54 protein-coding genes, 1 pseudogene and 1 riboswitch (2 of these 56 cut by a window edge) are annotated in these 55,630 nt (G+C 63.0%); of the genes and pseudogenes, 21 read left to right on the plus strand and 34 right to left on the minus strand.

Annotation, left to right across the window (positions count from 1 at the left end; translation table 11 throughout):
• On the plus strand, positions 1–974 hold the end of the coding sequence (locus ACZ89F_RS19615) for an O-antigen ligase family protein (RefSeq protein ID WP_476093660.1). Its footprint begins 1,117 nt before the window's first position; the window shows 974 of its 2,091 coding nt (coding positions 1,118–2,091); the start codon falls outside the window, past its left edge; its stop codon occupies positions 972–974.
• 167 nt (positions 975–1,141) lie between these two features.
• Positions 1,142–2,014: a phytanoyl-CoA dioxygenase family protein gene (locus tag ACZ89F_RS19620; RefSeq protein ID WP_476093662.1), complete on the plus strand. Its 873-nt coding sequence runs from the start codon at positions 1,142–1,144 to the stop codon at positions 2,012–2,014.
• A gap of 89 nt (positions 2,015–2,103) precedes the next feature.
• On the opposite strand, the gene ACZ89F_RS19625 is transcribed toward ACZ89F_RS19620, so the two are convergent.
• Entirely contained in the window at positions 2,104–3,003 is a 900-nt protein-coding gene (locus ACZ89F_RS19625) for a LysR family transcriptional regulator (protein WP_476093664.1), read from the minus strand.
• A gap of 128 nt (positions 3,004–3,131) precedes the next feature.
• Here ACZ89F_RS19625 and ACZ89F_RS19630 point away from each other — a divergent pair, with 128 nt between their 5' ends.
• Complete coding sequence (locus ACZ89F_RS19630) at positions 3,132–4,769, plus strand: ABC transporter substrate-binding protein (RefSeq protein WP_476093666.1); 1,638 nt, start codon at positions 3,132–3,134, stop codon at positions 4,767–4,769.
• A gap of 586 nt (positions 4,770–5,355) precedes the next feature.
• Positions 5,356–5,724: a VanZ family protein gene (locus ACZ89F_RS19635; protein WP_476093668.1), complete on the plus strand. Its 369-nt coding sequence runs from the start codon at positions 5,356–5,358 to the stop codon at positions 5,722–5,724.
• A gap of 60 nt (positions 5,725–5,784) precedes the next feature.
• On the opposite strand, the gene smc is transcribed toward ACZ89F_RS19635, so the two are convergent.
• From smc to ACZ89F_RS19650, 3 genes are all read right to left on the minus strand, one after another.
• Entirely contained in the window at positions 5,785–9,243 is a 3,459-nt protein-coding gene (smc, locus tag ACZ89F_RS19640) for a chromosome segregation protein SMC (RefSeq protein WP_476093670.1), read from the minus strand.
• 105 nt (positions 9,244–9,348) lie between these two features.
• Entirely contained in the window at positions 9,349–10,092 is a 744-nt protein-coding gene (locus ACZ89F_RS19645; RefSeq protein WP_476093672.1) for a DsbA family protein, read from the minus strand.
• 163 nt (positions 10,093–10,255) lie between these two features.
• Entirely contained in the window at positions 10,256–10,756 is a 501-nt protein-coding gene (locus ACZ89F_RS19650) for a DUF721 domain-containing protein (RefSeq protein ID WP_476093674.1), read from the minus strand.
• Between the two features lie 54 nt (positions 10,757–10,810).
• Between ACZ89F_RS19650 and mutY the strand changes: the two genes are divergently transcribed.
• Together mutY and ACZ89F_RS19660 are read left to right on the plus strand one after the other, a co-directional pair.
• A complete protein-coding gene (mutY, locus tag ACZ89F_RS19655) occupies positions 10,811–11,983 on the plus strand; it encodes an A/G-specific adenine glycosylase (protein WP_476093676.1) in 1,173 nt (390 codons plus the stop codon).
• A complete protein-coding gene (locus tag ACZ89F_RS19660) occupies positions 11,976–12,587 on the plus strand; it encodes an HAD family hydrolase (RefSeq protein ID WP_476093678.1) in 612 nt (203 codons plus the stop codon). The genes mutY and ACZ89F_RS19660 overlap by 8 nt, the downstream gene beginning before the upstream one ends.
• A gap of 66 nt (positions 12,588–12,653) precedes the next feature.
• Here the strand turns inward: ACZ89F_RS19660 and ACZ89F_RS19665 are convergent, their stop codons facing one another.
• The gene (locus ACZ89F_RS19665; RefSeq protein WP_476093680.1) at positions 12,654–13,787 is read right to left on the minus strand and encodes a DNA methyltransferase; all 1,134 of its coding nucleotides are present in this window, start codon (positions 13,785–13,787) and stop codon (positions 12,654–12,656) included.
• A gap of 174 nt (positions 13,788–13,961) precedes the next feature.
• Here ACZ89F_RS19665 and ACZ89F_RS19670 point away from each other — a divergent pair, with 174 nt between their 5' ends.
• The gene (locus tag ACZ89F_RS19670) at positions 13,962–14,651 is read left to right on the plus strand and encodes an HAD family hydrolase (protein ID WP_476093682.1); all 690 of its coding nucleotides are present in this window, start codon (positions 13,962–13,964) and stop codon (positions 14,649–14,651) included.
• A gap of 42 nt (positions 14,652–14,693) precedes the next feature.
• Here the strand turns inward: ACZ89F_RS19670 and ACZ89F_RS19675 are convergent, their stop codons facing one another.
• Complete coding sequence (locus tag ACZ89F_RS19675; RefSeq protein WP_476093683.1) at positions 14,694–15,416, minus strand: hypothetical protein; 723 nt, start codon at positions 15,414–15,416, stop codon at positions 14,694–14,696.
• Positions 15,417–15,544: 128 nt separating this feature from the next.
• Between ACZ89F_RS19675 and thrC the strand changes: the two genes are divergently transcribed.
• The 4 genes from thrC to ACZ89F_RS19695 are packed head-to-tail and all read left to right on the plus strand — an operon-like array spanning position 15,545 to position 21,753.
• Positions 15,545–16,942 (plus strand): threonine synthase, encoded by a 1,398-nt coding sequence (gene thrC / locus ACZ89F_RS19680; RefSeq protein ID WP_476093684.1) that lies wholly within the window; start codon positions 15,545–15,547, stop codon positions 16,940–16,942.
• Between the two features lie 14 nt (positions 16,943–16,956).
• Positions 16,957–18,249, plus strand: a complete 1,293-nt coding sequence (locus ACZ89F_RS19685; RefSeq protein WP_056580991.1) for a M16 family metallopeptidase — start codon at positions 16,957–16,959, stop codon at positions 18,247–18,249.
• Between the two features lie 15 nt (positions 18,250–18,264).
• On the plus strand, positions 18,265–18,861 hold the full coding sequence (locus ACZ89F_RS19690) for a GNAT family N-acetyltransferase (protein ID WP_109662289.1): 597 nt from the start codon (positions 18,265–18,267) through the stop codon (positions 18,859–18,861).
• Positions 18,862–18,864: 3 nt separating this feature from the next.
• Positions 18,865–21,753, plus strand: coding sequence for an EAL domain-containing protein (locus ACZ89F_RS19695; protein WP_476093685.1), 2,889 nt, complete (start codon positions 18,865–18,867; stop codon positions 21,751–21,753).
• 290 nt (positions 21,754–22,043) lie between these two features.
• Here ACZ89F_RS19695 and ACZ89F_RS19700 read toward each other — a convergent pair whose 3' ends face one another.
• Positions 22,044–22,652 (minus strand): YqgE/AlgH family protein, encoded by a 609-nt coding sequence (locus ACZ89F_RS19700; protein ID WP_013532765.1) that lies wholly within the window; start codon positions 22,650–22,652, stop codon positions 22,044–22,046.
• Positions 22,653–22,823: 171 nt separating this feature from the next.
• Here ACZ89F_RS19700 and ACZ89F_RS19705 point away from each other — a divergent pair, with 171 nt between their 5' ends.
• The 3 genes from ACZ89F_RS19705 to ACZ89F_RS19715 all read left to right on the plus strand — a co-directional run bounded on the left by ACZ89F_RS19705 (position 22,824) and on the right by ACZ89F_RS19715 (position 24,755).
• The gene (locus ACZ89F_RS19705; protein ID WP_476093686.1) at positions 22,824–23,630 is read left to right on the plus strand and encodes a protein-disulfide reductase DsbD domain-containing protein; all 807 of its coding nucleotides are present in this window, start codon (positions 22,824–22,826) and stop codon (positions 23,628–23,630) included.
• Between the two features lie 85 nt (positions 23,631–23,715).
• Positions 23,716–24,198 (plus strand): redoxin family protein, encoded by a 483-nt coding sequence (locus tag ACZ89F_RS19710; RefSeq protein WP_476093687.1) that lies wholly within the window; start codon positions 23,716–23,718, stop codon positions 24,196–24,198.
• Positions 24,199–24,278: 80 nt separating this feature from the next.
• Positions 24,279–24,755, plus strand: a complete 477-nt coding sequence (locus ACZ89F_RS19715) for a DUF2938 domain-containing protein (protein ID WP_476093688.1) — start codon at positions 24,279–24,281, stop codon at positions 24,753–24,755.
• Between the two features lie 4 nt (positions 24,756–24,759).
• On the opposite strand, the gene ACZ89F_RS19720 is transcribed toward ACZ89F_RS19715, so the two are convergent.
• The 13 genes from ACZ89F_RS19720 to coxB form a co-directional block, all read right to left on the minus strand.
• On the minus strand, positions 24,760–25,344 hold the full coding sequence (locus ACZ89F_RS19720) for a histidine phosphatase family protein (RefSeq protein WP_476093689.1): 585 nt from the start codon (positions 25,342–25,344) through the stop codon (positions 24,760–24,762).
• A 39-nt stretch (positions 25,345–25,383) separates the two neighbouring features.
• The gene (gene rnhA / locus ACZ89F_RS19725; protein ID WP_476093690.1) at positions 25,384–25,914 is read right to left on the minus strand and encodes a ribonuclease HI; all 531 of its coding nucleotides are present in this window, start codon (positions 25,912–25,914) and stop codon (positions 25,384–25,386) included.
• Between the two features lie 11 nt (positions 25,915–25,925).
• Positions 25,926–26,888, minus strand: coding sequence for a homoserine kinase (locus ACZ89F_RS19730; protein ID WP_476093691.1), 963 nt, complete (start codon positions 26,886–26,888; stop codon positions 25,926–25,928).
• Between the two features lie 5 nt (positions 26,889–26,893).
• Positions 26,894–27,904, minus strand: coding sequence for a 4-hydroxy-3-methylbut-2-enyl diphosphate reductase (gene ispH, locus ACZ89F_RS19735; RefSeq protein ID WP_476093692.1), 1,011 nt, complete (start codon positions 27,902–27,904; stop codon positions 26,894–26,896).
• 88 nt (positions 27,905–27,992) lie between these two features.
• On the minus strand, positions 27,993–28,748 hold the full coding sequence (locus ACZ89F_RS19740; protein ID WP_476093693.1) for an SURF1 family protein: 756 nt from the start codon (positions 28,746–28,748) through the stop codon (positions 27,993–27,995).
• Positions 28,745–29,131 (minus strand): DUF983 domain-containing protein, encoded by a 387-nt coding sequence (locus ACZ89F_RS19745; RefSeq protein WP_476093694.1) that lies wholly within the window; start codon positions 29,129–29,131, stop codon positions 28,745–28,747. The genes ACZ89F_RS19740 and ACZ89F_RS19745 overlap by 4 nt, the downstream gene beginning before the upstream one ends.
• 14 nt (positions 29,132–29,145) lie before the next feature.
• Positions 29,146–29,694 carry a L,D-transpeptidase family protein gene (locus ACZ89F_RS19750; RefSeq protein ID WP_476093695.1) on the minus strand — a complete coding sequence of 183 codons (549 nt, stop codon included), beginning with the start codon at positions 29,692–29,694 and terminating at the stop codon, positions 29,146–29,148.
• A gap of 91 nt (positions 29,695–29,785) precedes the next feature.
• On the minus strand, positions 29,786–30,673 hold the full coding sequence (locus ACZ89F_RS19755) for a cytochrome c oxidase subunit 3 (protein ID WP_476093696.1): 888 nt from the start codon (positions 30,671–30,673) through the stop codon (positions 29,786–29,788).
• A 1-nt stretch (position 30,674) separates the two neighbouring features.
• Positions 30,675–31,307, minus strand: a complete 633-nt coding sequence (locus ACZ89F_RS19760; protein WP_476093697.1) for a cytochrome c oxidase assembly protein — start codon at positions 31,305–31,307, stop codon at positions 30,675–30,677.
• Complete coding sequence (locus ACZ89F_RS19765; RefSeq protein ID WP_476097475.1) at positions 31,307–31,465, minus strand: hypothetical protein; 159 nt, start codon at positions 31,463–31,465, stop codon at positions 31,307–31,309. Before ACZ89F_RS19765 ends, ACZ89F_RS19760 begins: the two co-directional genes overlap by 1 nt.
• A gap of 2 nt (positions 31,466–31,467) precedes the next feature.
• Positions 31,468–32,412, minus strand: coding sequence for a heme o synthase (locus ACZ89F_RS19770; RefSeq protein WP_476093698.1), 945 nt, complete (start codon positions 32,410–32,412; stop codon positions 31,468–31,470).
• Between the two features lie 76 nt (positions 32,413–32,488).
• Complete coding sequence (gene ctaD / locus ACZ89F_RS19775; protein ID WP_476093699.1) at positions 32,489–34,141, minus strand: cytochrome c oxidase subunit I; 1,653 nt, start codon at positions 34,139–34,141, stop codon at positions 32,489–32,491.
• A gap of 38 nt (positions 34,142–34,179) precedes the next feature.
• A complete protein-coding gene (gene coxB / locus ACZ89F_RS19780; protein ID WP_476093700.1) occupies positions 34,180–35,076 on the minus strand; it encodes a cytochrome c oxidase subunit II in 897 nt (298 codons plus the stop codon).
• Between the two features lie 376 nt (positions 35,077–35,452).
• Between coxB and ACZ89F_RS19785 the strand changes: the two genes are divergently transcribed.
• Entirely contained in the window at positions 35,453–35,995 is a 543-nt protein-coding gene (locus ACZ89F_RS19785; protein WP_476093701.1) for an invasion associated locus B family protein, read from the plus strand.
• Between the two features lie 132 nt (positions 35,996–36,127).
• Positions 36,128–37,540 (plus strand): metalloprotease TldD, encoded by a 1,413-nt coding sequence (gene tldD / locus ACZ89F_RS19790; protein ID WP_027035947.1) that lies wholly within the window; start codon positions 36,128–36,130, stop codon positions 37,538–37,540.
• A 196-nt stretch (positions 37,541–37,736) separates the two neighbouring features.
• On the opposite strand, the gene ACZ89F_RS19795 is transcribed toward tldD, so the two are convergent.
• Both ACZ89F_RS19795 and ACZ89F_RS19800 read right to left on the minus strand, forming a co-directional pair.
• Entirely contained in the window at positions 37,737–38,972 is a 1,236-nt protein-coding gene (locus tag ACZ89F_RS19795; protein WP_476093702.1) for a class I SAM-dependent RNA methyltransferase, read from the minus strand.
• The gene (locus ACZ89F_RS19800; RefSeq protein WP_476093703.1) at positions 38,969–39,733 is read right to left on the minus strand and encodes a TlyA family RNA methyltransferase; all 765 of its coding nucleotides are present in this window, start codon (positions 39,731–39,733) and stop codon (positions 38,969–38,971) included. The genes ACZ89F_RS19795 and ACZ89F_RS19800 overlap by 4 nt, the downstream gene beginning before the upstream one ends.
• 324 nt (positions 39,734–40,057) lie before the next feature.
• Between ACZ89F_RS19800 and ACZ89F_RS19805 the strand changes: the two genes are divergently transcribed.
• Positions 40,058–41,053: a sterol desaturase family protein gene (locus ACZ89F_RS19805; protein ID WP_476097316.1), complete on the plus strand. Its 996-nt coding sequence runs from the start codon at positions 40,058–40,060 to the stop codon at positions 41,051–41,053.
• The gene (locus tag ACZ89F_RS19810; RefSeq protein ID WP_476093704.1) at positions 41,050–42,198 is read left to right on the plus strand and encodes a GNAT family N-acetyltransferase; all 1,149 of its coding nucleotides are present in this window, start codon (positions 41,050–41,052) and stop codon (positions 42,196–42,198) included. The genes ACZ89F_RS19805 and ACZ89F_RS19810 overlap by 4 nt, the downstream gene beginning before the upstream one ends.
• A 101-nt stretch (positions 42,199–42,299) precedes the next feature.
• Here the strand turns inward: ACZ89F_RS19810 and ACZ89F_RS19815 are convergent, their stop codons facing one another.
• The 6 genes from ACZ89F_RS19815 to ACZ89F_RS19840 form a co-directional block, all read right to left on the minus strand.
• Positions 42,300–42,587, minus strand: a complete 288-nt coding sequence (locus tag ACZ89F_RS19815) for a hypothetical protein (RefSeq protein ID WP_476093705.1) — start codon at positions 42,585–42,587, stop codon at positions 42,300–42,302.
• Positions 42,588–42,736: 149 nt separating this feature from the next.
• Positions 42,737–44,650 carry a 1-deoxy-D-xylulose-5-phosphate synthase gene (gene dxs, locus ACZ89F_RS19820; RefSeq protein ID WP_476093706.1) on the minus strand — a complete coding sequence of 638 codons (1,914 nt, stop codon included), beginning with the start codon at positions 44,648–44,650 and terminating at the stop codon, positions 42,737–42,739.
• 88 nt (positions 44,651–44,738) lie between these two features.
• Positions 44,739–45,659: a pirin family protein gene (locus ACZ89F_RS19825; protein WP_476093707.1), complete on the minus strand. Its 921-nt coding sequence runs from the start codon at positions 45,657–45,659 to the stop codon at positions 44,739–44,741.
• A gap of 39 nt (positions 45,660–45,698) precedes the next feature.
• A complete protein-coding gene (locus ACZ89F_RS19830) occupies positions 45,699–45,965 on the minus strand; it encodes a DUF2277 domain-containing protein (RefSeq protein WP_027035955.1) in 267 nt (88 codons plus the stop codon).
• A gap of 98 nt (positions 45,966–46,063) precedes the next feature.
• Positions 46,064–46,315, minus strand: coding sequence for an exodeoxyribonuclease VII small subunit (locus tag ACZ89F_RS19835; protein ID WP_013532792.1), 252 nt, complete (start codon positions 46,313–46,315; stop codon positions 46,064–46,066).
• Between the two features lie 3 nt (positions 46,316–46,318).
• A complete protein-coding gene (locus ACZ89F_RS19840; protein ID WP_476093708.1) occupies positions 46,319–47,245 on the minus strand; it encodes a histone deacetylase family protein in 927 nt (308 codons plus the stop codon).
• Positions 47,246–47,366: 121 nt separating this feature from the next.
• Positions 47,367–47,546: riboswitch (cobalamin riboswitch) on the plus strand.
• Positions 47,547–47,603: 57 nt separating this feature from the next.
• Between ACZ89F_RS19840 and bluB the strand changes: the two are divergent.
• Positions 47,604–48,221, plus strand: a pseudogene (bluB, locus tag ACZ89F_RS19845) (5,6-dimethylbenzimidazole synthase); the annotation flags it as partial.
• A 104-nt stretch (positions 48,222–48,325) separates the two neighbouring features.
• Here bluB and ACZ89F_RS19850 read toward each other — a convergent pair.
• Together ACZ89F_RS19850 and ACZ89F_RS19855 are read right to left on the minus strand one after the other, a co-directional pair.
• Complete coding sequence (locus ACZ89F_RS19850) at positions 48,326–49,309, minus strand: hypothetical protein (RefSeq protein WP_476093709.1); 984 nt, start codon at positions 49,307–49,309, stop codon at positions 48,326–48,328.
• Between the two features lie 93 nt (positions 49,310–49,402).
• Positions 49,403–50,011, minus strand: coding sequence for a TetR/AcrR family transcriptional regulator (locus tag ACZ89F_RS19855; protein WP_476093710.1), 609 nt, complete (start codon positions 50,009–50,011; stop codon positions 49,403–49,405).
• A 120-nt stretch (positions 50,012–50,131) separates the two neighbouring features.
• On the opposite strand from ACZ89F_RS19855, the gene ACZ89F_RS19860 reads away from it, so the two are divergent.
• Positions 50,132–51,355, plus strand: coding sequence for an MFS transporter (locus ACZ89F_RS19860; RefSeq protein ID WP_476093711.1), 1,224 nt, complete (start codon positions 50,132–50,134; stop codon positions 51,353–51,355).
• Between the two features lie 42 nt (positions 51,356–51,397).
• On the opposite strand, the gene ribB is transcribed toward ACZ89F_RS19860, so the two are convergent.
• A complete protein-coding gene (gene ribB, locus ACZ89F_RS19865) occupies positions 51,398–52,498 on the minus strand; it encodes a 3,4-dihydroxy-2-butanone-4-phosphate synthase (RefSeq protein ID WP_109662220.1) in 1,101 nt (366 codons plus the stop codon).
• A gap of 109 nt (positions 52,499–52,607) precedes the next feature.
• The gene (gene aroC, locus ACZ89F_RS19870; protein WP_476093712.1) at positions 52,608–53,717 is read right to left on the minus strand and encodes a chorismate synthase; all 1,110 of its coding nucleotides are present in this window, start codon (positions 53,715–53,717) and stop codon (positions 52,608–52,610) included.
• Positions 53,718–53,895: 178 nt separating this feature from the next.
• On the opposite strand from aroC, the gene ACZ89F_RS19875 reads away from it, so the two are divergent.
• Positions 53,896–54,156, plus strand: a complete 261-nt coding sequence (locus tag ACZ89F_RS19875; RefSeq protein WP_476093713.1) for a DUF1344 domain-containing protein — start codon at positions 53,896–53,898, stop codon at positions 54,154–54,156.
• A gap of 132 nt (positions 54,157–54,288) precedes the next feature.
• Here ACZ89F_RS19875 and ACZ89F_RS19880 read toward each other — a convergent pair whose 3' ends face one another.
• Both ACZ89F_RS19880 and fabI read right to left on the minus strand, forming a co-directional pair.
• Entirely contained in the window at positions 54,289–54,876 is a 588-nt protein-coding gene (locus tag ACZ89F_RS19880) for a histidine phosphatase family protein (protein ID WP_476093714.1), read from the minus strand.
• 45 nt (positions 54,877–54,921) lie between these two features.
• On the minus strand, positions 54,922–55,630 hold the 3' portion of the coding sequence (gene fabI / locus ACZ89F_RS19885; protein WP_128288839.1) for an enoyl-ACP reductase FabI. 110 nt of this gene lie beyond the right edge of the window; 709 of the gene's 819 nt are visible here — the last part of the coding sequence; the start codon falls outside the window, past its right edge; its stop codon occupies positions 54,922–54,924.

Raw genomic sequence — 55,630 nt, forward strand, 5'->3', positions numbered from 1 at the left:
CCGCGCGGCTCGTCCTCTGGTTCATGATCCTCAGTCTCGTCTTCCTGGCGGCGGACACCTTCTATTCGGACATGTTTCAAGGTGTCCAACCGACCCCGTGGCTTTTCAACAATCCCATCCACGCGTCGGTGGCGGCAGGTTTCATCTTCCTTTGCGCGCTGCAATTCATGGCGTACACGGCCCAAAGAACGGACCTGAGGAAAGCAACCAAGAACCTGCATTGGGCGCTGTCGGCAGCCGTCCTGCTGTTTGCCCTCGTCAACATCATCGAGATGCGGTCAAAGGGTGTCTGGCTTGCGCTTGCGCTCGCCCTGCTCTTGTTGGCGGTCATGACCCTCGCGAGAGGCCATCGCCGCGAACTGCTGGTTTCGGGTGGCGTGCTGGCCATCGTGGCTGCTGGCATCGTCGCAACACACAACGTCTTCTCGTCCACCGCCAGCGACACCATGATCTTCGTCAAGGCCTTGGTTCCGGATGTCTTGAGGCATGGCGTCCTCCCGGCCTTCGACCGCGCCATCGCAAGCGATACGGTTCCGCTTGCTGCCAAGGAACGGCTGATGCTGTGGGCGGATGCGATCGAGGTCTGGAAACGCCACCCGATCTTCGGAGCCAGTTCGAGCTGGCTGACCGAATGGGAGCGCAGAACCTATCATCCCATGATCTTCAACGTCTTCCACAACGGTTATCTGGAGATTGCCGTGCGCTATGGTGTGGTCGGACTGGCGTTCTTTGCCTTTCTCTACACCTGGTCGTCCAGGCAGGTTCTGCTGGCCATGCGGGCCAAGCTTATCGCTCCGGCCGCTTGGTCCTGCTACATCTCAACACTGGTCTTCTTCGCCATCACCATCCTTACCAATTCAAACAACCGGCTGGCTATGGGTGAGGCCTTCATGTGGTTCGCTGCAGCGTTCGGCTTCTATTGTTTTTATGTTCGCCAGCAGAACAACCTTGTCGCGCCGCGAACCTATTTTTAGGGCCGGCTCTCGCACCACGCACCCGGCCAACCGGTTCCGACTAATGCACTTTTGACGCATCGCTCACTTTCCCGATATTCGGGAAAGTCGATGCCAGAATCCGCAGCTTATCGCCCGCACCCCCTTTGTTACGATCGCCGCAGATCACAAGATAGGGGTTGTCATAGATGCTGACGGACAAGCAGGCACGCGAGGCGGTGGAGCAGTACCGCGAGGAAGGATACGCGGTCGTTCGACAGTTCGTCGACGGCGACGAAATGATCCGGCTGAAGAAGGAAACCGATGCCGTCTATGCCGAGGGCCTCAAGCATCACGCTACCTTTCGAGACGGCAATCTCAACTTCCAGATCCTGCCTGAAGCGGACTTTGGCCAGCGCTACGTGCTGCAGGCTTACTGGTTTTCCTGGATCAATTCCTATTTCGAGCAATTCCGCCGCAGTCCCGACTATCTGAAGCTGCTCGAAGGCCTGATCGGCCGCGACATAAGGCAGATCGCCCAGCAGCTGCACTGGAAGCCGCCCGGCGCCAACGTCACGGGTTATCGCTTCCACCAGGATCTGCGCTTCCGTAACCAGGCCGCCTTCGACAATGTCGCCGACGCCACCGTGACCACAGGCCTCGCCGTCGATCGGGCGACATCAGACAATGGCTGCCTTCAGGTCGTGCCCGGCAGCCACAAGCTTGGCTATCTCGGCCTGTCGGACGAGGGAACCGGCGAGCTGATGAAGGGCCTGACCGCCGAAGAGGAACTGCGCAAGGTCGGCATCGACCCGGCGACCATCGTTCCCTTGGTGCTGGAGCCGGGCGACCTTGCCATGTGGGGGCTGCTCACCGTGCACGGCTCCTCGCCCAACAAGTCGCAGCACGACCGCGCCTTCGCCCTGTCCAGTTATGTGCGGGCCGATACGACGCAGCGTGGCGAATGGGCGTTCAGGGACGGCGTCTCGGTGCCGCTCGGCAAGACGCCGGCACTGTGCAAATACGAAAAGCTCTTCGAGGAGCCGGGACCGATGTACGACACCACCGCCTGGTGGAAATGACGCTGCCGCGTCGGGCGACGGGGGCAGAGGGGGCCTGGCGTTCGCGCCGGGCCCCTGACCGCGTCAGCTATCGACGACAGGGCAAAGTCTCAGGCGGTGAAGTCCGCCGACAGTTCGCGGATCAGGAAATCGACAAACGCGCGCACCTTGGCCGCGATATAGGTGCGGTGCGGATAGAGCGCATAGATCGGGCTGGAGTCGGGGCGAAACTCGTCGAGCTGCACCTCCAGCCGGCCATCCCTGATCGCCGCGTCGACCAGCAGGCTGGGCAAGTTGCCGATGCCGAAACCGGCGATCGTCATCTGGTAGGCGGCCTCGACGCTGTTGGTCGAGATACGCCCGCCGACAGCCGCATCGAATGGGCCATCGGGTCCGATGAACGGCCACGTGCCGAGACGCTTGGCGAAATTGCTCAGCACGCAGGAATGGCTTGCCAACTCATCCGGATGGACCGGCCGGCCATTTCTGTCCCAATAATCGGGTGTGGCGCAGACATAGTTGCGGACTTCACCAAGCCGGCGGGCAATCAAGGCGGAATCCGCCTGACCGCCAAAGCGGATGGCGACGTCGTAGCCTTCCTCGACTATGCCGACAACGTAGCGCGCGGTGAGGTCGAACTCGATCGTGGTGAGCGGGTTCTCGTCGAGGAATTTCGGCACCAGCTTGGTGATGCGCGTGTGGCCCAGAACATTGGAGCAGGAAACCCGGATCAGGCCGCGCGTCTCCTTGTGCAGGCCGCGCGTCGAATCCTGCAGTTCGGAAATGTCGTCGAGCAGGCTGCGGGCACGCGGAGCATAGTCGCGGCCCGCCTCGGTGAGGCTGAGGCGCCTTGTGGTGCGATTGATGAGACGGACGCCAAGGTCGTCTTCCAGTTCCTTGATCGTGCGACTGACGGCCGTCGTCGACATGTTGAGATCGCGCGCCGCCGCCGACAGGCTGCCCAGCAGGCAGACCCGATCGAACACCCGCATCGCCGTCAGAAGATTCATCTTGCCTTCCCCTCGCCGCCGCAACCCCGCCGCCATGGGCTGCCCCTGGCAGAAAACAGCGCCTTGCGACGGCACGGCAAGGGCATTCCACCGAATTTGGACGTAAAATCAACAATGGGAGAACCGACATGACATCCAAGCCTCTTCACCCGGCAATCGGCGCGTTTGCGGAGGGCGCGAAGAGCGGCGCGCTTGGCCGCCGCGAGTTCCTGGCGCTGGCCAGCGCCTTCGGCGCCAGCACGGCGATTGCCTACGGGCTCATCGGCCAGCCGGTTCCGGCGCGGGCCGAAGAAGCCGTCCAGCCGAGGAAGGGCGGCGTGGTGCGTGTTGCCATGCAGGTGATGGAGCTGGAGGACCCGCGCAAGTTCAAGGTTTCGCAAATGGGCAACATCGCCATGCAGTTTCTCGAACCCCTGGTGCGCTGGAAGCCGGATTTCACCTTCCAGCCGGTGCTGCTGCAGAGTTGGGAGATCAATACTGATGCCACCGAATATGTGCTCAAGGTGCGCCCGGGGGTGAAATGGTCGAACGGTGACGACTTCACCGCCACGGACGTCGCCTTCAACATCACGCGCTGGTGCGAGAAGGATGCCGCCGGCAACTCGATGGCTGGGCGCATGACCGCGCTGATCGATCCCGACACCAAGGTGGCGCGCACCGGTGCCATCGAGGTGCGCGACGACCACACCGTGGTCCTGAAACTGTCGCAGCCCGACATCACCATCATCCCGGCGATGACCGATTACCCGGCATTGATCGTCCACCACACATTCAATCCAAAGGAAGCGCTTCTGTCGGCCAACCCTGTTTCCACGGGTCCGTTCGAACTCAAGAAACTCGACGTCGGTGTCGCTGCCTCGGTGCGCAGACGGCCGGACGGCGCGTGGTGGGGCGGCGAGGTGTTCCTCGACGGCATCGACTGGATCGACTACGGCACCGACTCGGCCGCCACCGTCTCCGCCTTCGAATCCGGCGAGATCGACCTGAACGGCCAGACGCAATCCTATGACGTCGCCATGCTCGACGAACTGGGCCTGAAGAAAAGCGAGATCGTCACCGCCGCCACTCTGGTCTCGCGCTGCAACGTCAACGCCAAACCCTATGACGACAAGCGTGTGCGCAACGCCATTCAGCTCGCGGTCGACAACGAAGCGGTGCTGCAGCTGGGCGCCAACGGCATGGGCATCGTCGCGCAGAACGATCATGTCGGACCGATGCATCCCGAACATGCCAACCTGCCGCCGATCAAGCGTGATCCGGCCCGGGCCAGGGCACTGCTCGAGGAGGCCGGCCAGCTCGATTTCGAGTTCGACCTGATCTCGGTCGAAGCCGACTATCGCAAGGAAAGCTCCGACGTCGTCGCCCAGCAGATGCGCGACGCCGGTTTCAAGGTGAAGCGCACCGTCATCCCGGAATCGGCGTTCTGGAACGACTGGACGAAGTACCCCTTCGCGACGACCAACTGGAATGCCCGCCCGCTCGGCATCCAGACCTATGCGCTTGCCTATCAGACCGGTTCGGCATGGAACGAGACGGGGTTTGCCGATCCCGCCTTCGATGCCAAGGTTCACAAGGCCAACGCCATCGCCGATCCGGATCAGCGCCGTGCGGTGATGAAGGAACTGCAGGTCATGCTGCAGGATTCCGGCATCATCGTTCAGCCTTACTGGCGAAAGCTGTTCTGCCATATGAAACCTGCTTTGATGGGCTATCAGATGCATCAGGCCTATGAGCAGGACTTCACCCGGGCCTGGCTCGCCGCCTGATCGAGGCAACCCTACCGGCAGGGCGGCGCATCTTGTAGCGCCGCCTTTCGCCTGCTCATCGGGACAGTTGCGCCGAAGCGCCGCCATCGGGAACGGCCGAGGAGCAGTGCGGACTTCGCATCGGGCACTCTGCGCAGATGCGCCCACACATGCCCTGCCTTGGCAGGTCAGCTGGGATCTCAGGCCGCATCAGACCGGCCGGCACACCAGGCGTGCGAAACGTTCTGGTTTCTGCGTCTGTCATCGTCAAAACTCCGGTTCACAGCTGGAGCTTACTTTTGCCTGATGGGAGCGAAACCCGCTTTCCCGGGCAACGACCTTCCCGAAAACCGGGAGAATTCGCGCTCTGGACTGACAACACGCGCAAGATATGGCCTGCGACGGCGGGATCGGGTCGGATGAGCGCTCTTGCCGCTTTCACCTCCCGATCATCAGGGATGGTTCCGTTGCTTTTCGAAACATCCGATGCAATCGTGGCGCGGCGGCACCGCCTTGGCCTGATGCTCCGGGCGTCCCTGTTGGAACCCGGCCCATATCCCGAGCCGGTTTCGGGCGGCGGTCATGCGCAGATTGTTGTTGGAGCAGAATGAGATTTTATTCAGTCGCCGAACGGGTCGCTTTTCTCGTTACGCTCATAGCTGTTCTTGTGCTCGCGCTGCTGCCGGTACACCGCCTCAAGGAATTCGGCATCGACGTCGGCTTCCACTACGACAAGCTGAACCACGCCAGCGCCTTCGCTGTCCTGACCTTCCTGGGAGGGCTCGGCTGGCCCGATCGCAAGGCAAGGCTGATCGTCTTCCTCGCCCTGGTTGGCGCTGCGATCGAGGTTCTCCAGGGCACCGCGCTGATAGCGCGTGATCTGGATGTGTTCGACTGGGTCGCCGATTGCGTCGGCATTGCATGCGGCCTCGTGGCCGTGATCTGTGCCAACTGGATTTTGCGACGCAGCGGCTGAGCTTGTTTCTCAAGCCCCGGAGTCCACGGCCCGGCCCATTCGCAGGCAGCGCGACCTGGATCAGCTCGCCTCGCGCATCGCTTCGGCCGCCTGCAGGTCGACCGACACCAACTGGCTGACGCCCTGCTCGGCCATGGTAACGCCGAACAGCCGGTTCATGCGCGCCATGGTGATTGGATTGTGGGTGATGATGACGAAGCGCGTCTCGGTGGTGGCAGCCATTTCGTCCATGAGATTGCAGAAGCGCTCGACATTGTGGTCGTCGAGCGGCGCGTCGACTTCATCGAGCACGCAGATCGGCGCCGGATTGGTCAGGAACACCGCGAAGATCAGCGACATCGCCGTCAGCGCCTGTTCGCCGCCGGACAGCAGCGTCATGGTCTGCGGCTTCTTGCCAGGCGGGCGGGCCAGGATCTCAAGCCCTGCCTCGAGCGGATCGTCGGATTCGATCAGCTGCAATTCCGCCGTGCCGCCACCGAACAGATGCGAGAACAGCCGCTGGAAATGGCCGTTGACGACGTCGAAGGCGGCAAGCAACCGCTCACGGCCTTCGCGGTTGAGGCTCTGTATCGCCTGCCTGAGCTTGCGGATCGCCTCGATGATGTCCTCGCGCTCGGAGACGATCGCTTCAAGCCGGTCGGAAAGCTCCTTCTGCTCCTCCTCGGCCCGCAGATTGACGGCGCCGAGCCGCTCGCGCTCGATCTTCAGCCGGTCGAGCTGACGCTCGATCTCGGCCATTTCCGGCATCGGGCTGTCAGCCTCCAGGCCGGTATGGCGGATGACTAGATGCGGCGGCGTGTTCAGCGTCTCCTGGATGCGCGCCTCGACCTCCAGCCGGCGTTCGTCGGCCGCCGTCAGCCGCTCTTCGGCGCGAACGCGGGTCTCGCGCGCCTCGGCCAGGAACTGGATGGCGCCGGTGGCGGCCTTGTCCATTTCGGATTGCCGGTTCTCAGCTTCCTGCAAACGGTCGGCCGCCGCCTTGCGCAAGGTCTCGGCCTCGGTGAGTTGCGACAGCAGCGCGCGCCGCTTGGCGTCGATTTCATCGGGAGCATCGGCCAGTCGCTCACGTTCAGCCTCGGCCTCGGCCTTGCGTTCGCCAAGCGATGCGATCTGCGTCGAGGCATTTTCGGCCCGCTCCAGCCAGTTGCTGCGTTCCGCGCCAATGGCATCGAGCCGGCGCACGCGCGCCTCGGCTTCGCGGCGCAGCCCTTCATGCACGGCACGTGCGTCGGCAAGCGTGGCGCGGTCGCGGGCGACATTGGCCGAGGACTGTTCGAGCTGCAATTGCAGATCGCCCAGATCGGGTGCGTCCTGCAGCAGCATTTCCGCCTCGGCGAAGGCGGCCGAGGTCTCCTCATGGCTGTCGACGATGCGGGCGCGCGCCTCATCCAGTGCGGCGCGCCGGCTCTGCAATTCGCCGCCGGCCCTTTCGGCCTCGGCCAAAGCATTGCGGGCAGCGTCCAGCCGATGCTGAGCGTCACGGCCGGCCTGGCGCGCGTTGCGCTCGGCCTCGCTTGCCAGGCGAAGCGCCTGTTCGGCCTGGGCAAGCGCCTCCTCGGCCTGGCGCAGGACGAGCGTCGCCTGTATCGCCTCGGCATCAAGCTCGGCCAGCCGGTTCTTCTGCGCCAGCCGTTGCGCGGCGGCAGTCGGGGCGTCGGCGCTGGCGGTAAAGCCGTCCCAGCGCCAGAGCGCGCCCTCGCGGCTGACCAGCCGCTGGCCGGGAGCAAGAAGCGCCTGCAGCCGGCGGCCGTCGCCGGCGTCTACGATACCGATCTGCGCCAGACGGCGGGCGAGCTGTGCCGGCGCGTGAACCACGCTGGCAAGGCTTTTTGCGCCTTCCGGCAGAGCCGCGTCGCCGGGCTGGATGGCACTTTCGCCCCAATGTACCGGTGCGCTGCGGTCGAGCGGCACGTCGAGGTCTTCGCCGAGTGCCGCACCCAGCGCGGTTTCGAAACCGCGATCGACGCTGATCTGTTCCAGCACGGCGGGGAAAAGGTCGCCGCTGGCGGCGTTCAGTATCTTGGCCAGCGTGCGGGCTTCGGTCTCGATGCGCGCCAGCTCGGCCCTGGCGTCCTGAAGCGGCGGCCGGGCAGCGCTCTCGGTGGCGCGGGCATCGATGACCGACTGCTCCGCATACGATACGGCAGCCTCGGATTCCTCCAGCAGCGCCATGGCCTGTTCGACCAGCACGCGCTTCTCGGCCGGATCCGGCAGGCCGGCGACCTTGGAGAGAATCTCCGACAACTCCCGATCGACATCGGCAAGCTGACGGGCGAAGCGGTCGCGGCGCTCGGCGGTGTCGCGCAGCGTCCGTTCGATCTGGTTGCGTGAGGCGGCAGCCTCGGCCCGTTCGGCGGTCAGCGCGGCGAGTTTGGCTTCGCTTTGTGAAAGCGTCGATGCCGCCTGTTCGAACGCCGCGCGCGTGGTGGCCTCGCGCTCGGCGGCACCGGCATTTTCCGAATTGAGCGTGGCTTCTTCGGTGCGAAGGCGCTCAAGAATGTCCGCATTGTCGCGGACCATGTGCTCCTCACGTGCGATATCGCCATCGAGCTGCTGCAGCCGGCGCTCGAGTTCGCTCTGACGGGCGCGGATACGGCCGGCTTCCTCCTCGATCTGTGACTTGGCGATCGACAGGCGCTGGAAGGCGGCGGCAGCGGCGGCTTCCGCGTCGCGCAGGTCCGGCAAGCGATGAGCGCCGATGCCTTGCTCCCTGGCGGCGGCCATCTGGGCAGCGGCGCGGTCGCCGACAAGTGCTGTCGCAACGGCAAGCGCAGAGCGCGCCTCGCCTTCCTGCGTCTTGGCCAACGTCCAGCGCAGATGCAGCAGCGTCGCCTCGGCCTTGCGGATATCGGCCGACAGGTTCTTGAAGCGGGAGGCCTGGCGCGCCTGGCGCTTCAGGCTTTCGATCTGGCTTTCCAGCTCGCCGACGACGTCGTCCAGCCGTTCGAGATTCTGCTCGGCCGCCTTCAGCCGCAGTTCGGCCTCGTGGCGGCGGGTGTGCAGGCCGGAAATGCCTGCCGCTTCTTCAAGCAGGGCGCGGCGCGCCTGCGGCTTGGCCTGGATCAGTTCGCCGATGCGGCCCTGGCCGACCATGGACGGCGAACGCGCGCCCGTCGACTGGTCGGCAAACAGAAGCTGCACGTCCTTGGCGCGGGCCTCCTTGCCGTTGATGCGGTAGAGCGAACCGGCCTCACGCTCGATGCGGCGCGACACCTGCAGTTCGTCGGCATCGTTGAAGGCAGCAGGCGCCGAGCGATCACTGTTGTCGAGGAAAAGCGTGACTTCGGCGGTGTTGCGTGCCGGGCGCGTGCCCGAGCCGGAAAAGATCACGTCGTCCATGCCGGACGCGCGCATGTTCTTGTAGGAGCTTTCGCCCATCACCCAGCGCAGCGCCTCGACCAGGTTCGACTTGCCGCAGCCGTTCGGCCCGACAATGCCGGTCAGTCCGCGTTCGATGACGAACTCGCCGGGCTCGACGAAGGACTTGAAGCCGAGGAGGCGAAGGCGCGAAAACTTCATTCGCGCCGCCCACTAAGCGGATTTCCGTGGTCTTGCGAAAGGAATTCGCGGCACGACAAGAAGCCGCGCACGCCGAAGCGCCGCCGCCTCAGGGCTGACTGGACGTCAGAGCAGAGGGTCGATGATGGCCGACATTTCCTCAATCGACATCGCCCCCTTGTAGGTCTTACCGTTGATGAAGAAGGTCGGTGTCGAGTCGACCTTGAATTCATTGGCGCCACGCTTCTGGACCGATCTCACATCGTCCAGAAGTTTCTGGTCCGTCAAGCAGGCCTCGAAGGACTCCTGTGTAAAACCGGCGAGCTTCGAGATTTGCAGCAGCGCATCCTTGGTATTCTGGACGCCAACCCAATTCGCCTGCTGCCTGAACAGGACATCCACCATCGGGAAATAGTTATCCTTGGCGCAACGCGCCAGCATGAAACCGGCTTCGGCGCTCGGATCGAACGGGAATTCGCGCAGGATGTAGCGCGCCTTGCCGGTGTCGATGTATTTGGTCTTCAGGTCCGGAAAGGTGGTCTCGGCGAAATGCGCGCAGTGCGGGCAGGTCATCGAGGCGTATTCGACGATAGTGACCTTGGCGTCGTCCTTGCCAAGCTGCTTGTCGGGAAGCGCACCCGGCTTCATCAGGTCCGCCATGTCCACGGTGCCCTGGGCTTCCGGCGCGGTAGCGGCGGCCGGCGTGGCCGGCTTCGCGGGAGCGGCCGGGTCCGCGGGCTTCACATCCGCAGCCTTCGCCTCCTCGCCAGAGTCGCTGCAGGCGGCGAGCAGGGCGACCGCCGGAATGGCGGCCAGCGAAGACAGGACGTTTCTGCGAGACAAGCTTTGGCCGAACGGGGGACGGTTCATACGAATCACCTGACAAGGGTTGGATTTTGCAATGCAAATGCACGAAAAGGCGAGAGTTGGCGCGAATTAAGGCATCTCGATCCCCAATCCAATCGCGAAACCTGACAGGAGCGATCACGAATGCGAGATATTGACGACAAATCCATGACGTTCTTCAAGGGATCTATGACTTCCTCTCCCCGATAATGGTCGCGCCAAGTCTTTCCAGCGAGGCGCGCAACTCATCATTGTCGACCAGGCCGACCGTGCCCGACAATTTCGTCTTCTCGGCCGCCGTCAGCGGCCTAAGAGCCGGTTTGCGCCTTCCTTTGTCGGCCGTCACCGGCTTCTGCAGGATCCTGATGCGGCTGATGGCTGTGAAACCGAGGAAGGCGTTGACCCGGTTGATGATCTCGCCGGTCTCGTGCTGCAGATGAAGTGCCGCCATGCCTTCGCAAGCGATGACCAGCACCGCCGGCTCGAACGGATCGTCCTCATGCATGCGGCGCGGCCACTGGATTTTTTCAGGGCGCGAATGGGCGGCCAGCCGTGGCCCGGCAATCTCTTCCCATGACTGGACGAGGCCGATCGAAATGCCGGCCCGCTTGCGCAGCACCGGATCGAGGATCTTGGTCGCGAGATCGCTGACCGGGACGGGATTGCCGTAGGGCGTTCTCCCTGCCATGTACGTTCTCCAGCCACGACCCCAGCAGATACCGGCCAGGCCAATACAAGATCAATGGCATCAGCAGACCAGACCCGCAAGACCGCATCCGGGGATATCGGCAAGACCGAATCCAAGAATAGCAGCAAAGCTGCATCAGGGGATATCGCATCCCGCCTGCTCGGCTGGTACGATGTGCATCACCGTGAGTTGCCGTGGCGCATCACACCGCGTGAGCATGCGCGCGGGGCACGGCCTGATCCCTACCGCATCTGGCTGTCCGAGGTCATGCTGCAGCAGACCACCGTCGAGGCGGTGAAGGCCTATTTCCGGGTTTTCGTCGAGAAATGGCCCGATGTCGAGGCACTGGCCGCGGCCCCGACCGAGGACGTGATGAAGGCCTGGGCCGGGCTCGGCTACTACTCCCGCGCCCGCAATCTCAAGGCCTGTGCCGATCTCGTCGCCCAGCGTGGCGGCCGGTTTCCCGACACGGAGACGGCTTTGAGAGAATTGCCCGGCATCGGCGCCTATACGTCGGCGGCGATCACGGCGATCGCCTTCGACCGCCCCGCTGCCGTTGTCGACGGCAATGTCGAACGCGTCGTCTCCCGGTTGTTTTCGATCACAACGCCGTTGAGCGAGGCCAAGCCCGAAATCCGCATCCATGTCGAACGCATGGTGCCAGGGACAAGGCCGGGTGACTTCGCCCAGGCGATGATGGATCTCGGCGCCACCATCTGCACGCCGCGCCGGCCGCGCTGCATGCTGTGTCCGCTGCGCGGTGACTGCAGCGCGGTCGTTTCGGGCGATCCCGAACATTTTCCAGTGCGCCTGCCAAAGGCCGACAAGCCCCTGCGGCGCGGCGCTGCTTTCGTCGCCGTCAGAGCCGATGGCGCCATTCTTCTGCGCAAGCGCGCCGAAAAAGGCCTGCTCGGAGGCATGACAGAGGTGCCGACGACCGGCTGGACCGCGCGGATCGACGGCGCAACCACCGAGGCGGCGGCGCCTTTCCCCGCCAACTGGCGGCGTGCCGGCCAGATCTCCCATGTTTTCACCCATTTCGCGCTTGAGCTCGACGTTTTTCGTGCCGAGGTGAACGGCGCCACGCCGGCGGGGCATTTCTGGTCGCTGGCCCATGAAATTTCCGGGGAAGCGCTGCCGACTGTCATGAAAAAGGCAATCGAAGCAGCGATACCCGGCGCGACGAAAAAGCCGTCGCCACACAGTGCAAAGAGGCCCCATGACTGAAATACGTCACATCGTTTTCGACATCGGCAGAGTGCTGATCCACTACGATCCCAACATTCCATTCAGCCGCCTCATTCCGGATGCCGAAGAGAGAAAGTGGTTCTTCGACAATGTCTGCACGCATGACTGGAACATCGAGCAGGATCGCGGCCGGACCTGGGAAGAGGCCGAGGCGCTGCTGATAGCAGACCATCCCGATCACGCGGAAAACATCCGCAGTTTCCGTCGACACTGGCACGAGATGGTGCCGCATGCCTATGAAGACAGCGTCGCCATCATGCTCGGCCTGATCGAGAGCGGCCACGACGTGACCATGCTGACCAATTTTGCCAGCGACACGCTGGCCGAGGCGCGCGAGCGCTTCGATTTCCTCGAACGGCCGCGTGGCGTGACCATTTCCAGCGAGATCGGCCTGATCAAACCGGATCGCGGCATTTACGATCATCACGTCGCTGCCTTCGGCCTCGAACCGGCCGCGACGCTGTTCATCGATGACAGCCAGAAGAATGTCGACGGCGCCAAGGCGGCGGGCTGGCAGTCGGTTTTGTTCACCGATGCAAAAACGCTTCAAGCAGACCTTGAACGCCTCGGAATCAAGGCGTGATTTGAATCGCTTCGCGCGATCCGTTGCGACTTTGAATCAACGGAATTCGAAGCAATTGGCAGGGATTCAGGCCCCTGCCCGTTCCATGCCGAGCCTGGCGATACGGCGCAATTCGTCGATCGGGGTCAGGCCGCCGCTGCGCTCATAGTGCCAGAAGGTCCAGCCGTTGCAGGCGTCCAGCCCCTGCACTTCGGCGCCGATCTTGTGGATCGAGCCGGCACTGTCGCCGATCGCCACCGTACCGTCGGCGCGCACCTTGGCCGCCCAGCGCTTCTTGGCGTCGTAGAGCGTCGCACCCGGCATCATCAGCCCGGTGTCGATCAGGCTGACGAAGGCAACGCGCGGCTCGGCACGCTTGCCGGTCAGCACGGTGAGGTCTGCGCCATCCAGCGGCCGCACCGCGTCGATGCGCTCGTTGGCGGCGTCGATATAGGCCTGCTCGCGTTCGATGCCGACGAAATGGCGGCCGAGGCGCTTGGCCACCGCGCCGGTGGTACCGGAGCCGAAGAAGGGATCGAGCACGATGTCGCCCGGTTTGGTCGAGGCCATCATGATGCGGGCAAGCAGCGCTTCCGGCTTCTGCGTCGGATGCAGCTTGTCGCCATTGTCGTTCTTCAGCCGCTCGCCGCCGGTGCAGATCGGAAACAGCCAGTCGGAGCGCATCTGGATGTCGTCATTGGACGCCTTCATCGCTTCGTAGTTGAAGGTGTAGCCCTTGCCCTTCTGGTCACGCGTAGCCCAGATCATCGTCTCATGCGCATTCTGGAAGCGGCGGCCACGGAAATTCGGCATCGGGTTGGTCTTGCGCCAGACGACGTCGTTGAGGATCCAGAAGCCGAGATCCTGCATCTTGGCGCCGACCCGGAAGATGTTGTGATAGGAGCCGATGACCCAGATGGTGCCGTTTGGCTTCAGCACCCGGCGCGCCGCCAGAAGCCAGGCACGCGTGAAGGCGTCATAGGCCTCGAAACTCTCGAACTGGTCCCAGTCGTCGTCCACGGCATCGACCTTCGACTGATCGGGACGATGCAGGGCGCCGTCCAGCTGCAGATTGTAGGGCGGATCGGCGAAGATGACATCGATCGACTTTTCTGGCAGCCGGTCGAGCGCGGCGACGCAGTCGCCCTTGAGGATCGTATCCAGCCATTCGGATTGCTGGGGAGCGTGGGATAGCTCGTCGAGAAGACGCACGGCAGACATTCTGACACCCAAGGCACGCGTTACTGTTTTACTCTCTGTTATGGTTACCGATCAGCGTAAATATTCGGTGAAGGCCAAGGGACGGTCTGGCGAATTTGCGAAGGTCGCCCTGTTGGTGTATGCCGCGCCGCCTGAGCCCCCGAGGCCTCTCATCCTCCCATTGTCCGGATCGCCATGCCCCAGCCAGACCTTGTTATCTTCGATTGCGACGGCGTGCTCGTCGATTCCGAAATCATCGCCGCCCGCGTCGAGGCGGAACTGCTGACCCTAGCCGGGTACGAAATATCGGCCGAGGAGATTTCCGAGACCTATGCCGGACTGACCTTCAAGGACATCATGATGCGGGTCGAGGAGAAATCCAGCATTCCGTTCCAGGCCTCGCTGATCGACCGCGCCGAAGACCTGGTCGACCGCAAACTGCGCAGCGACGTACGTGCCATAGACGGGGTTCGCGAGGCGGTCGCCGCAGTGACGGCGCCGCGCTGCGTCTGCTCGAATTCTCGCTCGGAACGGATCGAATTCATGCTGGAGAAGGTGCATCTGCTGCCGTTTTTCGCCGGCCGGATCTTTTCGGCCCTGGAAATACCAAGCAAGAAGACCAAGCCAGCGCCCGACGTGTTCCTGTTCGCGGCGGAGACACTCAACGCCAACCCGGCAAACACTTTCGTCATCGAGGATTCCGTGCACGGCGTCCACGGCGCCAGGGCGGCAGGCATGCGCGTGATCGGCTTCACCGGCGCCGCCCACAGCTATCTCGGCCATGCCGACGCGTTGACGGAGGCCGGCGCCGAGACGGTGATCCGCCGCTGGGCGGAGTTGAAAAGCGTGATCGCGGCGCTGTCGGAGTGGTCGGCGGACGCCTGAAAAGCGTGCGTTGCGACGCACGCTTCGCGCAATTGCCGAGACTTAGTTCGTCGCGGCGGTTCTCTTCCTCTTCTTCGGCTTGTCCGCAGTCGTCTTCGGCGCGTTTTCATCATAGCCGGCAAAGGCCTGATAGTCCTGCGCCGTCGGCTCAGGCACGACGACATTGGGATCTGTGAAGACGAACTGCGTAGCGACCGAAGGATCGGTGACCTGGACCTGATATTGGTGGATCTGCGAGTAAAGCACTTCGGTGCCGTGCATCACCGCCGTGCGGATCGGCATGGTGATGGTGCCGGGCGAGAATTTCGGTCCCGGCACGATCTTGCCGGCGACCGCGATCTTCATCGTCAGCTGGCCGTTGGCACGGCTGCAGTCGCGTGTCACGTCGCTGACCGATGCCTGGTAGATGATGTTCGCCGACTCGTCGGGCGGAGTTCCAGCGGCGGCGTCAGCCTCGGCCTGGGCCGCGGCATCCACCGCGGCGTCGCCGGTCTTCTTGACCTTGGGCTTGGGCTTCTGGGTGTCCTTGGAATAGGTGTTGAAGAATGCCGTGCCGTCACGCACCGTCACTCTGGGACAATAGGCCTGCAACTGGCTGGCCAGGATCTTGGGATCCTGGGGCGGTGGCGGCGCCGTCGGATCCTTCTTGCCGATGCCGAGGTTCAGGATGCCATTGTCGCCCGATTGGCAGCCGGCGGCGGCAAGCATAAAGCCGGTGAGCGCAAGACCCGCCAAAAAGCGACCACTGAATGTACGAAACGCCATGAAACTGCACTTCCCTCTCGCAAAGCTGGTGACGTATATCAACCGCGCGGCAAAAATGCGACTGAGCCAGCGCAGAAATTAACCACCTTGCGGTGGACGGAAAAGCCAAGCAGTAACGGATTTGTGACATGCAATATGTGAGTACCCGCGGCGAAGCCCCCGTTCTTGGATTTTCCGACGCCGTGCTGGCTGGGCTGGCGCGCGACGGCGGGCTCTATGTGCCGCGCGAGTGGCCGCAGTTTTCCGCAGCCGATATCCGCGCCATGCGCGGCCTTGCCTATCCCGATCTTGCCATCCGCGTGCTGTCGCCGTTCCTCGGCGGCGAAATCCCGGCGCCCATATTCGAACGGCTGGTGCGCGAAGCCTATGCCACCTTCCGCCACGAGGCCGTCTGCCCGCTGGTGCAGACCGGCCCCAACACCTTCATCCTGGAACTCTTCCACGGGCCGACGCTCGCCTTCAAGGACGTGGCGATGCAGCTTCTCGCCCGGCTGATGGACCATGTGCTTGCCGAGCGCGATCAGCACGCCACCATCGTCGGCGCCACCTCGGGCGATACTGGCGGGGCGGCAATCGATGCCTTTGCCGGGCGCAGCCGCACCGACATCTTCATCCTTTTCCCGCACGGCCGCGTCTCGCCGGTGCAGCAGCGGCAGATGACGACATCGACGGCTGAAAACGTCCATGCGCTGGCGATCGGAGGCAATTTCGACGATTGCCAGGGCCTGCTCAAGGACATGTTCAACGATCACGGCTTTCGCGACCGGGTTGCGCTTTCGGGCGTCAATTCGATCAACTGGGCTCGCATCATGGCCCAGATCGTCTACTATTTCTCCTCGGCGCTGTCGCTCGGCGCGCCGGACAGGCCAGTCTCCTTCACGGTGCCGACCGGCAATTTCGGCGATATCTTCGCCGGCTATGCGGCCAAGAAGATGGGCCTGCCGATCGATCGGCTGGTCATCGCCACCAACGACAACGATATCCTGGCGCGCACTTTCGCGACCGGCGAATACCGCACCAAGGGCGTCTTCGCGACCACGTCGCCGTCGATGGATATCCAGGTGTCGTCCAATTTCGAACGCCTGCTGTTCGAGGCCTCCGGCCGTGACGCCGCGACCGTGCGGCGCTACATGGATAGCCTGAAGCAGTCCGGTGCCTTCACCATCGAAACCCAGCAAATCGCCGGGATGCGGTCCGAATTCGACGCCGGCCGGGCTGATATGGACGAGGTCGCCGCCACCATCCGCTCGACGCTCGCGGCCAGCAACTATCTGCTCGATCCGCACACCGCGGCGGCCGTGCATGTCGCGGCAGGCAAGACGGCAGGCGCCGTGCCGATGGTGGTGCTGGGCACCGCGCACCCGGCAAAATTTCCGGCCGCCGTCGAAGCCGCCAGCGGCATCTCGCCCGCCCTGCCCGCATGGCTAGGCGGGTTGATGACGGCGGAGGAAAAATACACGGTACTTCCATCCGACCTGAAAATGGTGGAAGATTATGTCGGCCGCCACACGCGGGCGGCGCGTTAGGGAGTACTAGCCATATGGGTGTTGAGGTAAGCCGTCTGTCGAACGGCCTGACAGTCGCCACCGAAACCCTTCAAAGCATCGAATCGGTTGCCCTTGGTGCCTGGGTCAAGTCGGGTGCCCGCAATGAACGTGACGACGAGCATGGCATGGCCCATCTGCTCGAGCACATGGCGTTCAAGGGCACGAAGCGGCGAAGCGCCTTCGAAATCGCCTCGGAAATCGAGGATGTCGGCGGCGAGATCAACGCCGCGACCAGCGTCGAGACCACCTCCTACTATGCCAGGGTGCTCTCCGACGACGTGCCACTGGCCGTCGACATCCTTGCCGACATCCTGCAGGAGTCCGAATTCGACCCGCAGGAACTCGAACGCGAACAGCATGTGATCCTGCAGGAGATCGGCGCCGCGCACGACACGCCCGACGACATCGTTTTCGACCGCTTCACGGAAACCGCCTATCGCCATCAGACGATTGGGCGCTCCATTCTCGGCACGCCCGAAACGGTCAAATCCTTCACCTCCAAGCAACTCCACGACTTCATCGAACGTCAATATGGCGCCGAGCGCATGGTGATTGTCGCTGCTGGCGACATCAAGCACGACAATTTCGTGCGCGAGGTCGAAAAACAGCTCGGCGGCTTCCGCAGCAAGGCAGACAGCACCATCCCGCAATATGCGCAATATGTGGGCGGCGACTTCCGCGAGGACCGCGACCTGATGGACGCGCAGATCGTCCTGGGATTCGAAGGCCGCGCCTATCATGTACGCGATTTCTATGCCTCGCAGGTGCTGTCGATGATCCTCGGCGGCGGCATGTCGTCGCGCCTGTTCCAGGAGGTCCGCGAGAAGCGCGGCCTGTGTTATTCGGTCTATGCCTTCCATTGGGGCTTTTCCGACACCGGCGTCTTCGGCGTCCATGCCGCCACCGGCCAGAGCGACATCGCCGAACTGGTGCCGGTCATCATCGACGAACTGCAGAAGGCCGGCGAGAAGATCCTGCAGGAAGAACTCGACCGCGCGCGCGCCCAGTATCGCGCCGGGCTGATCATGTCCGCCGAAAGCCCGGCCAGCCGCGCTTCGCAGATCGCCCGGCAACTGCTTCTGTTCGGTCGGCCGATCGCCAAGGAGGAACTGATGGAACGGCTGTCGGCGCTGACGATCGAGCGGCTGACCGATCTGTCGTCGCGATTGTTCTCGACCAAACCGACGCTTACCGCTGTCGGGCCTGTGGGTACGCTGGCGCCATACGAGGCGATCCTCGAATCGCTCGCGGGCACGCAGACCACGGCCCGCAAGCTCGCCGTCTAAGCCCCTCAAAGCGTCGTGTTCGCGCTCCCTTTCTTTCGCCGTGACCTGCCGGCGCTGAAAGGCGACCGCGTCACGCTGCGCGTGCCATTCACCAACGACTACCGCGAGTGGGCGGCAGTGCGTGGCGAAAGCCGGGCCTTCCTCGAACCATGGGAGCCACGCTGGACTCCCGATGAACTCGACCGCACCGCATGGCGGCTGCGCATCAGCCGCTATCGCGAAGACTATGCGCAAGGGACGGCGATCGCCTTCTTCATCTTCGAGAGGAGCAGCGGCAAGCTGGCGGGTGGCATCACGCTCGGCAACATACGTCATGGCGTCTCGCAAAGCGGCCATGTCGGCTACTGGATCGGCGAGCGCTTTGGCGGTCGTGGCCTGATGACCGACGCGGTCAAGGTGGTGGCACGCTTCGCCTTCGATACGCTGAGGTTGCACCGGATCGAAGCGGCCTGTATTCCCGACAATATCCGGTCGATCCGCGTGCTTGAAAAAGCCGGATTCCGGCGCGAAGGACTTCTGCGATCCTATCTCAGGATCAACGGCATCTGGCAGGACCACTACCTCTACGCCCGGATCGCGGACGATCCGCCGGGCGTTGGAACGAAGGACTGATTTTTGACGAAATTCCTGCGCAACGGGCCGCTGTTCGCCTTTGTCCTCGCGACAATCCTGACGCTGTGCGCGGCGTCGTCGGCCTTCGCCGTCGAACCAATCAAGATTGCCCGTGACGACGTCGCGCTCGACCTTTCAGGCGCCGTCGAGATCTACCGGAACCAGGGCGAGAATTTCCAGGTGTCGACCGCGCCCGGGCCGGACGGCATCGTGCGGCGCATCGAGGTCGAGGCCAATGATGCGCGTTCGACCGGCGACTGGGCGGTGTTCGCGCTCGCCAACACCACCGACCAGCAGCTCGACAGGCTGATCGTCGCGCCGCATTTCAGGCTGGTGAATTCCGGTATCTTCTGGCCGGATCTCGGCTCGACACGCATCGCCGCCATCACGCCCAGCGAGGGCTTCGCGCTCGACCGCCAGACCAGCCCCGACGCGGACGTGTTCCGGGTGACGCTGAACCCCGGCACGGTGATCACCTTCATCGCCGAACTGGCCTCGCCAAAGCTGCCGCAGGTTTATCTGTGGGATCCGGAATCCTACAAGGACTCGGTCAATTCCTACACGCTGTTTCGCGGCATCGTCATCGGCATTGCCGGCCTGCTGGCGCTGTTCCTGACCATCCTTTTCGTGGTCAAGGGAACCTCCATGTTCCCGGCGACCGCGGCACTTGCCTGGGCGGTTCTGGCCTATATCTGCGTCGATTTCGGCTTCCTCAACAAGATCATCGAGATCTCGCCCGGCAATGAGCAGATGTGGCGAGCGGGAACGGAGGTGGCGCTGGCGGGAACCTTCGTGGTGTTCCTGTTCGCCTATCTCAACCTCAACCGATGGCACGGCCATTTCAGCTACGGCGCGCTGGTCTGGATCCTCGGGCTGGTGCTGATCGCCGGCGTCGCCATCGTCGATCCGGCGGTCGCCGCCGGTATCGCCCGGCTGTCCTTCGCCGCCACCGCGCTGACCGGGCTCGGCCTGATCATCTTCCTCGGCATACGCGGCTACGACCGCGCCATCATGCTGGTGCCCAGTTGGGTCATGGTGCTGTTGTGGCTGTGCGGATCGTGGATGGCGATCACCGGCATGCTCGACAATGATATCGCCCAGCCGGCCTTGGGCGGTGGGCTGATCCTTATCATCCTTCTGATCGGCTTCACCGTCATGCAGCATGCCTTTGCCGGCGGCGCGCTGCATCAGGGCCTGTTCTCCGACCTCGAGCGGCAGGCGCTGGCGGTGGCTGGATCGGGCGACACGGTGTGGGACTGGGACGTGCTGCGCGACCGCGTCGTCACCAAGCCCGATGTCAGCATCCAGCTCGGCCTGGCGCCGAACAGCCTGGGTGGCGCGGCGCGCAACTGGCTGCCGGTGCTTCATGCCGACGACCGCGACACCTTCCGAACCACACTCGACGTCGTGCTCGAACACCGGCGCGGCCGGGTATCGCAGAATTTTCGCCTGCGCGGCGCCGATGGGCACTATCACTGGTTCTCGCTCAGGGCACGGCCGGTGATCGGATCGGATGGCGAAGTGATTCGCTGCGTCGGCACCATGGTCGACGTCACCGAGCAGAAAAAGTCCGAGGAAAGGTTGCTGCACGATGCCGTGCACGACAATCTGACCGGGCTGCCGAACCGCGAATTGTTGATGAACCGGCTGGAAGCGATCATCTCGATCGCACGCACCGAGGAGAAAGTGCGCCCGACCGTCTTCGTCATCGACATCGACCGTTTCAAGCAGGTCAATGACGGGCTCGGCATCTCGGCCGGCGACACCATTCTGCTCACCATCGCGCGGCGCCTGCACCGGCTGCTCAAGCCGAAGGATTCGCTGTCGCGCTTTGCCGGCGACCAGTTCGCGCTGATGCTGCTGTCCGAACAGGACCCGGCCCGCATCGCCGCCGTGGCGGACGCCATCAAGCATGCCATCAACAACCCGATCACCTTCGCCAAGCGCGAGATCGTGCTGACCGCGTCGATCGGGCTGATCACCTGGAATTCGCCGCAGATGTCGGCCGAGGACATGGTCAAGGATGCCGAGCTTGCCATGCATCAGGCCAAGCGCTTCGGCGGCGACAGGATCGAGCCGTTCCGTCCGGCTTTCCGCACCGTCGGCACCGACAGGCTGCAGTTCGAATCCGACCTGCGCCGCGCCATCGAACGGCGCGAATTCACCCTCGCCTACCAGCCGATCGTGCGGCTCGAGGACGGCAGCGTCGCCGGCTTCGAGGCGCTGCTGCGCTGGGACCATCCGCGTCGCGGCATGATCCCGCCGGCGGATTTCATCCCGGTCGCCGAAAGCTGCGGGCTGATCGTGCAGCTCGGCCTGTTCGCCATGCAGCAGGCGGCGGAAGACCTTGCCAGCTGGCAAAAGCAGATCGGCGACGCGCCGCTGTCGGTCTCGGTCAATTTGTCCAGCCGCCAGTTGATCCGCCGCGACCTGGTCAGCGACGTCCGCTCGGTCATCGCGCGGGCCAATCTCAAGCCGCGCTGCTTCCGGCTCGAACTCACCGAATCGCTCGTCATGGACAATCCCGAGCAGACCGCCCATGTGCTGACCAAGCTGAAGCAGCTCGGCATCGGCCTGTCGCTCGACGATTTCGGTACCGGCTATTCCTCATTGGCCTATCTGACGCGCTTCCCCTTCGACACCATCAAGATCGACAAGAGCTTCGTCGACGACAACACGCCGAAGCGGGCGGTGCTGCTCAAATCGATGGTCAACATGGCGCATGAGCTCGGCCTGTCCGTCGTCGCCGAGGGGATTTCGGACGAAAGCGATGCGCTGGAACTGCGCCAGATGGGCTGCGAATATGTGCAGAGCTTCATGTTCGGCGCACCAATGCCAGGCGACCAGGTGCTGAAGACGCTGAAAGAGCAATATCCGCTGACGCAGGCGTGATCGGGTTGACGCGTATCGTTCAAGCGCGGTGGCTGAGGCCTTGGCGATTGGCCGAGATATCAATCGCTTCGTCATCCGCGGGCGGAGCAAGGAGCGAAGCGACGCAGCGCAGACCCGAGGATCCACGCCGTGACGTTAAGGCGTTGGAACGGTTCAGAATTCTGCTCCGCTGCATCCTTCGGCTGAGCTCACGGCATGGATCCTAGGGCCTCCGCGACGGAGCTTCGCTCCTGCTTCGCCCTAGGATGACGAAATCGGTAGGGCTCCGGCTAACCTCGAACGGAGGTTATTCAGGCGTGTCCGGCCGCGAGGCTGAGATGGGCGAGATCAATGCCGATCGAGGCGAGGATCCGGTCGTATTTGCGCTCGATGTCGGTGTCGAACAGAAGCTCGGCACTGGCCGGACAGGTCAGCCAGCCATTCTCGGCGATCTCGGTCTCCAATTGGCCGGCGCCCCAGCCGGAATAGCCGAGCGCCATCAGCGCGTGACGCGGCCCGCGGCCAGACGATATGGCGCGCAAGATGTCGACGGTCGCGGTCAGGCAGATGTCGTCCGAAACGGTCAGCGACGATTCCACCCGGTAGTCACCCGAATGCAGGACAAAGCCCCGGCTGCGATCGACGGGCCCGCCATTGCGCACGACGAAATCGCGCGCCTGCGCCGGCAAGCGGATCGCCTCCTGTTCGTTCATGATGCCCAGTTGCACGAGCAGGTCCGGAAACAGCATCTGCTGCGTCTGGTTGATGATCAGGCCCATGGCGCCTTCATCCGAGTGCGCGCAGACATAGATGACCGAGCGCGTGAAACGGTCGTCCTTCATGCCAGGCATGGCAATCAGGAACTGATCGTCGAGAAAGCCGCGGCTGGCGACCGTCTTCTTGTGGCGCAACAAGTCCATGAAAGGGAGCGTAACGCGTTTCCAAAGCGCCGAAAAGATGCGCCGTGCGGGATTCGACCAAAGCCTATGGCGCCGGCTCGAGTATTCTTCTCCCTCGAGGTCACGCAAATATGATACCGGCAAGGCCATGAAATCATTGCGCGGCCACGAACGGACGATCAAATCACCGCCATGCAAAGCTTGAAAATCCTGCTGCTCGGCGCCGCCATCGGATCGGCAACCGCTCTTCCCGCCGCCGCCTCTTCATCGGCATGGTACAACAGCGAAGGCGGCAAGGTCCGGCTGGTGACATCAGGCAAGGCCGATGATGCCGGCCGCATCCAGGGCGTCCTCGACATAGCGCTCAAGCCCGGCTGGAAGACCTACTGGCGCGACCCGGGCGATGCGGGCGTGCCGCCGCAGCTCGACATTTCAGCCAGCACCAACATCACCGACGCCACTCTGTCGTTTCCTGCCCCGCAGCGCCATGACGACGGCTATGGCAAATGGGCAGGCTACAACTATCCGGTTTCGCTGCCGGTGACATTCACGCTGGGGGCGCCGAACCAGCCGGCGGTCATCGATGCCGACATTTTTCTCGGCATCTGCGAAACGATCTGCATTCCAGTGCAGACGCGGCTGACCGTCGATCCCGCCTCCGATCCGGACAATACCGAGGACGCGGCGCTGGTGAAGGCGAGTTTCACGGCACTGCCGGCGCCCGCGAGATCCGATTTCGGCATCAATGTCCTGCCGGGCGACCATGAGACGCTGATTGTCGAGGCGAGCTTTCCCGGTGATCCGGAGGCGGCGGATTTCTTCGTTGCCGGCGAGCGGGACTACATGTTCGGCACCCCTGCCCGCAGCGAAAAGGACGGCAAGCTGATCTTCACCGTGCCGATCCTCGATCGCCCGTCGACGACGCCGACGGATGGCGGGCTTCACTATACGCTGACGAGTTCGGCGGGCGCGGTCGAAGGGGTTCTGCCTTTCCCTTGATCCAGGCCGCCCGAACGGTTGCAGGACGCCGTTGAGTTCGCTACGCAAAGACACGTCCTTCCCCATTTTCCCAAGCGAGGAATCCATGACCATTTCCGTTGGCGACAAGCTGCCTGACGTGACCTTCAAGACGATGAGCGCCGATGGCGCCAAGCCGATCACCGGGGCCGAGATTTTCTCGGGCAAGAAGGTCGTGCTGTTTGGGGTTCCCGGCGCCTTCACACCGACCTGCAGCAACAACCATTTGCCCGGCTATCTCGAGAACCATGACGCCATCCTGGCGCGTGGCGTCGACACCATCGCCGTCGTTTCGGTCAATGACGTCCACGTCATGGGCGCCTGGGCGCGCTTCACCGGCGGTGAGGGCAAGATACTGTTCCTCGCCGACGGCAGTGGCGACTTCGCCAAAGCGGTGGGCCTCGACAATGACCTTTCCGCCGGTGGCATGGGGCTGCGTTCGAAGCGGTTTTCGATGATCGTCGACGACGGCAAGGTCACCGCGCTCAATATCGAGACCAAGCCCGGTGTCGACGAGTCCGGCGCGGCTCATATTCTGGGACAGCTCTGAACTTCAGCGAGGCGTCGGGCGTGGGACCACAACCACGATCGCGCCTCTAGTCGAGGGCTTGCCTTGAGGGGACCCTAGCGATGTTTGATATCTTCTGGCGCGCTATCGCGATCGGCATCGGCGCCACCCTGCTGATGGATCTCTGGGCCATCTTCCTGCACAAGACGTTCGGCCAGCCACGGCCGAACTGGGGGCCGGTCGGTCGCTGGGTCTGGCATCTCGGCGACAAGGTCTTCCACGACGATATCGGCAATGCCGCGCCTTACGCGCATGAAAAGGCGCTGGGCTGGGCCTTTCATTATTTTGTCGGCATCGTCTACGGCATCATCCTGGTGGTGCTGGCCGGAGCGGGTTGGCTTGCCGCTCCGACATTCCTGCCGGCCTTCATCCTCGGCATCGTCACCGTCGGCGCCGGCTGGTTCCTGCTGGCGCCCGGCATGGGCGCCGGCTGGGCCGCCTCGAAGCGCCCCAACCCGATGCAGATCCGTGCGCTGAACCTGGTGTCACACACGGTGTTCGCACTTGGGCTTTGGGGCACGGCGCTGCTGGTCAGCTAAGCGTTTACGGCTGTGCCGGCCTGTCAATCGGCCGCCAGCCGTGGAGAACACGGCGCGCAGGAAGATCGTAAGCAAAATAGTTGCCGCCGCCGACTGGCTGATCCGCTTCGCGGCTGATCTCGCGACCACTAAGAGACAAGAGCAGCAGCGTTCCCACCCCTCCATGGCCCACGAAGGCAATGTCGTCGGCGTCATTGGTGCGGAGCACGGTGTCGACCTCGCTCACGATCCGATGCTGCGCATCGATGGCCCGCTCCCACCCGCGAACGCTTTCGCGTGGATTGGCAAAGAACTGGTCCGCTACCGCTTCGAACTCCGGCGGCGGCAGGAAGCCAGTTGCCGATCGATCGTTCTCATGCATCCGCTCCCTCACCTCCACCGGAAGGCCGAGATGCGTCGCGAGGATCTCGGCGGTTTCCATCGCCTTGCGTTCAGCCGACGACACGATACGCCGGACCGGCCCGATCCAGGGCTGATCGAGCATTGCAAACGCTCTCGCGCGTCCGATATCGGATAGTCCCCATTCCGGCACTGGAACTTCGGCATCGACCCGAACCTGGGGATGCGTGACATAGTAGAGGATCGGCACGATAGAGGTCCTCGGCTGAGAGCCGCCCCGCTCCCGGAATCAATAGCTCTGGGTCGACCGCCGTGCTTTCGCAACTGCCGGCTGTTTTGCCTGCGCGGCCGGCTTCGGCGCTGCTGCAGGCTTGAACGGGCCTTTCTTGAACGGTGCCATGCCTTCGCGCGCGAGTTCGTCGGCGCGCTCGTTTTCGGTATGGCCGGCATGGCCCTTGACCCAGTTCCAGGTGACTTTGTGGCGCTTGTTGGCTTCGTCGAGTGCCTGCCAGAGTTCACCGTTCTTGACCGGCTTCTTGTCGGCGGTCTTCCAGCCGTTCTTCTTCCAGCCGTGGATCCACTTGGAGATGCCATCCATGACATATTTGCTGTCGGTGTGAAGCTCGACGGTGCAAGGTTCCTTCAGCGCATTCAGCGCCGAGATGGCGGCGAGAAGCTCCATGCGGTTGTTGGTCGTCTCGGCCTCGCCCCCGGAAAGCTCCTTGGTGGTGCCGTTGAAGCGCAGGATCGCGCCCCAGCCGCCGGGGCCGGGGTTGCCCGAACAGGCGCCGTCGGTGAAGATCTCAACCTGTTTGCTCATGATACCCCATATCAGGCCAATCCATATTCCGAAGGAGATCTGATCGCCCGGTGGAACCGCATCCTGCGGATATACTCGGTCGGATCGCGTTTCATCACCAGCCCACCATCGGGAACATTCAGCCAGTCGTACAGCCGGGTCAGCATGAAGCGCAGCGCCGAACCGCGCGCCAGCATTGGCAGCGCCGCCTTTTCCTGGTCGCTCAGGGAGCGCACGCTCTGATAGCCGGCAAGCAACGCCTGGCCCTTGGTGAGGTTGAAGGAAAAATCCTTCTCGAAGCACCAGGCGTTGAGGCAGGTGGCGACATCGTAGGCGTAGAGATCGTCGCAGGCGAAATAGAAATCGATCAAGCCGGAGAGCTTTTCGCCAAGAAAGAAGACGTTGTCGGGGAAAAGATCGGCATGGATGATGCCTTGCGGCAGATCCTTCGGCCAGTTGTGCTCGAAGTCGGCGAAGTCGGCATCGACCTCGGCCGCAAGGCCCGGCTCGACCTCGTCGGCGCGGTCGCGCGCCGCGTTCCAGAGCTTGCGCCAGCCGTCGATGGCCAAGGCATTGGGGCGCGTCATCGAAAAATCGGCGCCAGCCAGATGCAACTGCGCCAGCGCCTTGCCGACCTCGGCGCAATGCGTCGATGTCGGCCGCCGCAGCGAAAGCCCTTCGAGGAAGGTGATGATGACCGCCGGCCTACCGGCGAGCGTGCCTATGACGCTACCGTCATGTGCGGTCACCGGCAGCGGGCAGGACACGCCCTTGTTGGCGAGATGGCCCATCAGGCCGAGGAAAAACGGCAGATCCGCCTTCTCGACCCGCTTTTCATAGAGCGTCAGGATGTAGGAGCCGCTGGAGGTGTGCAGCAGGAAGTTCGAGTTCTCGGTGCCTTCGGCGATGCCCTTGTAAGACAGGAGATCGCCGACCGGATAGTGCTTCAGGAATGCGCCGAGTTCGCCTTCCGCAACGTCGGTGTAGACCGCCATGTGCCTTACGCGGCTCCATTGACGAAGGCCATGTCGGCCCGCGTCAGTTCGACATCGCGCAGTACCCGCATGACCGGAAAATCCTCCGTTTCCGTGGCCGTGATGGCCAGATCGATCGTGACATCGAAGCGCTGGCGGAACGCGTCGATGATCTCGTCGACGATGATTTCGGGCGCCGACGCACCGGCCGACAGGCCGAGCGTCGAGATGTTGCCGATGTCATTCCACGGAATCTCGGCGGCGCGCTGCACGAGAAGCGACATCGAGGCGCCGGCACGCTCCGCCACTTCGACAAGGCGCCGCGAATTGGAGGAATTGGGCGCGCCGACGATCAGGTAGAGATCGGCGCCGGCGGCGGTCTCCTTGACCGCCTCCTGGCGGTTGGTGGTGGCGTAGCAGATCGATTCCGCCGCCGGTGCCTGCAGGGCTGGAAAGCGATCCTGCAAGGCGCGGATGATGCCGGCGGTGTCCTCGACCGACAAAGTGGTCTGGGTAACGAAGCCGAGCGCCTGCGGGTCGGCAGGCGCGAGCTTGGCGGCATCGGCCTCGGTCTCGATCAGTGTCACCGCTCCGTCCGGCAGCTGGCCCATGGTGCCGATCACCTCGGGATGTCCGGCATGGCCGATCAGGAGCACATGGCGGCCAAGCCGCTGATGGCGCATCGCCTGCTTGTGGACTTTCGACACCAGCGGGCAAGTGGCATCCAGATAGAAGAGGTTGCGCGCCTGGGCATCCGCCGGCACCGACTTCGGCACGCCATGCGCCGAGAACACGACCGGGCTCTGGCGATGTTCGGCCGGGATCTCGGAGAGTTCCTCGATGAAGACCGCGCCAAGGCTTTGCAGCCCCTCGACGACATAGCGGTTGTGCACGATCTCATGGCGGACATAGACCGGCGCGCCATATTTCTTCAGCGCCAGCACGACGATCTGGATGGCACGGTCGACACCGGCGCAAAAACCGCGCGGCTGGCAGAGCCGGATCGTCAGAGGTGGCTTGGTCTTTGTTTGAAGCATGAATCCGGGCCGGTTGATCAGAGCCGAAATGAGGTGCCTACCCCCGTCCTGTCAAGGGCGATGGCCCTGTCAAGGATGTCGGTCGCGTTCATTCCTCTTTCGCGGGGCGGCGAAGCCGCAAGATGAGCACGGCGGCGAGTGCCGCGGCCAGGCCATACCAGGTCATCGCATATTGCAGATGGCTGTTCGGCAGGTCGATGATGGTGACGCCGCCAACCGGCAATCCGCCTGGATTTGGCGTCTTGTCGGCGTCGATGAAGATCGGCACCAGCGCAGCACCCGCCGGCAGCCCGGCGCTCGCCGCCATCACGTCGCGGTCTTTCCAGTAGAAGATGTTCTTCGCCACGTCGTTGTCGGGAAGCATCATCGAAGGCTTTGCCGGCAGCGGATTGCGGGCAAGTCCCGTGATCGTCACCTTGCCTGTCACCTGTCCCTTGGCGCGCTTGGCGGCATCCTTCAGATCGTAAGGCACGAAGCCGCGATTGATCAGGACGAAGCGGCCATCGTCCAGGGCAAGCGGCGTATAGACGTTGAAGCCCGCTTCGCCTTCCCAGGTCGCGTAGAAATGCCGTTCACCTTGATGCAGGAACGTGCCGGTGACGGTGACCGGCGTGTAGTCGACGTCGCCGGTGGCGGTGAATTCTTTCTCAACCTCGGCCAGCGGCCGTGGCACTGAGTGGGTGCGCTGGTCGATGGTCTCGAGAAGACCTTCCTTCCAGTACAGGCGCTGGACCTGCCAGGTGCCGAGCGCGAGCAGGATCAGGAACAGCACAAGGCCAAGGCTGAAAAGCAATGCCGTCCGTGGCCGCGGACGGCCACCAGCTTTGACGGATGCCTCGCTCATTCGCCGCGATCCAGCCGGCCCTCGGCCGCCTTGTTGCGGTATTGCAGGGTAAGCAGCACGCCCTTGATCAGCCGCAGCGCCGTCAGGCACAACACGACAGCCAGCGGGATCCAGACCAGCAGATGCAGCCAGAGCGGCGGGCTCAGCGTGACTTCAACCCAGAGCGCCAGACCGACAATGAGGAAGCCGATGATCAGGATGACGAAGACCGCCGGTCCGTCGCCGGCATCGGCGTAGGAATAGTCGAGGCCGCAATTGACGCAGCGCTTGCCGACGGTGAGGAAACCGGAAAACAGTCGCCCCTCGCCGCAACGCGGACAGCGGCCGTGCAGGCCGGCCGAAATCGGGTCGATCGGAGGCCAGATCGCCCTATCTTCACTCATGGAAGCATCGTCGCTCATTGCTTACCGCTCGATCTCGGATCGATCGGCGGCCAGATCGTCTTGTCGCTCATGCTTACCGCTCGATCTCGATCGGTGTGCCATCGGCCACCAGTGCCCAGATTTCGTCCATGTCGGAGTCCGTAACCGCAATACAGCCGTCGGTCCAGTCGACCAATTGAAGCAGCCAGCCCCACCAGCCGAAACCGTTTGGCTGGCCGTGGATCATGATCATACCGCCCGCGTCGACATTGCGCCTTCGCGGCCGCCAGATCGTCTGCATTGGGATACGAAATATGGATCGACTTATGCGCGATACTGTTCGGGTTGCGCCAGTCGAGGACATAGTTCCCCTCGGGCGTGCGTTGATCTCCTTCCTGATGCTTGTGCCCGACAGGATCGCCGCCGAGCGCGATGCCGTAGCTTCGCAGCACCTTGCCGTCGTCGATCAGCTCAAGCCGCCGTTCCGACTTGTCGACACGCACCAGATCGACCCTTTCCGCGGCAAGCGTCGGAAATGCCGTGATCATGAATGCGCAAATCGCCCAGGGAATTGTCAGCCGCATGGGCTATCGATCGGCAATCATTGCGCCGAAAAGAAGAAGGCGGCCACGTCGCCGCGGCCGCCCTCTCAAAATCGAAATTCCGAGGCCCGGATCAGTGGCCTTCGATCACCGCGCCGACCGATCCCCAAACGTAGATCGATGCGAACAGGAACAGCCAGACCACGTCGACGAAGTGCCAATACCAGGCGGCCGCCTCGAAGCCGAAATGCTGCTTGGGGGTGAAATCGCCCTTCATCGCCCTGATCAGGCAGACAGCCAAGAAGATCGTGCCGATGATGACATGGAAGCCGTGGAAGCCGGTCGCCATGAAGAAGGTGGCGCCATAGATGGAATCCTTGAAGGCGAACGGAGCGTGCATGTACTCGTAGGCCTGTACCATGGTGAACAGCATGCCGAGGCCGACGGTCAGCACCAGGCCGTTGATCAGGCCCTTGCGATCGCCATGGATGAGCGAATGGTGCGCCCAGGTGACCGTGGTGCCCGACAGGAGCAGGATGACGGTATTGTAGAGCGGCAAATGGAAGGGATCGAGAACCTCCATGCCCTTCGGCGGCCAGACACCGCCGGTAAACGCGGTGCGGGCATATTGCTGGACTTCGCTCGGAAACAGGCTGGCGTCGAAATAGGCCCAGAACCAGGCAACGAAGAACATCACCTCCGAGGCGATGAACATGATCATGCCGTAGCGCAGATGCAGTGACACGACACGCGTGTGATGGCCCTCATGCGCTTCCTTGATCGTATCCGACCACCAGGCGAACATGGTGTAGAGGACGATCACGATACCGATGAAGAACAGCCACGGATTGGCGATGTTGAAGCCGAAGATCGGGAACGAGCCGCCCTTCAGGTACTCCATCAGGCAGACGCCGCCAAAAGCGGTGACGAGCGCCCCTACCGATCCCAGGAAAGGCCACGGGCTCGGATCGACGAGATGATAGTCATGCTGTGGTTTTGCGTGTGCGTGCGCGTCTGCCATATCAACCCCCGAGATTTGCTTCGGTATTCGAAATTGTCTTGCTATTGCCCTGAGTCGGCTCCGAGGAGGCGACCGGCTTGGTCTTCTCGACCGGGAACATCGTATAGGACAGTGTGATCGTCTTCACGTCCTTCAGTTCCGGGACGTTGACGATATCGGGGTCCACATAGAACAGGACCGGCATGTCCAGCGTCTCGCCGGGCTTCAGCGTCGTGTCGGTGAAACAGAAACACTCGACCTTGTTGAAGTAGGGACCCGCCAGTTCCGGCTGCACATTGAAGGTGGCGCGGCCGGTCACGGGGCGATCGAACTTGTTGGTGGCTTTGTAGTGCGCCTGCACCGTCTCGCCGATCTTCATGGTCATCGAGCGCTGGACCGGCTGGAAGTCCCACGGCACGCCGGCGATGTTGGCATCGAAGCGAACGGTGATCTCACGGTCGAGCACACGGCCAGCATATTGCTTCTCGGCACGTTGCGTCGTGCCACCATAGCCTGTCGCCTGGCAAAACATCTTGTAGAGCGGCACCGCGGCATAGGCCATACCGATCATGCCGGTGAAGAAGGCAAGGCAGACAGCCGCGACAATGACGTTGCTGTTCTTGCCCATCACCTTTTTGGACGTCTCGACGCTCATCACATCGTGCCCAGATTGTGGCCGAACTTCACGATGGTCGCGACGTAGAAAATGACGACCAGCAACGCCAGCGCCACGCCAATGGCGATGGAACGGCTGCGCTGGGCCTTCTTCTGACGCTCGGTCAACGTGACAGTCTCGAGCTTTTCCTCGATCATGGTCATGCTCCACCCATGGCAAGCGCGCGTTCGACAACGCTGTCGGCCAGATAGGCAGCGAAGATGGCGAAGAGATAAAGCAGCGAATAGGCAAACAGGGCCTTGGCGGGTTTCATGACGCGGTCGTCGTCGGCCATGCCAAACACTTTCCACGCGTACCAGACAAAACCGACCCCGAGCAGCGCGGCGGCCACGCCATAGATCGGCGTGGTGTAGCCAAGCAGCCACGGCGCCACCCCAACCGGGGCCAGCACCAGCGCATAGGCGAAGATCTGGCGGCGGGTCGAAGCGTGTCCGGCGACGTTCGGCATCATCGGGATGCCGGCCTTTGCGTAATCCTCGGACTTGAACAGTGCCAGCGCCCAGAAATGCGGCGGCGTCCACAGGAAGATGATCAGGAACAGGATCAGGCTTTCGAGGCTGACCGTTCCGGTCACCGCGGCCCAGCCGATGACTGGCGGAATGGCGCCGGCAGCACCGCCGATGACGATGTTCTGCGGCGTCCAGCGCTTCAGCCACATCGTGTAGACGACGGCATAGAAGAAGATGGTGAAGGCCAGCAGCGTCGCCGACAGCCAGTTGACCAGCACGCCGAGCGTCATCACCGACAGCACCGAAAGCACCAGCCCGAAGCTCAACGCCTCGTGCGGCTGGATGCGGCCGGCCGGGACCGGACGGCTGGCGGTCCTGGTCATCACCGCGTCTATGTCGGCGTCGTACCACATGTTGAGCGCACCGGAGGCGCCAGCACCTATTGCAATAGCCAGGATGGCGATCACGGCCAGCAGCGGGTTGATGGTCACCGGTGCGGCGACGAGACCGACAAAGGCGGTGAACACCACCAGCGACATGACGCGCGGCTTCAGCAGGGCGAAGAAATCGCCCGCCGTCGCTTCCGACATGCGAAAGCCCGCTTCGTCAATCAATGGGTCGTCGACAAGGGCCATGCGTACTTAAGTCCATCATTCCGTTGGCCAAAACCGCCGGCGGACCGGCGGTTTCGTATTCGAGCGGGCAGCCGCCTTACTTGATCTTCGGCAGCTGTTCCCACTGGTGGAAGGGCGGCGGCGAAGGCAGCTGCCATTCGAGCGTCGTTGCACCCTCGCCCCACGGATTGGCACCGGCGATCCGCTTCTTCTGGAAGGCTTCGAACACGCCATAGAGGAAGATCGCCACGGCAACGGCCGAAATATACGAACCGTAGGACGACACCATGTTCCAGCCGGCAAATGCGTCCGGATAGTCGATGGTGCGGCGCGGCATCCCGGCGAGGCCGAGGAAGTGCTGCGGGAAGAAGATCAGGTTCACGCCGACGAAGGTGACCCAGAAGTGGGTGTTGGCGATGACGGGCGAATACATGTAGCCGGTCATCTTCGGGAACCAGTAGTACCAGCCGGCGAAGATGGCGAACACCGCGCCCAGCGACAGCACGTAGTGGAAGTGCGCGATGACGAAATAGGTGTCATGCAGCGAACGGTCGAGACCGGCATTGGCCAACTGGACGCCGGTAACGCCACCGATGGTGAACAGGAAGATGAAGCCCAGCGCCCACAACATCGGCGTCTTGAACGAGATCGACCCACCCCACATCGTCGCGATCCAGGAGAAAATCTTCACGCCTGTCGGCACCGCGATGACCATCGTGGCGAAGACGAAATAGCGCTGCGTGTCGAGCGACAGGCCGGTCGTGTACATGTGGTGCGCCCAGACGATGAAGCCGACGGCGCCGATAGCCACCATGGCGTAGGCCATGCCGAGATAGCCGAACACCGGCTTCTTCGAAAAGGTCGAGATGACGTGGCTGATGATGCCGAAGCCCGGCAGGATCAGGATGTACACTTCCGGGTGACCGAAGAACCAGAACAGGTGCTGGAACAGGATCGGATCGCCGCCGCCGTCAGGCGCAAAGAAGGTCGTGCCGAAATTGCGGTCGGTGAGCAGCATGGTGATGCCGCCGGCCAGAACCGGCAGCGACAAAAGCAGCAGGAAGGCGGTGACCAGCACCGACCAGGCAAACAGCGGCATCTTGTGCAGCGTCATGCCAGGCGCGCGCATGTTGAAGATGGTGGTGATGAAGTTGATGGCGCCAAGGATCGACGACGCACCGGCAATGTGGATCGACAGGATCGCCAGATCCATCGCCGGTCCGGGCTGGCCTGAGGTCGACAGCGGCGGATAAAGCGTCCAGCCGCCACCGACGCCAAAGGCGCCCGGCGCGCTCGGCACGAACATCGAGGTGAGCAGCAGGATGAAGGCCGGCGGCAGCAGCCAGAAGGAGATGTTGTTCATGCGCGGGAACGCCATGTCGGGCGCACCGATCATGATCGGGACCATCCAGTTGGCAAAACCGCCGATCAGCGCCGGCATGACCATGAAGAAGATCATGATCAGGGCATGCGCGGTGGCGAAGGCATTGTACATGCTCTTGCCGCCGTCGATCGCGGCGTCACCGTTCATGCCGTAGACCATCTGCGCCAGACCGCTGAAGATCTGAATGCCAGGCTCCTGCAGCTCCATGCGGATGGCGACCGACAAGGCACCGCCGATGATGCCAGCCATGATCGCGAAGATCAGGTAGAGCGTGCCGATGTCCTTGTGGTTGGTCGAATAAACCCAGCGCACCCAACCGTGATAAGGCTTGTGGTCGTGCCCGTCGTGAGCTGCAGCGTCTGCCATGTTCCGCTCCGTTCCCTAAATCTTGCTAACCCGCGGCATCAGTTGCCGGCGGCCGCTACCTTGTTCTGGCCGTCGACCGCGGCCATCAGAGTCTTGTTGGCGCCCGGCAGATCGGTCTTGGCTGCCGCGAGCCAAGTCTTGAACTGCGCATCGGAGACGACACGGATGGCGATCGGCATGAAGGCATGGTCCTTGCCGCAGAGCTGCGAGCACTGGCCGTAAAAAATACCTTCCTTCTCCGCCTTGAACCAGGTCTCGTTGGTGCGGCCCGGAACGGCGTCGATCTTGATGCCGAACGACGGCATGGCAAAAGAGTGGATCACGTCGGTCGCGGTGACGAGCACGCGGGTCATGGTGTTGACAGGGACCACCAGCTCGTTGTCGACGGCGAGCAGGCGCGGATAGACCTTCCGGTCCTCCTTGCCGGCGGCGGCGCGGTCGGTTTCCTGGAGGATCGCGGAGTTGAAGGAGAGCGTGTTCTCGGTCTGGTACTCGTAGTCCCAGTTCCACTGGTTGCCGGTCGCCTTGACGGTCAGCTTTGCTTCTTCCGGCGGCGTGTACTGCGCGGTCAGCAGCTGGAACGAGGGAATCGCGAGGCAAAGCAGAACGACGACCGGGCCGACAGTCCAGATCACCTCGATCAGCGTGTTGTGGCTGGTCTTGGACGGAACCGGGTTCGCACTCGCGCGGAACCTGACGATGCAATAAGCGAGAAGAAGCAGCACCAGGATGGTGATCGGGACGATGAACCACATCGTGTAGTTTCCGAACCACTCGATCTGCCGCATCATGTCGGTCGCCGGCGCCTGGAAGGTCGTCTCCCAGTCCTTGGGCTGGTCGGCATGGGCGGATGTGCCGGCGAAAATGATAGCGGCACAAGCACTTAGAAACTTGGCACTTGCTGGAACCTTGGCGTTTGCCAGGAAATTTCTCATCGCCCTCATCGTCTCCCAGTTCCTAGCGGCTGTACCCACGAGAATAACGAACAATGCCGGGACGGGAATCCCGACAGTCTCAGGGTGGTTCAAACCATACTCTTTTTCCCTCCGCAAGAAAGGAGCGGACGAAACCGTGCGGCATTTTTGCGCGCAAGCCCGGATGTGCCTTTGAAGGCAGCGGCGGCGGCCCCGAATCGCCTATGCTGGGCCAACGGTGGCATTCCCGCGGGCCGCGCGTGCCGAACGTCGCAATTCGGGCGAAATTGGCAGGGAAAAGCGCCGTATTGGCTTTTTCGGGGCAGACCGGCTGCGGTCTCGTCCTTTACTTGGCTTTGGCGCGGCTTAAAGTGCCGTGATTCGCAATGGAGCCGTCATGATCCCTTGGCTTTCGAGAAACTCTCGGTTTTCGAGAAACTGGGCGAAGGTCATCTTTCTCGCCGCCCTGTCTGGTATCGGCTCGTCCGGCATGGCCAACGCCGCGCAGCCGAGCGGCACGGTGCGCTCGACGCATGGCGCGTGGTCGATCATCTGCGACACGCCGGCCGGCGCCACCTCGGAACAATGCGTGATGATGCAGAACGTAGTCGCCGAGGACCGTCCGGAGATGGGACTGTCGGTCGTCGTGCTGCGCACCGCCGACAACAAGGCGGAGATTCTGCGCGTTCTGGCGCCGCTGGGCGTGCTTTTGCCCAACGGGCTAGGTCTCAATGTCGACGGCAAGGATATCGGCCGCGCCTATTTCGTGCGCTGCTTCCAGGACGGCTGCTATGCCGAAGTCATTCTCGAAAAGCCGCTGCTCGACACGCTGAAGACCGGCACGTCGGCCACCTTCATCGTCTTCCAGACGCCGGAAGAAGGCATCGGCATCCCGGTCGATCTCAAGGGTTTTGCCGACGGTTTCGCCGCCCTGCCCTGACGCCCTAGTCTTGCGTCGGCGGACCTGTCGGCGAACCGCATTTGTCATCACAACGCGGCTGGACGATTGTCTCGACGCGCCTTCGCGCCTACATCGTGGCAAAGACCCATTCCTCCTGTGAACGGACGCGCCATGAACAGCCTGATCGGCCAATTCGACATTTCAGACGATCGCATCAAGCAGATCGTCGCTGAAACCATCAACGGCGCCGACGACGGCGAACTGTTTCTGGAATACAGCGAAAGCGAAGCGCTGATGTTCGACAATGGCCGGCTGAAGACCGCCAACTTCAACACCGACCAGGGGTTTGGCCTGCGTGCCGTCGCCGGCGAAGCCAGCGGCTATGCTCATTCCAGCGACCTTTCCGAAGCCTCGCTGCTGCGTGCGGCCGACGCCGTCTCAACCGTCAAGGGTGGTTATTCCGGCACGCTTGCCGCGGCGCCCGCCCGCACCAACCGCCACCTCTATGGCGAGGAGAACCCGATCCCCTCGCCGTCCTTCGAGGCCAAGGCAAAGCTGCTGCAGGAAATCGACGCCTGGCTGCGCGCCGAGGATCCGCGCGTTCGCCAGGTTTCGGCGTCGCTTGCCGCCTCCTGGCAGCATGTCGAGATCGTGCGCGCCGACGGCCAGGTGGTGCGCGACATCCGGCCGCTGGTCCGCATCAACGTCTCCGTCGTGGTCGGCAATGGCGACCGCCAGGAGAGCGGCTCCTACGGCATGGGTGGCCGCAAGGCGTTTGGCGAGTTCCTGGTCGAGGATAGCTGGAAGCACGCCGCCAAGGAGGCGCTCAGGCAAGCCCTGGTCAATCTCGAGGCGATACCGGCGCCGGCCGGCACCTTCGACATCGTGCTGTCCAGTGGCTGGCCGGGCGTCATGCTGCACGAGGCCGTCGGCCATGGGCTGGAAGGCGATTTCAATCGCAAGAAGACCTCGGCCTTCGCCGGCCTGCTGGGCCAGCAGGTCGCCGCCAAGGGGGTCACCGTCGTCGACGACGGCACCATGCCCGAGCGGCGCGGCTCGCTCACCGTCGACGACGAAGGCACGCCTTCGGCCCGCAATGTGCTGATCGAGGACGGCAAACTGGTAGGCTACATGCAGGATCGCCAGAACGCCCGGCTGATGGGCATGAAGGCGACCGGCAACGGCAGGCGCGAAGGCTACGCGCACCAGCCGATGCCGCGCATGACCAACACCTACATGACAGCGGGCGACATGGAGCCGGACGAAATCATCGCCTCGGTCAAGAACGGCATCTATGCCGTCTCCTTCGGCGGCGGCCAGGTCGACATCACCTCCGGCAAATTCGTCTTCGGCTGCACCGAGGCCTACATGATCGAGAACGGCAAGGTGACGCAGCCGATCAAGGGCGCGATGCTGATCGGCAACGGGCCGGACGCGATGCACCGCGTTTCGATGATCGGCAACGACATGAAGCTCGACACCGGCATCGGCATGTGCGGCAAGGCCGGACAGGGCGTGCCCGTCGGCGTCGGCCAGCCGCATTTGCGCATGAACCAGATGACGGTGGGCGGTACCAGGGTTTGATGCGATAGAAACTGGAGAAAAGTCCGTTGCCTCCAGTTCAACCGACGATCAGGTCACACGGCCTGCTCCGGTCTTTCCTCCAACGCGACCGGAGGATGCGTTCGGGTCGCTGCCCAACAGAGGCAAGTCGAAACATTGAGAGAAATGGAAACGGGCGTGCTCGCGGAAGCACGGCGTTGCCAAACCAGCGAATGATCTACCGCCTCTTCTTCGGCTTCTCCAGCAGCGCCACTGCCTCGACATGCGGCGACCACAGGAACTGGTCGATCGGCGTCACGCTTTTCAAGGTGTAACCGCCATCGATGAGGATGCGCAGGTCGCGAGCCAGCGTCACCGGATTGCACGACACCGCGGCGACATAAGGAACATCCGAACGGGCGATCTGCTTCGACTGGTCTTCGGCGCCCGCGCGTGGCGGGTCGAACACCACGCCGTCGAAGGCATTCAATTCCTTGAAGGTAAGCGGCCGGCGAAACAGGTCGCGGCGTTCGCCCGTCACCCGCTTCAGGCCTGTGGCGAAGCGTGATCCCCGGTCGAGCGCCGAAAGGGCTGCCGCATCACCCTCCACCGCATGGACTTCCGATTTCATTGCAAGGCGCAAGGCAAAGCTGCCGCAACCGGCGAAAAGATCCGCCACCTTCTTGGCACGCTTCAGATGTCCGCCAACGATATCGGCCATCGCCTGTTCGGCGGCTTCGGTTGCCTGGAGGAAGGCGCCCGGCGGAATGGCAACAGCAATGCCGCCGAACATGACCACCGGCTTTTTGGGTTCGATGACGATCTCGTCGTCGATCGAAAGCCGGGCAAATCCCTGGGCCATGACGAAGTTGGAGGCGACCCGACGCTGGTTCTCGCCCAGTTTGCCTGACTCATGGACCGCGACATCAAGCCCCGAACCGGTCACGGTGACCGTCATGCGGAACGATTTGGTGGTAGCGCAGACCAATTCGGCGAGCGCCTTCAAGCGATCGAGCGCGGCGACGATCTCCGGCAGCGAGATCGGGCATTCCTCGATGGAGATGATTTCCGGCGACAGATGGCGATGGAAGCCGAGCAGCATGCCTGTATCGGTGCGCCGGGCGGCCAGCACGACACGGCGGCGCGTGTGCGGCGCGCAAGCAACCAACCCCTCAATTTCGGATGTGAGGCCCTTCAGGGCGTGGACCACCTTTTCGCGTTTCCACTGGCGATAGGCTTCGGTTTCGAAATGCTGGAGCGCGCAACCGCCGCATTCGGTGAAATGGCGGCAGGCGGGATCGATGCGCAGCGGCGAGGCTTCCAGCACCGCCATCAGCGTGGCGCGATCCCGTTCGCGCGCGGCGGTGACCGTTTCGCCGGGCAGTGTGAAGGGAATGAACAGATCGCCGGTCTCGGTCTCGGCGATGCCGTCGCCCTGGGCGCCAAGTTTCCTGATGCTGAAGCGCGCGCTCATCGGTCCTTGATCCCACCGAGCAGGAATTCGCGATTGCCGTCGCTGCCCTCGATCGGCGACAAGTGCAGCCCGAGCGAGCGCCAGCCGGGAACGGCGTCCAGCCAATCCTGCAGCAGGCCGGCGACACGGGAGGCGTCGTAGGGATCTTTCAACAAACCACCCTTGCCGATCGCTTCGCGACCAGCCTCGAATTGCGGCTTGACCAGAAACATGGCCTTGGCGCCAGCCTTCGCAAGGCCAAGCGCCGGTGGCATCGCCAGTTTCAGCGAAATGAAGCTGACATCGGACACGATGAAATCCGGAATACGACCGCCAAGATCGGCGGCTGTGAGATCGCGGGCGTTCAGGCCCTCGATCACCGTCACCCGCGGATCCTGGCCGACATCAGGATGCATCTGGCCGTGCCCGACATCGATCGCGGTGACATGAGCAGCGCCACGTTCGAGCAGAACCTGGGTGAAGCCGCCAGTCGAGGCGCCGACGTCGAGCGCCTCGCAGCCGGCTGGATCGAGGCCGAAATGGTCGAGCCCACCGATCAGCTTGAGTGCCGCGCGCGACACATAGCCTTGCGCCGGATCATCGATGGTAACAAGGCATTGCGGCAAAACACTCTGGCCGGGCTTGCGGGCAAGGACACCGTCGACCGTCACCGTGCCGCGTTCGACCGCGTCGCGGGCACGCGAGCGGCTGGCAAACAGCCCGCGCTGGACGAGCAGGTCGTCGAGCCGCTGGCGTGTGCTGGCTGGCAGAGGCGAATTCATCGGCCTTCATGGCGAAAGCCGACGACGATAGCAAGGGCGCCAGCCGGGCATTGGGGGAGGCATTCGTCTTCCATCCCCACCACCGTGCCCAGAATTGGACTTAGGACGAAGGTGAGTATTTCTGTCACGCCCACTGTCCTTTGAAAACTACACTCGTTGAGGCGCGCGGTTGCCCAAGCACGCGGCGCCGCCGTTTGCAGATCGCTGTCTCGAATTCCAGAAATCTCATAAATTGTTAACCTATTTTCGTCGCATTTGCTTGAGGACTAAATGTTATGACTGCGACAGCCCGCAAAACGGGATGAAGAGGCGTCAATCTTGGAAATGGCCAGCGACATCGTCTACAAGGTGCTTGACCGGATTTCCGGCGCCGGCCTGCTGGCGACCGGGCTTCTGTTGCTGACCGCTTTGGTCAGCGCCCTCGTCGCCTATTGGCGCACGGTCGAGAAAAAGAGCTGGAGAGAATTCTTCGAGTTCGCGGTCCCGCACGAGGTGATCACTCATCCCTCGGCGAGGGCCGACCTTTTGTTCTGGGTGACGAGGAAGGCCCTCATGCCATTCCTCATGCTGCCTGCCGGCATCGTCTTCGTCAGCGCAGTCGGCTATGCGACGAACTGGCTGCTCTCAACGCTCCTGGCGATCCAGCCCCCCCTGATAGAAGGCCCGGCAGGGCCGGTGACGGTGACAATCTTCACCATCACCATGCTGCTCGCCTATGACATTTCGTATTATCTCTATCACGTCGCCCAGCACCGCTATCCGGTGCTCTGGGAACTGCACAAGGTGCACCATTCGGCCGAGGTGATGGTCGGCATCACCAAGGACCGCGTCCACCCGCTCGACGAATTGATGAACCGCGCCTGGGACGGCGTCATTCCCGGCATCTGCTTCGGCATCTGGTCGCTGGTGTCGCTGAACCTCGTTGAGCTGACGGTCTTCGGCGTCAACGTCTACATCATACGCAACATCCTGATGATGGATTTCGTCAGGCACACGCATTTCAAGATTTCGTTTGGACCGCTGAACAACCTGATCTTGTGCCCGCACTGGCATCAGTTACACCACAGCACGGACCCGCGCCATTACGACAAGAACTTCGGGCTGCTCTTCTCGTTCTGGGATCGGCTGTTCGGAACTCTATGTGTTCCGAGACCCGACGAGGACTTCAAATTCGGGTTGATCGAACGCAACGTGCGCGACTATCAGTCGCTCGCAGGGCTCTATATCATGCCGCTGAAGCGGATGTGGTGGCAGATCGCCAAACACTTCCGAACCGGCAAGCCCGAGCCACAGCAATCGTCGCAAAGGGCCAAGCCTTGAACGGGCCTGTCGTGTGCCGGCTGCCGCGAACGCACCGGATCGAAGTCGCGACTTCGGATGCGCGCCTGGCAGAAATCGCGCCCGCCTGGGCGGCGCTCTGGCAAGGCGCTGGCGGCCTCGTTTTCCAGCATCCGGACTGGATCTCTGCGTGGTGGCGCACGACGCCGCATCAGGATCGGCGCGGCCTCAGGATCGGGTTGGTCTGGAGCGACGAGCGGCTCGTGGCCGTCATTGCGCTCGCGACCTTCAGGCGCTCCGGCCTCCGCGTCCTGGAATGGGCGGCGAAGGATCACTGCGATTATGGCGATGTCCTGCTTGCCCACGATTGCGACCCGCAGATCCTGCGGCAACTCTGGCAACGCATTCTCGACGATGGCGGCTTCGACCTTGTCTATCTGAATCGTTTTTTGCCTGATGCCCGATTCCCGGCCCTGCTCGGCCCCGCCGCCCCAGGCCGCGGCACGATCTTGCAACCAAACCATCGCAGCGAGGTCAGCTATCGTGTCGCCGGCGCCTGGCAAGGCGGCGCGCAATGGTTCGAAAGCCAATCAAAAAAAGCCCGGCAGAACTATCGCCGTGGCCGCAAATTCATGGAGGAAGGCGGCGCGCTGCGCTTCCGCCTGATGGAAGCGCACGAAACTCGCGAGCCCGTGCTCGAGCGCGTCGCGGCGCTGAAGCGGCTATGGCTGGCAAAGCACGGCCGCGTTTCGGACCTCTTCGACGAAGGCTCCGCCGCTCTGGCGGCGCTGGTCTCCGTGCTGGCCGGGCTCGGATTGCTGCGCATCTTCGTGCTCGAACGGGAAAACGAGATCATCGCCATCTCGATCAATTTCGAGCAGCATGGAACGATGATGGCTTTCGTCACGACCTATGACCCGGCCTTCGAGCGGGCCTCGCCGGGCATGGTCCTGATGATGGATTACATCCAGTGGTCGCTTGACCGGGGCTTGACCACGGTCGACTTTCTTTGCGGCGGCGAGGATTTCAAGCGCCGCTTTGCGACGCATTCGGTGACCTTGTCGTCGGTGATGGGTGGGCGAAGCCTGCGCGGACGCCTCGCCATCTTTGCCGACCGCGCCCGCCACGCCACGAAATCCTGGCGCTCCGAGAAACCGTCGAAACAAGTGGAGTTGGCGGAGGAGTAAGCTTTTCAGATCGCCGAATGGCGGCATGGACAATGAAAAGGCATCGGCGGGTAGCTTCCGATCATACCCTCTCAAGCAGCTCTAGGCCTACTGGCCTCAATTTAGAAAATGGTTCGCGAAACCTGCCGTTCGACGGCGGGCGACAGACCGTCATCCGGCTTGCCCGTGGCTTCCTCGCGTGGGCGTTCGGTCACCGCCGCCGGCGCTGCTACCGGCACGACCACAAGCTGCGGCACCTGCTTGTAGGAAAAGCCGCCGCGGATATCGCCCATCTTGCCGGCGACGATGCCCACCGCCGCCTTTTCGAGATTGCGATCATAGCGCGTTTCGGCGGCGGCCGGCGCGACGATGACGGCGCAAAGCGCTACGCCGCACAGAAGCGTTTTCATTGCTGTTGTCTCCCTGCCTGATCAACGATCTAGCAGGGCGCCGTTGAAAAACGGCCAAGAGACACGGTAAGCAAAAAGCCAAATGTCAGCGTAAACAATGCGTTAAGATCATTGGTCGGCAAACTGATTCAAGCCGTTAAGACTTTGATTCAGGCGCGCTGGGCGTGGGTGCTGTGCCCGAGCGCGACGAAGACCGTGCGCACGATGCCGGCTGCGTCGAGCCCGGCATCGGCGTACATCTTCTCGGGCTTGGCGTGGTCGGTGAACGCGTCGGGCAGCACCAGCGGGCGCACCTTGAGGCCGCTTTCCAGTAAGCCTTCATGGGCGAGGAACTGCAGCACATGGCTGGCGAAGCCGCCGATGGCGCCCTCCTCCACTGTCACCAGAACCTCGTGCGAGCGGGCCAGCCGCCGGATCAGATCCTCGTCGAGCGGCTTGGCGAAACGGGCATCGGCGACCGTGGTGGAGAGCCCGGCAGCGCCAAGCTCCTCGGCGGCGATCAGACAATCCTGCAGCCGTGTGCCGAAGGACAGGAGTGCGACTTTGGTGCCTTCCTTGACTATCCGGCCCTTACCGATTTCGAGAACCGAGCCGCGCTCCGGCATGTCGACGCCAACGCCGTTGCCGCGCGGATAGCGGAAGGCGATCGGGCCCTCATCATAGCTTGCCGCAGTGCGCACCATGTGGCGCAACTCCGCCTCATCGGCCGCCGCCATGACGACGAAACCCGGCAAGGTCGCCAGGAAAGTGGTGTCGAAAGCGCCGCAATGGGTGGCGCCATCGGCGCCGACGAAGCCGGCGCGGTCGATGGGAAAGCGCACCGGCAATTTCTGGATGGCGACGTCGTGGACGACCTGGTCGTAGGCGCGCTGCAGGAAGGTCGAATAGATCGCCACGAACGGCTTGTAACCTTCGGTGGCAAGGCCGGCGGCGAAGGTCACCGCGTGCTGTTCGGCAATGCCGACGTCGAAGATCCGCGACGGAAACGCTTCGCCGAACAGGTCGAGGCCGGTACCGCTCGGCATGGCGGCGGTGACGGCGACGATGCGGTCGTCCTCGCGGGCCTCCTGGACCAGGCTTTCGGCGAACACCTTGGTGTAGGCCGGTGCGTTGGCCGGCGCCTTGGCCTGCGCGCCGGTGATGACGTCGAACTTGTTGACGCCGTGATATTTGTCGGCGGCAGCCTCCGCCGGCGCGTAGCCCTTGCCCTTCTGGGTGACGACATGGATCAGCACCGGGCCTTCGCCATTGTCGCGGACATTTTTCAGAACCGGGATCAGATGCTCCAGATTGTGACCGTCGATCGGCCCGATGTGATAGAAACCAAGCTCCTCGAAAAGCGTGCCGCCGGTGACGTAGCCGCGTGCGTGCTCAACCGCCCTGGTGATCGCACGATCCGCCCGTTTACCGAGATAGGAGGTCAGTTTCTTGCCGAAGTCGCGCAGGCCGATATAGGCCTTGCCCGAGGCCAGACGCGCCAGATAGGCGCTCATTGCGCCGGTTGGCGGCGCGATCGACATGTCGTTGTCGTTGAGGATGACGATCAGCCGGGCATCGAGCGCGCCGGCATTGTTCATCGCCTCATAGGCCATGCCGGCAGACATCGCGCCGTCACCGATGACGGCGATGACATTGTTGCGGCCGCCGGAGAGGTCGCGAGCAGCGGCCATGCCGAGGCCGGCCGATATCGATGTCGAGGAGTGGGCCGCGCCGAAGGGATCGTACTCGCTCTCAGCGCGGCGGGTGAAGCCGGACAGGCCGCCTTCCTGGCGCAATGTGCGGATGCGGTCGCGGCGACCGGTCAGGATCTTATGCGGATAGGCCTGGTGGCCGACATCCCAGATCAGCCGGTCATCGGGCGTGTTGAAGACATAGTGCAGCGCCACCGTCAGCTCGACCACGCCAAGGCCGGCGCCAAGGTGGCCGCCGGTTCGGGAGACGGCGTCGATCAGCTCGGCGCGAAGCTCGGATGCCAGTTGCGGCAGCTCGCTCTCGGCAAGCGTGCGCAGGTCGGCCGGGATACGGACCTTGTCGAGAAGCGGCGTATGCGGCGTTGCGTTCACGGGTGCTCAGGCTTTCGGTTGATGGGCGAAATAGGCCGCCGGCCGGCGAAAGTAAATGCGTGTCAGTGACGCGGATCACGCTGTGATGCTAGCTTTCCGGCAGCGGGATGAATTCTTCCTCATCGCCAGGAACGATATCGAAGCGGCCCGTCTTCCATTCCTGCTTGGCCTGCTCGATGCGCTCCTTGGATGACGATACGAAATTCCACCAGATGTAGCGCTGCGAGCCAAGCGACGCGCCGCCAAACAGCATGAAATGCGCGCCGGTGTCCGACGATACGACGATCTCGTCACCGGGCCGAAACACCAGCAGCCGTTCCGCCGGAAAGACGTCGCCCGAAATCGAGACCTCGCCTTCCAGCGTGTAGATGGCGCGCTCCTCGGCATCGGCCGGGATTTTCACGCTTGCGCCGGGCGCCAGGCGCAGGTCGGCGTAGAGCGTCTCGGAGTCGGCCCTGACCGGGGACCGCAATCCCTGGAAATCACCAATGACGACGCGCCCGCTGACGCCTTCGGCGTCGATCTCGGGAAGCCGAAGTGCCGCGGTGTTCTCGAACACCGGCGCCACCTCTTCCTTGCCATCCGGCAGCGCCAGCCATGTCTGCAAGCCGGAGATCGACATCGGCGCGCCGCGCAGTTCTTCAGGGGTACGCTCGGAATGGACGATGCCGCGGCCGGCGGTCATCAGGTTCACGTCGCCGGGCTGGATGACCATTTCGGTGCCAAGCGAATCGCGATGTCGGATCTTGCCGTCGAACAGATAGGTGACCGTCGACAGACCGATATGCGGATGGGGACGGACATCCAGCGCCTGGCCGGCGCGCAGGATCGCCGGGCCCATGCGGTCGAAGAAGATGAAAGGCCCGACCAGCCGCCTTTTGGCGGTCGGCAGGGCGCGGCGCACCTGAAAACCGCCAATGTCCTTGGCGTTGGGGATGACCATCAATTCGATCTGGTCGCTGGCGAAGGCATCGCCGGCCTGCGGGTCGTTTCCGGGGAAGAAGCTCACGAGATCTCCTTGTCAGCGGGCAATGCCCGCTTGGTCGCGTCAGGCAAAGCGGATCGCCGCCTTTGCCCGTAGTTTGGCCGCCACCTCTTCGCGATTGCGCGGATGCTGATGGGTTTCCAAGGAATCGAGCAGTTCGCGCGCAGAGGCGGCGATGGCCTCGACGGCGTGGTCGAAGGCATGCTGGTTCTGCTTTGAGGGCCGCGTCGTTCCGCTCAGCTTGCGGACAAACTGAAGTGCTGCGTCGCGCACTTCGTCGTTGGTTGCGGGCGGGTCAAAATTGAACAGGGTCTTGATGTTTCTGCACATCGCTTCCGTATCTCCTCTTGTCCTGGAGCGCTTTCAATCGGGACGAATTCATCCTCAATCATGATCGTGTCCAAAAGTCGGTGGGACAGGACCGCGCCTCAGTCCGCGTCGAGCGGCTCCGTTCCAACCGGCTTGCCGTCACGCGACAGCCTGATCTTCTCGACCTTGTCCTCGGCGGCCTTCAGCAGTCGGTCGCAATGCGCCTTCAGTGCCTCGCCGCGCTCATAGATCCTGATCGACTGGTCGAGCGGCACATCGCCGCGCTCCAGATCATCGACGATCTTCTCCAGCGCGTCGAGTGCCTGTTCGAAGCTCATCGCCTTGACGTCTTCGTTGGTCTCACCAGCCATCATTCATCCTTTCATCAGCCGCCCGACATGGGCAGCGACCGAAAATGCCAAACCTTGCAGATCGTAGCCACCCTCGAGCAGGCTGACGAGCCGGTTGCCGCTGTGGCGCGCGGCGCGCTGCATCAACTGGCCGGTCGCCCAGTCGAAATCGTCCTCGGTCAGGTTGATCTCGGCCAGCGGATCGCGATGGTGTGCGTCGAACCCGGCCGAAATGATGATCAGGTCGGGCGCGAAATTGTCGAGCGCCGGCAGGACGCGCGACAGGAAGGCATCGCGAAAGACCTCGCTGCCGGTCTGCGGCGCCAGCGGCGCGTTGACGATGTTGCCGGCGCCGGTTTCGCCCTTCGCACCGGTGCCGGGATAAAGCGGCATCTGATGCGTCGAGCAATAGAGCACCGACGAATCGTCCCAGAAAATATCCTGCGTGCCGTTGCCGTGATGCACGTCCCAGTCGACGACGGCAACGCGCTCGACACCATGTTTCTTCTGCGCATACCGTGCCGCGATCGCCGCCGTGTTGAACAGGCAGAAACCCATGGCCGTGGTCTTTTCGGCATGGTGGCCGGGCGGCCGGGCGGCGACGAAGACATTGTCGGCGCGGCCCGAAAAGACGTCGTCGACGGCGGCGTTGGCGGCACCGATCGCGGTGATCGCCGCCTGCCAGCTCTTCGGACTGACTGACGTGTCGGCGTCGATGCGGGCGATCCCCTCGTCGGGAATGGCGGCGCGCACGCGGGCGACGAAATCGGCTGGATGCGCGTAAAGGATGGTGGCCTCGTCGCCTTCCGGCGCCTGGATACGATCGAGCCCGGCAAACGCCTCGTCGTCGAGCACGCGCTCGATGGCGCGCAAGCGGTCCGGCCGCTCGGGATGGCCGGGCGGCGTGAGGTGCTCGAGAAAGATCGGATGGGTGTAGAGACGGGTGGTCATCGTCCTAATCTAGTGACCCGGATCGACAAAGGCCATGCACGGGCGGCCGATGACTGGGGAAAATCACGCCTGCGTCCATTCGTGTCGCTGCGGGCATTGGCGTCTTCAGCGCTTCGGCGTAAGGTCCATGGTACTGCCTGGTGCCCGCCGCAAGCGGGAGAATCGGGAACACGGTTGAACTCCGTGGCGTGCCCAACGCTGTGAGGGGGACCGCGCCGGTAAATGCCACTGTCGATGACGGGAAGGCACCGGACGCGGGTTGATCCCGAGCCAGAAGACCGGCCTGGCAGGCATCGTCATCCGCATGGTCAGGCGGATGACATCGACAATCGCAAGGGAACAAGCGATGCCGGAACATATGACCGCTGCGATTGACGATGGATTTGACCAGAATGCGCGCGATGCGGTCTATCGCGCCATGTTCACACGTCGTGACGTGCGTAGTCATTTCCTGCCCACCGCGCTCGACGATGAGGTGCTGGCGCGGCTGCTGCTTGCCGCTCATCACGCGCCATCGGTCGGCTTCATGCAGCCGTGGAACTTCATCGTCATTCGCGAAGCCGAACGACGGGAAAAAGTGCGCGACCTGTTCCTGGCCGCGCGAGAACAGGAACTGCCGGAGATCGAGGAAGAGCGGCAGGCGCTGTACCGCAAGCTCAAGCTGGAAGGCATTTGCGAAAGCGCGCTCAACATCTGCATCACTTGCGACCGGCAGCGTTCGAAGGGCTCGCCGCTGGGGCGCTGGCACAATCCCGAGATGGACCTCTACAGCACGGTCTGCGCGGTGCAGAATTTCTGGCTGGCGGCGCGCGCCGAAGGGGTCGGTGTCGGCTGGGTCAGCATTATCGAGGCGCAGGCGCTGAAGAACCTGCTGTCGATTCCTGAGCATGTCACGCCGGTCGCCTATCTCTGCGTCGGCCGTGTTTCCGAGTTCGCGCCAAAACCGGATCTCGAAACGCATGGCTGGGGACGGCGGCTGCCGCTGCCGGAGCTGATCATGAGCGAGATCTTTTGCGGCCAGGGAGAGGTGCCGCTGAAGTCAACCGTGGCGCGTCTCAACGCCGTCGATGCCGCGCCGGATCAGCGTGTCGCGCCGGCGGTGCCCCAGCGCGAGCCGCCGAAGGAGGCCAGCGCCTTGTCCTTGAGCTCTCTGAACTTCGACGACGCCTCGGCCAGCCTGGCGTCCCAGGCGGGATCAGGCACCTGGCCCGCGATGGTCTTGAAGTAGACCTGCATCAGGCAAGCGATGGCGAAAGGCTCGATGAACGCCGCCTTGAAGGCCCAGGCGAAGACAATGGCGAGCACGAAGGCCCAGCCGGCGAGTTGGCCGGGCATCAGGAAGAGAATGGCGCCGGCCGGCGCCAGCATCAGCAGGAAGATGACGAAGGACACACCCCACATGATGACCGCCAGCCAGACGGCGTTCTTGACCATGACCTTGCCGTTCTGGGCATAGAGCACGACGCCTTGGCGCGCCGTCTCGAACGGCGAGGCCGAATTGATGCGGATGTTGTAGCCGAGGATGATCTCGTCGACATAGGTCAGCGACAGGCGGATCACCGTGTTGATGAAGGAGACCAGGCCGCTCAGGCCCGGAATCGGCAAGAAGGCCGCGATGCCGCCGAGCAGGCCGGTGATGGCGCGGATGGCGCCCTTGACCAGCTGGTCGACGACGAAAAGGATGTTGGCCTCTGCAAAACGCTGGGTCACGATGTCCTTGGCGTAGGCGATCTGGCCCTGGCCACCGGGAATGTCACGACCGTCGATCAGATGGACCATGACGGCGATGTGGCCGGCCTTGACGACATAGAGGATGTATTCGCGGATCCAGTAGACGGCGATCGAGACGATACCGAAGCCGACCACGCCGCCCCACAAGGCAAAGGACAGCGGCCCGTCGGGATCGGTGGAGATATGGCCAACGCCATAGCCGACGGAGGCGCCGGTACCGGTCGCCATGATGTAGGCCAGGGTGATGCCGAAATAGACGATCATGCGAAAGACAATGAACGGCCAGGTCCGCATCATGATGGACACCGACCTGCCGATATCGAAATCCCACATGCCCCGAATCTCCCCTCAGAGATGGTGGGAGAGGATGAACCCAACCCGGCGATTGTCAATTGCCGGCCATGGCGCCGGGCCACCGATGGGATTTCAGTCCGGCTGCGGACCCGGCCTTTTGAGCAGGCCTTCGAGCAGTTGCTTGAACGCCGTCACCACCTTCTTCGACGTCGCTTCGGGGTCGCTCGAATTGGCGATCCGTTGCGCCGCCTGACTGCTCGCACCGTTGATCAGCCGCGAGGCAGTCTCGGGGTCGAGGCTGGGGACGACAACCCCCTCCTCCTGCAGCGTCGTCAGATGGCCGGTCATTGACGCGATGCACGCATTGGCATTGGGCCATTGTGCCGGATCCCCCAGGACGGCCGGACCATCGCGGAACATGATGCGCTGGATTTCCGGCTCCAGCGCCATCTCGATATAGGTTGTGCATTCGTCGACGAAATGCTGCCAGCGGGTCGGTGCCCTCGCCGCCACTTCGTTCACGCGCGCCGCCATCTCGCCGTCGATTTCGGCGATGACTGCCTGCAGCAGGCCCTTCTTGTCGCCAAAATGATGATAGAGCGCGCCGCGCGTCAGCCCGGCCGAGGCGGTGAAATCATCCATCGAGGCTTCGGCATAGCCTGTTGTGCCGAAGGCATGGCGGGCTGCCGCAATCAGCTTGGCACGCGTCTCGGCGATCATTTCCCTGCGAGGTCTGCGCATGGCTTCTGGACCTATTCACATACGCTGCGTATGCCAATTGACATACGCAGCGTATGCTCTATTTAACAATCATACGCTTCGTATGTAATTGTCGAATCGTCCTTTGTCGAGGAACCACCCATGCAAAATCCCTATTCGGAAATCTTTCGTGCCCCCGGAGCCAAGGGCTTTGCCGTCGCCGGCTTCATGGCGCGCCTGCCGATCGCCATGGCGCCAATCGGCATCGTGGCGATGCTGTCGCAGACGCGTGGCGAATACTGGCTGGCGGGTGCGGTCTCCGCGACATACGCGCTGGCCAACGCTTTCGTCACGCCGCAGATATCGAGACTGGTGGACCGCCTGGGCCAGACACAGATCGTGGTGCCCACCACCATCATCTCCGTGCTGGCTTTCGCCGTCCTGATTGCGGCGGCCAATCAGGACTGGCCGGTTTGGACGTTGTTCGTGTCGGCGTTGCTGGCCGCCGCCATGCCCAGCATGCCGGCAATGGTGCGTGCGCGCTGGACCGAGATTTTTCGCGGGCGGCCGCAGATGAACACCGCCTTCGCCTTCGAGTCGGCGGCCGACGAGCTGGTCTACATCGCCGGGGCCTCGCTGTCGGTGGGCCTGAGTGCCGCCCTGTTCCCGGAAGCTGGTGTCCTGGTCAGCACGCTATTCCTCGCCCTTGGCTCGGCAGCCTTTATCCTGCAGCGTTCGACCGAACCGCAAGTGCGGCCGGTCAATCATGTCTCGAGCGGCTCGGCAATCCGCCTGCGGCCGGTTCAGATCATCACCTTTGCCCTGATCTTCATCGGCGCGACCTTCGCGACGACGGAAGTGAGCACGGTGGCAATCACCAAGGAACTCGGTCAGCCGGGCGCCGCCAGCTTTGTCATCGGCGTTTATGCGCTGGGATCGTTCGTGCTCGGCCTCGTCGTCGGCGCGCTCAGCCTGAAAGCGCCGCTGCAACGCCAGTTGGCCATCGCAGTCGCCCTCGTCGCGCTCGGCACGCTGCTGCCGCTCACCGCCGACACCGTGCCACTGCTGGCGGTGACCGTGTTCATCAGCGGTGTGGCGATCTCGCCGACCTTCATCACCGCTTTCGGCCTGATCGAGCGGCATGTGCCGGAGGCGATGCTGACCGAAGGCATCACCTGGGTCATGACCGGCATCGGCATCGGCATGGCGCTCGGCTCGTTTGCCGCCGGCGCGGTGGTCGATGCGTTCGGTGCCCAGAGCGGGTTCTGGGTCTCGGTGGCGTCAGGCACCATTGCCCTGGCCACGGTGCTGCTTGGCCAGCGCAGCCTTGCCACGCCCGAATGCGAATTGGACGGATGCGAAGCAGCAGCCGTTCCCGCGGAATGATCCACGAAGCGCCCGGTATCGAACGAGCCGGGCGTTAACGGCTCAGAGAATCTCGGTCTTGGCGATGTGGATGCCAAAACCTTCGAGGCCGACATAGTGGCGTTCGCGCGAGGCGATCAGGTTGATCGACGAAATGCCGAGATCCTTGAGGATCTGCGCGCCGAGCCCGATCTCGCGCCACTCATTTTCACGGCGGCGCGCCTCTTCATGATCCTCGCGGTCGCCGCTGGCCGGCCGCTTGCGCTCCTGATGGGCGACGCCGACAGAGCCTTCTCTGAGATAGACGATGACGCCGCGCCGGCGCTCACCCATCGACTTCATGATGCCGTCGAGCCGGTGGCTGGTGCCGAAGACGTCGGTCACAACATCCTCGGAATGCAGACGCACCGGCACATCCTCGCCGTCGCGGATGTCGCCGAAGACGATGGCGACGTGATGCATGGAGTCCCAGGGCAGCGTGTAGGTGAAGACCTGCGCCTTGCCGCCGAGCGTGTCGATTTCGGAGCACGCGACGCGTTCGACCAGCGTTTCCTTGCGTTGCCGATAGGCGATGAGGTCGGCCACCGAAACCTGCTTCAGGCCATGCTCCTCGGCGAAAGCCTGCACCTGCGGGCCGCGCTTGACGGTGCCGTCGTCGTTGACCAGCTCGGAAATGACGCCGACCGGCGGCAGGCCGGCGAGCTTGCACAGGTCGACCGCGGCCTCTGTATGGCCTGAGCGCATCAGCACGCCGCCTTCGCGCGCGATCAGCGGGAAGATGTGGCCAGGCCGGACGAAATCCGAGCCGCCGACATTGCCGTTGGCAAGATTGCGAACCGTCAGCGTGCGGTCCTCGGCCGAAATGCCGGTGGTGGTGCCATGCTTGAAATCGACGCTGACGGTGAAAGCAGTGGTATGGGCGGAGTCGTTGTCGGCGACCATCGGCGCAAGGTTAAGCCGCTTGGCTTCTTCGCGCGGCATCGGCGTGCAGACGATGCCGGACGTGTGGCGAACAATGAAGGCCATCTTTTCGGGCGTGCAGTGGACGGCGGCGACGATCAGGTCGCCCTCGTTCTCGCGCCCGTCATCATCCATGACGACGACGATCTCGCCGCGTTCGAAAGCGCGCAGGGCTTCGACGATTTTCTTCTGGTCGTAAGGCATGAACGCTCGCTTCGCTCGCAGGGCAGTAGGGGAATAGGGCAGGATGGCAGTAGGGAAAAGGAAAATCTGGCTGTGTTCGGCGGGCTGGGTAACATATTGCCCTACTGCCTTACTGCCCTACTCCCCTTCCTGTTTGTCCCCGATGCCGCAGATAGTGATCGGCAATCGCGCAGGCAACCATTGCCTCGCCGATCGGCACGGCGCGAATGCCGACGCATGGATCGTGGCGGCCCTTGGTCATGATCTCGACGTCCTTGCCATCCTTGTCGATCGACTTTCGCGGCGTCAGGATCGACGAGGTCGGCTTGACGGCGAAACGGGCGACGATCGCCTGGCCGGTCGAGATGCCGCCCAGGATGCCGCCAGCGTTGTTGGACAGGAACACCGGCTTGCCGTCATTGCCGATGCGCATCTCGTCGGCATTCTGCTCGCCGGTGATGCGGGCGGCCTCGAAACCGTTGCCGATCTCGACGCCCTTGACGGCGTTGATCGACATCAGGCCGGAGGCGATGTCCTGGTCGAGCTTGGCATAGATCGGCGCGCCGAGGCCGGCAGGAACGCCGTCGGCGACGATTTCGATCACCGCGCCGACCGAGGACCCCGCCTTGCGGATGCCGTCGAGATACTGCGTGAAGACGGGAACGGAAGCCGGATCGGGGGTGAAAAACGGATTTTCCGCATCGCCGATGAAATTCCAGTTCCAGTTGGCGCGGTCGATGGATTTTTCGCCCATCGACACCAGCGCGCCGCGCACCACCACGCCGGGCACCACCTTGCGCGCCAAGGCACCGGCCGCCACCCTAGCTGCCGTCTCGCGAGCAGATGAGCGGCCGCCGCCACGATAATCGCGCACGCCGTATTTGACGTCATAGGTGTAATCGGCATGGCCGGGCCGATACTGGCGGGCGATCTCGCCATAATCCTTTGAGCGCTGGTCGACATTCTCGATCAGCATCGACACCGGCGTGCCGGTGGTGATCATGGTCTCGCCGTCCTCGTCGAGGATGAAGCCTGACAGCACCTTCACTTCATCAGGTTCGCGACGCTGCGTCACGAAACGTGACTGGCCCGGCCGGCGCTTGTCTAGCTCGGCCTGGATGTCGGCTTGAGTAAAGCGGATGCCGGGCGGACACCCGTCGACCACGCAGCCGAGCGACGGGCCATGGCTTTCGCCCCAGGTGGTGACGCGGAAAAGGTGGCCGAACGTGTTGTGAGACATGAAATGACCCTGCCCGGCATCGGAGCCGGCTCAAGGTTGCCTTCTATTGGCGTTTTTCACAGGGGTCAAACTGTGATCTGGCGGATTTAGTTTTGACACATTCGGTTGGTTTCTGCTCTGCTCCATCCGCTGTTGAACGCCCGCCGCCATGCCGGCGCAATGATAAAGAGGAACGATTATGCGTACCCTGATTGGCGCCTTTGCCGCCACGCTGCTGCTTTCCACCGCCGCTTTCGCCGGCCAGACCGAAGGCTTGATCAAGAAGATCGACAAGGACACGGCGACACTGACGCTGGATGACGGCAAGTCCTACAAGCTGAACGCGGAGACAGATCTCGACGCGCTGAAGCCGGGCATGGACATCGTCATCGCCTACGATGTGACCAATGGTGAAAACGTCATCACCGACATGGAGCTTCCGGACAGCTCGGCCAATTAGAGCTTCCTGCCAAGATCGGGCGGCGGTTCCGCTCCTCTAAGCGCGCCGCGTTCGAACGGATTCAGGCGACGCGCTTTGGGTCTTTGATTTTGCGCATGGCGTTCGCCCAAAACCGAGGCTGCATTCGCTGGCTTACAGCCACTCGAGACTCTTGCCTTCGAGCTTGAGCAAACGATCCTGCGGTATTTCCAGGTTCGCTGCCTCGTCCTCGGCCAATCCCAGAACGAAGCGAAACAAGGTGCGCATCACGCCACCATGGGTCACGCAGACCGTCTGGCGGTTGATCGCGTCGAAGCATGGCCTGACGCGTTCGAGCAGCATCTGGTAACTCTCCGCGCCTTCGCCGGGCGGCTGAAAGTTCCATTTGTCCAGAGCGCGCGTGCTGCTCGCTCCGGGATACCGTGTCTCGAGCTCGGGAAAGGTAAATCCCTGCCAATCGCCGAAATTGACTTCGACGAGGCGCGGATCGGTTCGATAGGCACCAGGATCGAGCTTCATCGCGGTGCGGATGCGCTGCATCGTTTCGCGTGTCCGCTTCATCGGGCTGGCGACGAAGTCGAATTCCCAGGGATTTTGAACCAGTTCGGCGAGCCGATGGCCGTTTTCGGTCGCCTGTCTGCGGCCGAGTGCGTTGATATCCGTGTCGGCCTGCCCCTGAAGCCGGAATTCGGCGTTCCACGCGGTCTGGCCGTGGCGCACGATGTAAACCAGCGGATACATCAGGTCTTCCGGTGCGGGATCGGGACGGACGACGTTTGGCGGGGGTTAGTCCTTCACCGTCGAAATGTCGGGCGCGTCGACCGCCTTCATGCCGACGACATGGTAGCCCGAATCGACGTGATGCACTTCGCCGGTGACGCCGCGCGACAGGTCGGACAGGAAATAGACGCCGGAATCGCCGACTTCCTCCTGCGTCACCGTCTGCTTCAGCGGCGAATTGTACTCGTTCCACTTCAGGATGTAGCGGAAATCGCCGATGCCGGAGGCGGCAAGCGTCTTGATCGGGCCAGCCGAGATGGCGTTGACGCGGATCTTCTTGGCGCCGAGGTCGACCGCCAGGTAGCGCACGCTGGCCTCGAGCGCCGCCTTGGCGACACCCATGACGTTGTAGTGCGGCATCACCTTTTCGGCGCCATAGTAGGTCAGCGTCAGCAGCGAGCCGCCATTGGTCATCAGCGCCTCGGCGCGCTTGGCAATGGTGGTGAAGGAATAGACCGAAATGTCCATGGTGCGCAGGAAATTGTCGCGCGTCGTCTCGACATAGCGGCCGGTCAGCTCGTCCTTGTCGGAAAAGGCGATGGCGTGGACGAGGAAATCAAGCTTGCCCCAGTGCCTGGCGACATTGGCGAAAACCTCGTCCAGGCTCGCCGGGTCGGTGACGTCGCAATGGCCGGCGACAAAGGCGCCCAGTTCCGCCGCCAGCGGCTCGACGCGCTTCTTGAACGCCTCGCCCTGATAGGTCAGCGCGATCTCG

The sequence above is a fragment of the Mesorhizobium sp. USDA 3734 genome (assembly GCF_056279665.1).

Excerpts from the sequence above, each read along its gene's own strand:
- ACZ89F_RS19650 (WP_476093674.1), bottom strand. The coding sequence starts at position 10,756 with ATGGCAGGGAGAACGCCCTACGGCAATCCCGTCCCGGTCAGCGATCTC.
- ACZ89F_RS19625 (WP_476093664.1), bottom strand. The coding sequence starts at position 3,003 with ATGAATCTTCTGACGGCGATGCGGGTGTTCGATCGGGTCTGCCTGCTG.
- ACZ89F_RS19635 (WP_476093668.1), top strand. The coding sequence starts at position 5,356 with ATGAGATTTTATTCAGTCGCCGAACGGGTCGCTTTTCTCGTTACGCTC.
- mutY (WP_476093676.1), top strand. The coding sequence starts at position 10,811 with ATGGCATCAGCAGACCAGACCCGCAAGACCGCATCCGGGGATATCGGC.
- ACZ89F_RS19850 (WP_476093709.1), bottom strand. The coding sequence starts at position 49,309 with ATGTGGGATTTCGATATCGGCAGGTCGGTGTCCATCATGATGCGGACC.
- ACZ89F_RS19880 (WP_476093714.1), bottom strand. The coding sequence starts at position 54,876 with ATGTATCCGCTGGTTTACATCGTGCGCCACGGCCAGACCGCGTGGAAC.
- ACZ89F_RS19620 (WP_476093662.1), top strand. The coding sequence starts at position 1,142 with ATGCTGACGGACAAGCAGGCACGCGAGGCGGTGGAGCAGTACCGCGAG.
- ACZ89F_RS19835 (WP_013532792.1), bottom strand. The coding sequence starts at position 46,315 with ATGGCTGGTGAGACCAACGAAGACGTCAAGGCGATGAGCTTCGAACAG.
- ACZ89F_RS19855 (WP_476093710.1), bottom strand. The coding sequence starts at position 50,011 with ATGCGCAGACCTCGCAGGGAAATGATCGCCGAGACGCGTGCCAAGCTG.
- ACZ89F_RS19710 (WP_476093687.1), top strand. The coding sequence starts at position 23,716 with ATGACCATTTCCGTTGGCGACAAGCTGCCTGACGTGACCTTCAAGACG.
- aroC (WP_476093712.1), bottom strand. The coding sequence starts at position 53,717 with ATGTCTCACAACACGTTCGGCCACCTTTTCCGCGTCACCACCTGGGGC.
- ACZ89F_RS19675 (WP_476093683.1), bottom strand. The coding sequence starts at position 15,416 with ATGGCGTTTCGTACATTCAGTGGTCGCTTTTTGGCGGGTCTTGCGCTC.
- ACZ89F_RS19765 (WP_476097475.1), bottom strand. The coding sequence starts at position 31,465 with ATGATCGAGGAAAAGCTCGAGACTGTCACGTTGACCGAGCGTCAGAAG.
- ACZ89F_RS19665 (WP_476093680.1), bottom strand. The coding sequence starts at position 13,787 with ATGTCTGCCGTGCGTCTTCTCGACGAGCTATCCCACGCTCCCCAGCAA.
- ACZ89F_RS19770 (WP_476093698.1), bottom strand. The coding sequence starts at position 32,412 with ATGGCCCTTGTCGACGACCCATTGATTGACGAAGCGGGCTTTCGCATG.
- ACZ89F_RS19755 (WP_476093696.1), bottom strand. The coding sequence starts at position 30,673 with ATGGCAGACGCGCACGCACACGCAAAACCACAGCATGACTATCATCTC.
- ACZ89F_RS19815 (WP_476093705.1), bottom strand. The coding sequence starts at position 42,587 with ATGAAAACGCTTCTGTGCGGCGTAGCGCTTTGCGCCGTCATCGTCGCG.
- tldD (WP_027035947.1), top strand. The coding sequence starts at position 36,128 with ATGAACAGCCTGATCGGCCAATTCGACATTTCAGACGATCGCATCAAG.
- thrC (WP_476093684.1), top strand. The coding sequence starts at position 15,545 with ATGCAATATGTGAGTACCCGCGGCGAAGCCCCCGTTCTTGGATTTTCC.
- ctaD (WP_476093699.1), bottom strand. The coding sequence starts at position 34,141 with ATGGCAGACGCTGCAGCTCACGACGGGCACGACCACAAGCCTTATCAC.
- ACZ89F_RS19805 (WP_476097316.1), top strand. The coding sequence starts at position 40,058 with ATGGCCAGCGACATCGTCTACAAGGTGCTTGACCGGATTTCCGGCGCC.
- ACZ89F_RS19685 (WP_056580991.1), top strand. The coding sequence starts at position 16,957 with ATGGGTGTTGAGGTAAGCCGTCTGTCGAACGGCCTGACAGTCGCCACC.
- ACZ89F_RS19730 (WP_476093691.1), bottom strand. The coding sequence starts at position 26,888 with ATGGCGGTCTACACCGACGTTGCGGAAGGCGAACTCGGCGCATTCCTG.
- ACZ89F_RS19740 (WP_476093693.1), bottom strand. The coding sequence starts at position 28,748 with ATGAGCGAGGCATCCGTCAAAGCTGGTGGCCGTCCGCGGCCACGGACG.
- ACZ89F_RS19840 (WP_476093708.1), bottom strand. The coding sequence starts at position 47,245 with ATGACCACCCGTCTCTACACCCATCCGATCTTTCTCGAGCACCTCACG.
- ACZ89F_RS19875 (WP_476093713.1), top strand. The coding sequence starts at position 53,896 with ATGCGTACCCTGATTGGCGCCTTTGCCGCCACGCTGCTGCTTTCCACC.
- coxB (WP_476093700.1), bottom strand. The coding sequence starts at position 35,076 with ATGAGAAATTTCCTGGCAAACGCCAAGGTTCCAGCAAGTGCCAAGTTT.
- ACZ89F_RS19715 (WP_476093688.1), top strand. The coding sequence starts at position 24,279 with ATGTTTGATATCTTCTGGCGCGCTATCGCGATCGGCATCGGCGCCACC.
- ACZ89F_RS19705 (WP_476093686.1), top strand. The coding sequence starts at position 22,824 with ATGCAAAGCTTGAAAATCCTGCTGCTCGGCGCCGCCATCGGATCGGCA.
- ACZ89F_RS19630 (WP_476093666.1), top strand. The coding sequence starts at position 3,132 with ATGACATCCAAGCCTCTTCACCCGGCAATCGGCGCGTTTGCGGAGGGC.
- ACZ89F_RS19645 (WP_476093672.1), bottom strand. The coding sequence starts at position 10,092 with ATGAACCGTCCCCCGTTCGGCCAAAGCTTGTCTCGCAGAAACGTCCTG.
- rnhA (WP_476093690.1), bottom strand. The coding sequence starts at position 25,914 with ATGAGCAAACAGGTTGAGATCTTCACCGACGGCGCCTGTTCGGGCAAC.
- ACZ89F_RS19700 (WP_013532765.1), bottom strand. The coding sequence starts at position 22,652 with ATGGACTTGTTGCGCCACAAGAAGACGGTCGCCAGCCGCGGCTTTCTC.
- ispH (WP_476093692.1), bottom strand. The coding sequence starts at position 27,904 with ATGCTTCAAACAAAGACCAAGCCACCTCTGACGATCCGGCTCTGCCAG.
- ACZ89F_RS19860 (WP_476093711.1), top strand. The coding sequence starts at position 50,132 with ATGCAAAATCCCTATTCGGAAATCTTTCGTGCCCCCGGAGCCAAGGGC.
- ACZ89F_RS19750 (WP_476093695.1), bottom strand. The coding sequence starts at position 29,694 with ATGCGGCTGACAATTCCCTGGGCGATTTGCGCATTCATGATCACGGCA.
- ACZ89F_RS19785 (WP_476093701.1), top strand. The coding sequence starts at position 35,453 with ATGATCCCTTGGCTTTCGAGAAACTCTCGGTTTTCGAGAAACTGGGCG.
- ACZ89F_RS19660 (WP_476093678.1), top strand. The coding sequence starts at position 11,976 with ATGACTGAAATACGTCACATCGTTTTCGACATCGGCAGAGTGCTGATC.
- smc (WP_476093670.1), bottom strand. The coding sequence starts at position 9,243 with ATGAAGTTTTCGCGCCTTCGCCTCCTCGGCTTCAAGTCCTTCGTCGAG.
- ACZ89F_RS19795 (WP_476093702.1), bottom strand. The coding sequence starts at position 38,972 with ATGAGCGCGCGCTTCAGCATCAGGAAACTTGGCGCCCAGGGCGACGGC.
- ACZ89F_RS19760 (WP_476093697.1), bottom strand. The coding sequence starts at position 31,307 with ATGAGCGTCGAGACGTCCAAAAAGGTGATGGGCAAGAACAGCAACGTC.
- ACZ89F_RS19800 (WP_476093703.1), bottom strand. The coding sequence starts at position 39,733 with ATGAATTCGCCTCTGCCAGCCAGCACACGCCAGCGGCTCGACGACCTG.
- ACZ89F_RS19745 (WP_476093694.1), bottom strand. The coding sequence starts at position 29,131 with ATGAGTGAAGATAGGGCGATCTGGCCTCCGATCGACCCGATTTCGGCC.
- ribB (WP_109662220.1), bottom strand. The coding sequence starts at position 52,498 with ATGCCTTACGACCAGAAGAAAATCGTCGAAGCCCTGCGCGCTTTCGAA.
- ACZ89F_RS19830 (WP_027035955.1), bottom strand. The coding sequence starts at position 45,965 with ATGTGCAGAAACATCAAGACCCTGTTCAATTTTGACCCGCCCGCAACC.
- ACZ89F_RS19670 (WP_476093682.1), top strand. The coding sequence starts at position 13,962 with ATGCCCCAGCCAGACCTTGTTATCTTCGATTGCGACGGCGTGCTCGTC.